Source organism: Collimonas sp. OK307 (assembly GCF_900113705.1).
In the GTDB taxonomy this organism is placed as follows: domain Bacteria; phylum Pseudomonadota; class Gammaproteobacteria; order Burkholderiales; family Burkholderiaceae_D; genus Collimonas.
In genome coordinates this window covers 57375-114203 of the sequence record NZ_FOQI01000004.1, presented here as the reverse complement: position 1 = coordinate 114203, position 56829 = coordinate 57375, and the positions used below count along the sequence as shown (strand labels likewise).

Below are 56829 nucleotides of genomic sequence, written 5' to 3'. Positions count from 1 at the left end.
TTGCTGATGGGTTTGCTGCTGGGTTTACTGATATATTACGGGAGATTTCCCGTCGGCAACTAAATTTACAGACTGCCACTTACGTGCAAAAGCAAAAACATGCGCTCTTTATCCTTAATTTGATGCGCGTAACTTTCGAGACAACACTATGAGCAAGACCCTCATCATTGCTGAGAAACCATCTGTCGCGAACGACATCGCGAAGACGCTCGGCGGCTTCACCAAGCACGATGAGTACTTTGAATCCGACGAATACGTCCTGTCATCCGCGGTCGGCCATCTGCTGGAAATCGCCGTTCCTGAAGAATACGACGTCAAGCGCGGCAAATGGACTTTCACCCATCTGCCGATGATTCCGCCGCACTTCGCGCTGAACCCGATTGCCAAGACCGAGTCGCGCCTCAAGGTGCTCAACAAGCTGATCAAGCGCAAGGATGTCACCGCACTGATCAACGCCTGTGACGCCGGGCGTGAAGGCGAGCTGATTTTCCGCCTGATCGCGCAATATACGAAAGCCAAGCAGCCGGTCAAGCGGCTCTGGCTGCAATCGATGACGCCGGGCGCGATACGCGACGGTTTCACTCATCTGCGTGAAGACAAGGACATGTTGCCGCTGGCCGACGCTGCCCGCTGTCGCAGCGAAGCCGACTGGCTGATCGGCATCAACGGTACGCGTGCAATGACTGCCTTCAATTCGAAAGAAGGCGGTTTCTACCTGACCACTGTCGGCCGCGTGCAAACGCCGACCTTGTCGATCGTGGTCGACCGTGAAGAGAAGATCAAGAAATTCGTATCGCGCGATTTCTGGGAAGTGCGCGCAGAGTTCGTCTGCGCCGCCGGTATTTACGAAGGCCGCTGGCTCGACAGTGCGCACAAGAAGGATGAAACCGATCCGGAAAAACGTGCTGAACGGCTGTGGAGCAAAGCCGCCGCCGAATCTATCGTTGCCGCCTGCCGCGGCAAGCTTGGCAACGTGCGCGAAGAGTCGAAACCGACTACCTCGATGGCGCCGGCACTGTTCGATCTGACCAGCCTGCAGCGCGAAGCCAACTCGCGCTTCGGCTTCTCCGCCAAGAACACGCTTGGCCTGGCGCAAGCGCTGTACGAAAAACACAAGGTACTTACCTATCCGCGTACCGACTCGCGTCACCTGCCGGAAGATTACCTGAGCACTGTCAAGCAAACGCTGGAAACGGTGTCGGAGAACAATAACTATCAACAGTTCGCTGCACAGATCCTGAACAAGGGCTGGGTCAAGCCGAACAAGCGGATCTTCGACAACACCAAGATCAGCGATCACTTTGCGATCATCCCGACAACGCAGGCGCCGAAGAATTTGTCGGAACCGGAGCAGAAGCTGTACGACCTGGTTACCCGCCGTTTCATGGCAGTATTTTTCCCGGCCGCCGAATTCCAGGTAACTACCCGCTACACCGAAGTGTCCGGCCATCAGTTCAAGACTGAAGGCAAGGTCATGACGAATCCGGGCTGGCTGGCGATCTACGGCAAGGAAGCCGCGGATGAAAAGGATCCGGAAAACAGCGGCACGCTGGTTGCCGTGGCCAAGGATGAAAAGGTCAAGACCGACAAGATTACCGCCAACGGCCTGGTCACCAAGCCGCCTGCGCGCTACACTGAAGCGACGTTGCTGTCGGCGATGGAAGGCGCGGGGAAATTGCTGGACGATGGCGATCTGCGTGAAGCCATGGCCGGCAAAGGCCTCGGTACGCCAGCCACGCGCGCTGCCATCATCGAAGGTTTGCTGAACGAAAAGTACCTGCTGCGTGAAGGCCGGGAAATGATACCGACCGCCAAGGCATTCCAGTTGATGACCTTGCTGCACGGCCTCGGCGTGGACGAGTTGACCGAGCCAGAGCTGACCGGCGAATGGGAACACAAGCTGTCGCAGATCGAGCGCGGCACCATTAGCCGTGAAGAGTTCATGCGCGAAATCGCGCAGCTGACCCAGATCATCGTCAAGCGCGCCAAGGAATACGATAACGACACGATCCCCGGCGACTATGCGACCTTGCTGGCGCCGTGTCCGAATTGCGGCAGCGTGGTCAAGGAAAACTATCGTCGCTTCGCCTGTACCAAATGCGAATTCTCGATGAGCAAGACGCCGGGTAGCCGTCAGTTTGAAATTCCTGAAGTCGAGGAATTGCTGACCAAGCGCACCATCGGTCCGCTGCAAGGGTTCCGCTCGAAAATGGGCCGGCCGTTTGCCGCTATCCTGAAAATCAGCCGCGACGAAGAGATCAAGAACTTCAAGCTTGAATTCGATTTCGGCCAGAACGACGGCGAAGGCGAAGATGGCGAGGGTGTGGATTTCACCGGCCAGACCGCGCTTGGTCCATGTCCGAAGTGCGCCAGCGGCGTCTACGAAATGGGCTTGGCCTATGTCTGCGAAAAAACCGTGGCCAAACCGAAAGCTTGCGATTTCCGCAGCGGCCGCATCATTCTCCAGCAAGAGATCTTGCCGGAGCAAATGGTCAAGCTGCTCAACGACGGCAAGACCGATTTGCTGCCAGGTTTCATTTCGCAGCGTACGCGGCGTCCGTTCAAAGCCTTCCTGGTCAAGGGCAAGGATGGCAAGGTCAGCTTCGAGTTTGAAGAACGCAAAGCCAAGGCGCCAGCCAAGGGCAAAGCAAAAGCGGCTGCAGTCGAAGGGGAAGATGGCGAGGCGGCGGTGGTAGCGAAAAAGCCGGCAGCCAAGAAGCCCGCAGCCAAGAAACCTGCCGCTAAAAAGGCAGCGCCCAAGAAAGTAGTCGCCAAGCGCAAAGCTGCATAAGCGTTGATTTACTTCAGAAGAAGCCGCTCGTTGAGCGGTTTTTTTATTGCTGCGACGATCACTCGACGACTGGCTTGGTGATTTCGCCGTGCCACGGCTCTGCATGCTTTCGGCTACACTTCCTGACATGCATTGTTGTCGCCAGCCAGCTTTCGCCGGCATTGGTTTTCGCTCAATTACCGCTTACCGGATATTGCCATGCCTTTGGATCATCCTGCCGTTGCCCGCGCCGTGGTGCGCCAACTTGAGGCCTCGCGCATCCGCGAGGTCGCCAATGTCGGCATGGGCCGTGACGACGTATTGCCGTTCTGGTTCGGCGAGCCGGATCAGGTGACCCCGAGCTTCATTCGCGATGCGGCCAAGGCCGGACTCGATGACGGCGACACGTTCTACACCCACAACTATGGCATCCCGCCTTTGCGCGCGGCGATTGCCAGTTATTTATCTGCTCTGCACCAACCGGTAGACGCTAGCCGGATAGCGGTCACTTCCTCCGGCGTATCGGCACTGATGGTGTTGTCGCAGCTGATCATCAACCCCGGCGATCGGGTGGTGGCGGTGACGCCGCTGTGGCCGAACGTTGCCGAAATCCCGAAAATCCTCGGCGCAGAAGTAGTACGCGTGGCCTTGCAGTTCGGCCAGACCTGGGAACTCGACTTGCAGCAATTGCTAGACGCTTTGACGCCGGACACCCGAGCAGTCTTGCTGAATTCGCCGAACAATCCAACCGGCTGGGTCATGCCGCGCGAGCAGCAGGAAATCGTGCTGGCGCACTGTCGCCTGCACGGTATCTGGATTGTCGCCGACGATGTGTATGAGCGGCTGGTGTACACCGAGCAGACTGATGCGCCGCAGTGCGCGCCATCCTTCCTGGATATCGCCGTTGCCGACGACAGGCTGATTTCATCCAACAGTTTTTCCAAGTCCTGGCTGATGACCGGTTGGCGGCTCGGCTGGCTGGTGGCGCCGCCGACGCTGATGACGGATATCGGCAAGCTGATCGAGTACAACACTTCTTGCGCGCCGGGCTTCATACAACGCGCCGGCGTCGTCGCCATCGAGCGCGGCGACGAAATCATCGGCAACACGGTGGCCCGTTATCGTGCAGCGCGCGATTTCCTGTATCAGCGCTTGAATGCCTTGCCGGGGATTACGGCGCCGCGGCCGAAGGGCGCGATGTATCTGTTCTTCCGCGTCGACGGTGTCGACGATAGCCTGGCGTTGTGCAAGCAACTGGTGCGCGATGCCGGGCTGGGCCTGGCGCCGGGTAATGCCTTCGGTCCCGAAGGCGAGGGTTACGTGCGTTGGTGTTTTGCCAGTTCGCTGGAGCGTCTGGAAGATGGCGTGCAGCGCCTGGAGCGCTACCTGTCGGCCTGATCAGGCCCCGACTTAAAGATCAAAATTTCTCCAAAATGGCCTCCCAGGTAAGTTTATTGTTGTTTTGTCAATCAGTGCGACGACCTTGAATTTTCCCCGGATCTGGTGCTATCATCAGAGCGCGCAAACGTTTGCGCGTTACAAATGATGGCATGCCGACCCGAACGGATATGCTGTTCAACGACGCATTTAAAAACAATTTTCAGGAGACTTTTGATGAACACCCGTATCCGCCTCAAGCTGATTGCTGCCACCATTCTCGTATGTGCATTGCCTTCTTTGCCGGCGCTGGCGCAAACCGCCGCCAAACCTAAGGTTGCGCTGGTGATGAAATCGCTGGCCAATGAATTTTTCCTGACCATGGAAAACGGCGCCAAGGAACATCAGAAAGCCCACGCCGCGCAATACGACCTGATTGCCAACGGCATCAAGGATGAACAAGACACCTCGAACCAGATCAAGATCGTCGAACAGATGATCGTTTCCAAGGTCAATGGCCTGGTGATCGCTCCCGCCGATTCGAAAGCGCTGGTGCCTGTCATCAAGAAAGCCATCGACGCCGGCATCATCGTTGTGAATATCGACAACAAGCTGGATGACGCCGCGCTCAAGGAAAAAGGCATCACCGTACCGTTCGTCGGTCCGGATAACCGCAAGGGCGCCAAGCTGGTCGGCGACTACCTGGCCAAGCAAATCAAAAAGGGCGACAAGGTCGGCATCATCGAAGGCGTGTCCACTACCATCAATGCGCAGCAACGCACCCTGGGCTTCCAGGACTCCATGAGCGCAGTTGGCGCGAATGTGGTTGGCGTGCAATCCGGCCAATGGGAAATGGCGCCGGGCAACCAGATTGCCGCCGCCATGCTGAATGCGCATCCGGACATCAAGGCATTGCTGGCTGGTAACGACAACATGGCCCTGGGCGCGGTCGCTGCCGTCAAGGCTGCCGGCAAGACCGGCAAAGTGCTGGTGGTCGGCTACGACAACATCAACGCCATCAAGCCGATGCTGAAGGATGGCCGCGTACTGGCGACAGCCGATCAGTTTGCTTCGCAACAAGCGGTGTTCGGTATCGAAACGGTATTGAAGGCGATTACCGACAAGAAAGCTCAGAACACACTCGGCGGCACTGTTGAAACCAAGGTCGCGCTGGTGACCAAAGACAGCAAGTAATTAACGGTAACTGCGCAACGTAATTGCGGGACAGGGTTGAGGAGCCGCCAAGCCAGGCGTGTGGTGGATTACCCTGTCCCCAATCAGCTTAAGTAAAGCTGTCATGGTGGAGGACAGAATGTCCAACGAATTCATTGCGGCGCACCAGTCTGAGGTGCGTGCCGCTGCATCCGCAGTTCCTTTATTAAGCTTGACCGGAATTGGCAAGACCTATGTCGAACCGGTATTGAGCGACGTCTCAATCAGCATCAGTCCCGGCCAGATACTGGCCCTGACCGGTGAAAACGGCGCCGGCAAAAGCACACTGTCGAAAATCGTCTGCGGCCTGGTAGATGCAACCACGGGCAGCATGCTGCTCGACGGTCACAGTTATCAGCCGGGTTCGCGCAAGGAAGCTGAGCATCTCGGTATCCGCATGGTGATGCAGGAATTGAACCTGATCCCGACCCTGAGCATTGCCGAAAACCTGTACTTCAACCAGCTGCCGCACCGCTTCGGCTGGATCGACAAGGCCGCGCTGGCACAGGCTACGCGAGTGCAGATGGCGGCAGTAGGCATGGCCGATATCGATCCCTGGACGCCTGTCGGCGAACTGGGCGTGGGCCATCAGCAAATGGTGGAAATTGCGCGCAACCTGATCGGCAGCTGCCGCTTGCTGGTGCTGGACGAACCTACCGCCATGCTGACCAACCGCGAGGTTGAACTACTGTTCACGCAGATTGCGCGACTGCAGTCGGAAGGCGTCGCCATCATCTATATCTCGCATCGGCTGGAAGAATTGAAGCGGGTAGCCGACCGTATCGCCGTATTGCGCGATGGCCAGCTGGTATGCGATGACGCTATCGGCGGCTACAGCACAGACGCGCTGGTGCAGCTGATGGTCGGTCGCGCCGCAGAAGCCGAGCTTGACCTTGGCCATCGCACCATCGGCGCACCTTTGTTGCGCGTGCGCGATATTGGCCGCGGCGCAGTGGTTGCGCCAACCTCGTTCGATTTACGTGCCGGTGAAATTCTAGGCGTCGCCGGCTTGATCGGCTCTGGCCGTACCGAATTGCTGCGCCTGATTTTCGGCGCGGATCGTGCCGACCAGGGCGAAGTATTCATCGGCGATCAAACGCAAGCGGCGAAAATTTCATCGCCAAAAGAAGCCATCGCAGCCGGCATCGCCATGATCACCGAAGACCGCAAGAGCCAGGGATTGCTGCTGTCGCAATCGATCGGACTCAATACCACGCTGGCCAAGCTGTCCTCGGTCAGCAAGCTCGGGGTGCTGGATCCGCAGGCCGAAGCCGAGGTCGCTGACGATTACATCAAGCGCTTGCGGATCCGCTCGCGCAACGGCCTGCAGGCAGCGGGAGAACTTTCCGGCGGCAACCAGCAGAAGGTGGTGATCGCGCGCTGGTTATATCGCGATTGCCCGATCATGCTGTTCGACGAGCCGACCCGTGGCATCGATATCGGCGCCAAGTTCGATATCTACAAATTGCTGGCTGAACTGTCGCGGCAAGGCAAGGGCTTGTTGATCGTTTCCAGCGACTTGCGCGAACTGATGCTGATTTGCGACCGCATCGCAGTGATGAGCGCCGGCAAACTGGTCGACACCTTCGAGCGCGGCGAATGGAGCCAGGAGAAGATCCTGGCGGCAGCGTTCAGCGGTTACGTGAATGGCAATGGCAGCGGCAGCACCTCTGCAGATTCAACAAACGCACAAGCCGCCTAAAGTGCACCTGAAGCGCTCCGCAATAGCGCCGCAATCAACATAATCGAAAATCATGACAACTCTATCCTTTACCCGAAGCATCTCCGGCCTGAAGAATTACCTGGGCCTGATCGGCGCGCTGCTTGCCATGTGCGTGCTGTTCTCTTTCTTAAGCGAAAATTTCCTGACCGCAGCCACTTTTACAACTTTGTCCAACGACATTCCAACGTTGGTGGTGATGGCAGTCGGCATGACCTTTGTGTTGATCATCGGCGGTATCGATCTCTCGGTCGGTTCGGTGATGGCGCTCGCGGCTTCGGTGCTGTCGATGGCGATGGTGCGCTGGGGCTGGCCCTTGTTTGCGGCGGCCGTGCTGGGCGTGTTCGTGGCCAGCCTGTGCGGCATGGTGACCGGTTTGATTTCGGTCGGCTGGCGGATTCCTTCGTTCATCGTCTCGCTGGGCGTGCTGGAAATGGCGCGCGGCCTGGCTTATCAGGTGACCAATTCACGCACAGAATATATCGGTAGCGCAGTGGATGGCATCAGTTCGCCGATCTTGTTCGGCATGTCGCCGGCCTTCCTGTCCGCTATCGTGATCGTCATTGTCGGCCATCTGGTATTGACCAAGACCGTGCTGGGACGCCACTGGATCGGCATCGGCACCAATGAAGAAGCGGTGCGCCTGTCCGGTATCAATCCACGGCCCAGCAAGGTACTGGTGTTTGCGCTGATGGGTTTGCTGGCCGGTGTTGGCGCGCTGTTCCAGGTATCGCGCCTGGAAGCGGCCGATCCGAACGGCGGCGTCGGCATGGAGCTGCAAGTGATTGCGGCGGTGGTGATCGGCGGCACCAGCCTGATGGGCGGGCGTGGCTCGGTGATCAGCACTTTCATCGGCGTCTTGATTATCTCGGTGTTGGAAGCCGGCCTGGCGCAAGTCGGCGTCAGCGAGCCGATGAAACGCATCATCACCGGGCTGGTGATTGTTGCGGCGGTGGTACTGGATACTTATCGCCGCCGCGGTGAGCGTTCAGCCCATTGATTTATACATTAAGCTACGGCTCCGCAATCAGGCATTGAGTAAATAATATGGCAACCATCAAGGATGTGGCGCGCACGGCCGGAGTCTCATACACCACGGTTTCGCACGTCCTGAACCAGACCCGCCCGGTCAGCGCCGATGCCCGGGCACGGGTATTGGCGGCGGTGGAATCGCTGGCTTACGTGCCGAGTGCGCTGGCGCGGTCGCTGAAAAGCAAGGCTACCGGCAGTATCGGCCTGATTATCCCGAACAACACCAATCCGTATTTTTCAGAAGTGGCGCGCGGTATTGAAGACAGTTGTTATGCTGCCGGCTACAGCGTCATCTTGTGCAACTCGGATGACGACCCGGCCAAGCAACGCGATTATCTGAACGTGCTGCTGACCAAGCGTTGCGATGGCCTGATCGTGGCTACGCTGGCGCAAACCGATGGCGAACTGCTGCACAAGATGAAGGTGCCGACCGTACTGTTGGATCGTGCGCCGAAAGACATGGCGATCGATCTGGTGGCGGTTGACAATGCCGCCGGCGGTGCGCTGGCGGCGGCGCATCTGCTGAGCCTGGGGCGGCGTCGCATTGCTTGCATCGGCGGCCCGCAAGACATCGCCATTTCGCGTGAGCGGATTGGCGGCTTGCGCCAGACTTTGCTGGCCGCAGGTGCCGAATTGCCTGAAACCTTGCTGGCCTACGCCGATTTCACCAGCGCCGGCGGTTATCTGGCGGCGCGCAATCTGCTGGCTTTGTCGGAAGCGCCAGATGCGATTTTCTGCTGCAACGATCTGATGGCGATCGGTGCTCTGCGCGCTGCGGCAGAGCGCGGCATCGCGGTGCCTGAGGCGCTGGCGGTGGTGGGTTTCGATGATATCGACCTGGCGCAGTTTGTCCATCCGACTTTGACCAGTGTGGCGCAGAATACCCGTAGGCTCGGACAACTTACCGCCGAATGCCTGTTGCAGCGGATTGCGACACCAGACCGTCCCTTGCAGCGGATTTCGATTGCGCCCGAATTGCACATCCGCGACTCGACTGTAAAGCCGTGACGGCTTGAACTTTAGTAACCTTATTTGAGTAACCCTTACTTTTAAGAACACACATGATCGTCATCATCGGCAGTATCAACATGGACCTGGTGCTACGCGTGCCGCGTATGCCGCATCCCGGTGAAACCTTGTCCGGCGGCCGCTTCCAGACCATCTCGGGCGGCAAAGGCGCGAATCAGGCAGTCGCTTGCGCGCGCCTCAGCGCCGATAGCGTGAAGGTGGCGATGATCGCCTGTCTCGGCGACGATGCCTTTGGCGCAGAACTGCGCGCCGCATTGCGCAACGACGGCATCGACGATAGCCATGTCAGCACAATTGAAGGCGAAGCTTCAGGCGTAGCCTCGATTCTGGTCGATGCCGGCGGCCAGAACAGTATCGTACTGGCCGCCGGCGCCAACGATGCGCTGAGCCCGGCCCATATCGATGCTGCACGCAGCTTGATCGAGCAGGCGCGCATCGTCGTGCTGCAGTTGGAAACGCCGTTGGCCACGGTGCGCCATGCGATCAAGCTGGCGCATGGACTTGGCAAGATCGTGGTGTTGAATCCGGCGCCGGCGCAAGCTTTACCTGCCGATTTGCTGGCGCAGGTGGAATATCTGATTCCGAATGAAATCGAGGCCGCCATGCTGGCTGGCTTGAGCGCTGCAAGTCTGGATAATGATGCTGCAATCGAAGCAGCTGTCGCCAAATTGCGCGCCGCAGGCAGCGCCAATGTGCTGGTCACGCTGGGTGAGAAGGGCGTCTATGCCGCGCTATCGTCGGGCTCTATCCATTTTGCCGCGCAGCCGACCAGGGCGGTCGATACCACCGCCGCCGGCGATACCTTCATCGGCGGTTTTGTCGCCGCGCTGGCCGAAGGCCGCAGCGAAGCCGATGCCATTGCCTTCGGTCAACGCGCGGCAGCCTTGAGCGTGGCGCGCATCGGTGCGCAAACCTCGATTCCTTATCGTCACGAACTGGAAGCTTGAGATGAAGAAAAGTCCGTTATTGAATATCGCGCTGTCGCAACTGATCGCATCGCTGGGCCACGGCGAAAGTATCGTGATCGGCGATGCCGGCTTGCCGGTGCCGTCCGGCGTGCCGCTGATCGATCTGGCGCTGACGCGTGGCGTACCCGGCTTCATGGTGACCTTGCAAACGGTATTGACTGAAATGCAGATCGAACATCATGTGCTGGCCGATGAGTTGCCGCTGCACAGTCCGCAACTGGCGTTACAGATCGAGGCGCTTGGCCTGGCTGATAAGCGAACCTTGTCGCATGCCGATTTCAAGCGTATGACGCAGAGCGCCAAAGCCGTTATCCGCACCGGCGAGTTCACGCCTTATGCAAACATCATCCTGGTCGCTGGCGTAGTATTTTGATAACAATTTGCTCAAATACCTGACAAGAACCTCCCGGCAGGTACAATAAAGCCATGAATATCTCAATGCCCGAACTGGAACAAGCCATTAATTACTGGCGCCTGCAACGGCCTGCGGTAGGGGAAGAGTGCGCATTGTCACCCGAGGTCAATGCGCTCGCCGACGTGTATGCCTTGATGATCATCAATCACAGCAGCAGCGTCGCGCTGGCCTCCATGGGCAGCGTTGCGCAGCAATTGATCGGCGCATGGCGTCAAACCATGCTGGATGTCAGCACCAGCAACCAATCAATGGGCTAGATGCCGTGCCTGGCGCTTCGGTGCAACCAGGCCCTCAGGTTTGACAGCGAGTTGCGGCAAATCCGTTTGTTTGGCCGCTTTGCCCGCGTAGTCCGTACTGAGCACAGCGTTGACCGCACTCTCGCTCATTCCCTGCAAGCGTAACCACTGGCCGACCAGGCCCGCCAGCCGATCCAGCGCGATCCTGTGGGTGGCGTCGGTCTTGCCGTATAGCCAGTCGGAAAACGCCATGAAATTATCGAACGGTGTCTCGCCCAGCAAGATCGGCAGCGTATGGGCGAAGCGGCCTGAATTGGCGACCAGATCCCAGTAACGTGAGAAACGTTGCAGGCGTTGCATGGTCGGGAAGTCGATCTTGTTGGTCGCCAGGATGGTATAGGGCGGATGCGGATCGAAGATCAGGCCGTAGGGTTCGGTATGGCGAATAATGGGAGTACCGCGCAAGCGCTTGAGGATCCCGAACTGGATTTCATGCGGCTGCAGCTCTACCAGGCGATCGAAGCCACGGGCGAAGCTGGCGACATCTTCACCCGGCAGGCCGGCGATCAGGTCGACATGCAGATGCGCCTGCGATTGCTGTATCAGCCAGCGAATGTTCTCTGCAGCTTTTTCATTGTTTTGCTTGCGGCTGACCAGCGCCTGCACTTCCGGATTGAAACTCTGGATACCGATTTCGAATTGCAGTGCGCCGGGTGGGAATTGCGCGATCGACTCTTTCAATGCATCCGGCAGATGATCCGGCACCAGCTCGAAGTGGGCAAACACCGGATCGTCCGGATTGGCCGCTAATTTGTCGAGAAAGAATTGCAGGATCTTGAGGCTGGTCTTGACGTTCAGGTTAAACGTGCGGTCGACGAATTTGAACAATCGCGCACCGCGCGCATACAGCGATTCCATCTCAGCCAGGAAATTGTCGAGCGCAAAAGGCCATGCAGTCTTGTCCAGCGCCGACAAACAAAATTCGCACTTGAACGGACAGCCGCGCGAGGCTTCCACATACAAGGTGCGATGAGCGATGTCGTGGTCGCTGTACAAGCTATACGGCAAGACGATATCGGCCATCGGCGGCTGTACGCCGACGTGGACTTTCATCAGAGGTTTCGGGCCATGCAGGATCTGCCGGCATAGCTGCGGCAAGGTAACGTCACCCCAGCCGGTCACCAGATAATCGGCGAGCTGGACGATCTGTTGTTCTGCAGATTCGTAGGACACTTCCGGTCCGCCCAGGACGATCACCATGTCCGGCGCCACCCGTTTCAGCATCGCCACCACCTTGGTGGTTTCCTCGATATTCCAGATATACACGCCGAAGCCGACGATGGTCGTGCTGGTATCAGCCTTGTGCGCAAGCAGTTTCTCGACGATATCGGTGGTTTTGGCGCCGATGACAAATTCATGCAGCTGCGTGGCGTCACGCAGATCGCCCATGTTCGCTTGCAAATAGCGCAGCCCGAGAGAAGCGTGGGAGTAACGCGCGTTAAGCGTGGACAGCAAGATTGTCATAATTGGCTAGCGGAAAGATTGGCGGCAGAAACTGCAGAATGCGCCATTTTACGCCCCAATCTTCGCCGACCGCCCAATCAGCAATTTCGCATTCCTGCGAAATTGGAAATCTGATTGGATTGGCCAGCCGATAATTTAGCCGATGAGTCAAGCGATAAGGAAATCAGAAACGGGCGCGCAGCTCCAGGAACAGATCGCGCTGGCTCAATTTGCCATTCAGTTGTTCATCGCGGGCGGATGCAACATTCGCGAAGTCGTTGAGGCCGGTCTTGATCTTGCCCATGTCGGTATAGCGATAACCGACGCCGAGGGTGACCTTCTTGCTTACATGATAATCAGCACCGACACCAAGGCCGTAGGCAAAATTGGTTTGTGATTTCTGGTCGAACGGGCGTCCCGGATTACCTTGGAAACCGTCGGCCTTGATCATTGCCAGACCAGCGCCAACCGTGCCGTACAAGGACACTTGGTTATTCAGCGGTAAATCCTTGTAGCCGTTGACCATCAAACGTTGCGACTTGGTTTCCATGTGCTGGACGTTGGCGCTGAAGGGCGACCAGAAGCTGTTGAATTGCGATTTTTGCGGTGCTGTATATTCCGCTTCGACACGCCAGTCGGCTGGCAACGCGTAACCCAGTGCGATAGAGGCGCCACCGCTGCGAGCGGTGCCTGGGCCGGAGAGCATTTGCTGTGCGCGGACGCTGTACGGTTGCATGTCCGTAAGAGACTGCTGCGCACTGAGAGCCTTGACGGATACGTAGACGTTGTCGAGATTGTTCGCGTGGGCGGTAGAGGCGAGGAGACCTGTTACGGTCAAGGCAAGTAGGATTCGGCGATGCATTATTTTCCTTAAAGACGTAATTGATAAAAAGACAATATTAAGTTTTAAATAATACATCGCTTATGATCTTTTTGACAAATATGAGGAATTCCGTAGACGTTTTTGAGACGTTTCCTATGCGCGCCTGGTTAATGCTTTAGTAACCAACAACACGGGGATCAACCCCACCGCGACAATGGTCAGCGCCGGCAGTGCAGCCTCGCCAAGTCGCTCGTCGCGCGCCAGGTTGTGGGCGATCACCGCCAGGGTATCGGTGTTGAACGGCCGCAGTAGCAGGGTGGCAGGCAATTCTTTGACGACATCTACGAACACCATCAGGAACGCGGTCGCCATCGAACGCCACAACAGCGGTGCGTGCAAGATGCGGGCGATACGCCAGCCGCTGCTGCCGAGGGTGCGCGCTGCTTCGTCCAGGGTGGCCGGGATGCGGGCGTAGCCAGCTTCGATCGACTGCACTGCGACTGCGCTAAAACGCACCAGATAGGCGTACAAGATACCGAGCGAGGTGGCCGTCACCAGGATCCCGACCTGGTTTTGCGGCGCAACCGCTTGCAGCCATGCCAACGGCAGCAGGATGCCCACCGCGATGACGGAACCGGGCACCGCATAGCCCATCGCCGCCATCCGCGTCACCAGGCGCAGTAGCCAAAGTTTGAACGGCGGTAAATTGCGCGTCCGTTGCACATAGCTGAGCGCCAGCGCCACCGCTACTGCCAGTATTGCGGCGATGGCGCCGAAGCGGAAGCTGTTCCAGGCCCAGTCCGCATAGCGCAGCAGATCGACGCCTTGGTTCAGGTACGGATCGTCGCTCTGATGCAGGAATTCGTTCCACATCAGACGCAGCAGGATCAGTACCGGCAAGATGAAGCCGAGTATGATCGGCAAGCCGCAGATCAGCCATGCCAGCAGGCGCTGGCCGTCGCGCAGGGGTGTGAGCCGGGTTTCCTGCGCATCGCTGCGTTGTCCGCGCACGCTGGAAAAGCGCAGACGCTGCTGGCCCTTGCGTTCGACCCACAGCAACAATGCGACGATTGCCAGCAATACCGATGCCAGTTGTGCTGCCGCCATGTGACTGTCCATGACTAGCCAGGCCTTATAGATGCCGGTGGTGAAAGTACTCAGGCCGAAGTAAGCGCCAACGCCGTAATCGGCCAGCGTTTCCATCAACGCCAGTGCTGCACCGGCCATCAGCGCCGGCCGCGCCAGCGGTAACGCCACACGGCGGATGCGCGCAGCTAAAGGCGTGCCCAGCAAGCGTGCGGCTTCCATCAGATGCACGCCGCGTTCGTTCAAGGCATTGCGCGCCAGCAGGTAGGTGTACGGATAAAGCGTAAAAATAAACAGGAAGATGGCGCCGGGCAGGCTGCGTATTTCCGGCAGGCGCAAGCCTGGGATGAGTTCGCGCAAACTGCTTTGCAGCAAGCCGCTGTATTGCAGGAAATCGGTATAGGCATAGGCCGACACGTAGGCCGGCATCGCCATGGGCAGCAACAGCGCCCACTGGAAAAAGCGGCGGCCGCGGAATTCGAACAGGCTGACCGTAACTGCCGTAGCGGCGCCGACAATCACGACGCCGGTGGTCACCGCCAGCGCCAGCCAGGCGGACGTGCCCAGGTAAGCCGGCAACACCGTCCGCATCTGTTGCGATAGCAGATCAAGCGCCGCGGCATCCAGCTGTAGCCAGGCGGCGACGATGCCGAGAATGGGGAGAGCGATCAACAGTGCGATTATGGCGATCAGTGGCATGTGTACGAAAGAAGGGAAATGCTGGATTTGAATGAGAGTGCTGTAAACTACGACACTGCGTACGAAAACTCGTAGAGAACTTCGACTTGAACGGCAGGCAAGCGTTCATCCCGAACCAGCCGAATTGTAACCAGCTTCATGTACTCTTTCCCCATGTTCCTCACTCTCGATCAAATCAGCGTCAGTTATCCAGGTGCACCGGCGCCGGCGGTGGAGGCCGTGTCGCTGCAGCTTGCGGCGGGCCAGCTTGGCGTGCTGATCGGCCCCTCGGGCAGCGGCAAGACCACTTTGCTGCGTTCGATTGCGGGCCTGGAGCAGCCGCAGAGCGGCAAGATCGCCCTGGATCAGGTCGTGCTGGACGGCCCGCAAACCAGGATCGACGCCGAACAGCGCCGCATCGGCATGGTGTTCCAGGATTTCGCCTTGTTCCCGCATCTGAATATTGCTGCCAACGTCGGCTTCGGTTTGCACACGATGTCGCGTTCGCAACGCGTGCGGCGGGTCGAAGAAATGCTGGCCCTGGTCGGGCTGGAAGGTGCGCAGGAAAAATATCCGCATCAATTGTCGGGCGGTCAGCAACAACGGGTGGCCTTGGCGCGGGCCTTGGCGCCGGAGCCGCGTTTGCTGCTGCTGGATGAGCCTTTTTCCAGCCTGGACGTCGAGTTGCGCGAGCGTCTGGCGCAAGACGTGCGGCAGATTCTGAAGCACGCCGGCATTACGGCGCTGATGGTGACCCACGATCAACTGGAAGCCTTCGCCATCGGCGATGTGGTTGGCGTGATGCAGCACGGTCATCTGCAGCAATGGGCGACGCCTTACGATTTGTATCACCGTCCGGCGACACGTTTTGTCGCCGATTTCATCGGCCTCGGAGTGTTGGTGCCGGGCCGTCTGATCGACAGCGGCGGCCGGCTCGCGGTATCGACAGTATTGGGCGATCTGCAGGATATCAGCGCAACGGTGTTGCAGGCGCTCCAGGTTCACGGACGCGATCCGTTTGACGTATTGCTGCGCGCCGATGATATCGTGCATGACGATGCTTCCCCGTTCAAGGCGCGGATCAAGCGCAAGTCTTTCCGCGGCGCGGAATTCTTATACACGCTGCAACTGGCGAGCGGCCAGGAGTTTCTGGCATTAGTGCCATCCCATCACGATCATGCGATCGACGAGTGGATCGGCATCAAACTGGATGTGAGTCACGTGGTGACCTTTCCTTTATCAATTGCATGACTTTTTTGAATAAATAATCATCATGACGCAATATATTGTGGTTGGCCTGGAGTTTTGCGTGGTACTGATGGTGGCGCTCGCCATCTATATGATCAAGAAAAAATAGACTACTCGCAGATGTTAAAAAGGCTGGCGCATCGTGCTCCAGCCCTTTTTACCGCATCGAATTTCTGTCAGCCGAGAACCACTATTTGTAACCGGCGCGATCTAGCAATTGCTGCACTTTCTGCTGGTTGCGGCCAACCGCAGAAACATCGATCACTTCGGCTTTATAAGGGCCGAGCGCATCCAGTGCCGGGTTGCCGCTCTTGACGCTTTTGACTGCAGGCGATTCATTGTTGCCTTCGGCGAAATAACGCTGGGCATCGTCACTCGACAGATATTCAAGGAACTTGACTGCCGCCTCACGATGCGGCGCATGCTTGGCGACACCGGCGCCGGCGATATTGACATGGGTGCCGGTGGTCTTCTGGTTAGGCCAGATCACGCCGACTTTTTTCATCACTTCGATATCTTCCGGCTTGCTCGACTTCATCAGCCGCGCAACGTAGTAGGAGTTAGAAATCGCCACGCCGCATTCGCCCGAGGCGACCGCCTTGATCTGATCGGTATCGCCACCGACCGGCGAACGCGCCTGGTTGGCAACGTAACCTTTCAACAGCGCTTCGGTCTTGGCTTCACCGTGATGCTCCAGCAAGGAACCGAACAGCGACACATTGTAAGGATGCGAACCGGAACGGGTGCACAGCTTGCCCTTGTTCTTCGGATCGGCCAGTGCTTCGTAGGTTTCAACGTCTTGCGGCTTGATATTTTGCTTGTTGTAGACGATCACGCGGGCGCGGGTCGAAAAGCCAAACCATTGCGAGCCCTTGCCGTCATCCTTGCCGCGCAGGTTGACCGGGATGCGTTCATCGAGGATGGCCGATTTCACCGGCTGGAACAAGCCGTCCTGTTCTGCCCGCCACAGACGCGCCGCGTCCACCAGCAAAATCACATCCGCCGGGCTGGCAGCGCCTTCGCTTTTCAGGCGCGCGATGGTGCCGGCGTCGTCACCGTCGACGCGATTGATCTTGATGCCGGTGGTTTTGGTGAAGTTGCCATACAGCGCTTCGTCGGTTTGATAGTGGCGTGCGGAATACAGGTTCAGCACTTGTTCCTGCGCGACGGCAGTGGCTGAACTGGCGGCCAGAATGGCGCTGGCGATGATAGAGCGCAAAAGCATGGAAACTCCTCTTTTGATGATGGAAATGGTGGTTTGTTGCCGGTAACAAATTGTTACATTTAAGACGAGGATTACTATAACACAAATGAGAATCGTTATTGTTTATGATGATTTGATGACGGCTTGATGACATATGCGCAGCCGTCGTTGTCTGTTGGCGCGATCGGTTAATATGGTTGCTCCTCCCAACACAAGATGGGTATCAAATGAGCAATAAAACCACTTCCAAGGCAAACATCCGCACTAAAACCAAAGCCGAATCCGTCACTCCGCGGGTGGCGTTGGTGCTGCAGGGCGGTGGCGCGCTGGGGGCGTATCAAGCCGGGGTTTATCATGCGATGCATGAGAACGGCCTGACGCCGGACTGGGTGGTGGGAACCTCGATCGGCGCCATCAACGCCGCCATCATCGCCGGTAACGAACGCGATCTGCGCTTATCGCGGCTCAAGGAGTTCTGGGAGCTGGTTGGCCATGGCGACCTGATGGATATGAGCAAGGTCAGCGACAGCGTGCGTCATTTCAATACCTGGTGGACCACGAATGACGTCACCGCCCGCGGCGTGCCGGGGTTTTTCGCGCCGCGCTCGCCGAATCCATTTGTACTGGGCATGCCGGTCGCACCCGAGCAAGCCAGTTTTTACGATACTACCCCGCTGGCTGAAACGCTGGCTCGCCTGGTCGATTTCAAGCATCTGAACTCTCCCGGCGCCATGCGCCTGACAGTGAGTGCGATGAAAGTGGCGTGCGGCAGCCTGGTCAATTTCGATTCCCGGGATCAGCAGATCGGGGTTGAGCACATCATGGCCAGCGGCGCCTTGCCGCCGGGTTTTGCTCCGGTACGGGTAGACGGTGAACTGTACTGGGATGGCGGCCTGTATTCGAATACCCCGCTGGAGGTGGTGCTGGACGACGAATCCAAGACCGATGTCGATGGCAATACGCTATGTGTCATGGTGGATTTGTGGAGCGCCAACGGCCCCGAGCCGGCGACGCTGGACCAGATCACCAATCGTCAAAAAGACGTGACCTTTGCTTCACGTTCAGAGCGCCACATCGAAAATTATTTGCGCATGTATCAGCTGCGGCGCGCCGCGAAAGCGTTGTATGACAAACTGCCGCCAGCGTTGCGCAGCAAGTCAGACCTCAAGGAGTTCGCGGGCTTGAACGATAACAGCACGATTCACATCGTGCGCCTGCGTTACGGCGGCCATGACTGGAACATGCCATCCAAGGATATCAATTTTTCGCGCGGCTCGATCGAATGGCGTTGGGAACAAGGCTACGAAGACGCCATGCAGGCTCGCCAGCGGATTCTGGCCAACGGCGAGACATTTGGCAATTCCGACGCCGGCCTGGTAGTGCATGAACTGGTCATGCCGCCGGTGAGCTGATGGCACTACCTGTCTCCGCATTGCGTCTGCTTTTATCGCTACTGATGCTGGCTGGCCTCGTGTCGCATGCGAATGCACAATCCGGCACTTCCGGGCTAGATGCCGAACAATGCGCAATCCTTAAGCGGCACGTGCTGCAGCCGGGCGCGCCGGTCGATTGTCCGCAGCTGCAAATAGTGCGTTTCTCGTATGTCGACTTTGACCAGGTACGTCATGACAATGGCGAGATCATGGTGATGGCGGCAGTTGCGCCGCAGGTCAAAGCGTTGTTCGACGAACTTCTCAAGCGTCGTTTCCCGCTTGCGCAGGCCCGCCTGATGGAGCATTATCAAGGCAACGACGACGCATCGATGGCGGAAAATAATACCTCGGCCTTTAACGACCGGCCGATTACCGGTGGCACCTCAGTGTCACTGCATGCCTACGGTTTGGCGATCGATATTAATCCTTTGCAAAATCCGTTTGTGCTGCGCGATGCCCGGGGCCGGCTGATTTACAGTCCGCCGGCAGGCCAGGCATATGGCAAACGGGTCGCAAGCCGGCCTGGCAGCGGTGAACAAATTGTGGAACTATTGGCGCAGCATGGCTTTCTGATTTGGGGTGGCGATTGGAAAAAACCAATCGATTACCAGCACTTCCAGGTCAGCCGCAAGCTGGCTGAGCGGATGGCGAAACTGCCGGTGCCGCAGGCGCGCCAGTTGTTTGAAAGTACGATTGTCGCCTACCGCGCTTGCCGCAGCGGTCATGGCTACAAGCCGAAAGAGCGGAAGATTTGCGCCGTAGCAGATAGTTAGCGCATTGTAGGATTTGGCGGAGGCAACTGTACATTTTTGTTTGTATAATGTGCAACATTGCCATGTTGATAGCAAGAGATGATTTGTTCACACAGGAGAAGGCCATGTTTTCGTTTCATGAAAAGTTTGCCGAAGCAACCAAAGCACATTTCGAAGCCCAGTTGGCATTGCTCAATACCCTGACCGCAAAAACCTTCGAGGGCGTTGAAAAAGTCATCGAATTGAATCTCAATGCAGCCAAGGCTTCAATGGGAGAATCAGGCGAGGCTACCAAGCAACTGCTGAGCGCAAAAGATCCGCAGGAATTCCTTAACATCTCAGCCGCGCAAGCCAAGCCACAGGCCGAAAAGGCCGCAGCCTACGGCCGTCACCTGGCCGGTATCGCTTCCGGCGCCCAGGCGGAATACACCCGTGCGGCAGAAGCACAAGTTGCGGAAACCAGCCGCCGCATCAATGCCTTGATAGAAGAGGTCAGCAAGACCGCGCCAGCCGGTTCGGAAAATGCGATCTCGATCTTGAAATCGGTGATCAGCAACGCCAATGCAGGTTATGAACAGCTGACCAAGAACGCCAAGCAGGCTGTTGCGACTTTGGAAGCCAACCTGAACAACGCCAGCGAGCAAGTGGCCAAGGCTACCTCGCCCAAGAGTAAAAAGTAAGGCAAACGCCGATTCTTGATCCAAGCTAAAGGCCGCAAATGCGGCCTTTTTTTCATATCGGCAAAGCGTGGTCCCAGGCCGGGACTTCGCCGAACTGCTGCGCCAGGAAATCGACAAAGGTGCGCACCTTGGCCGACAAATGCTGACGGCTCGGATACACAGCGTGAATCGCCAGCGCATCGCCATGATAGTCGGTCAGGATTGGCACCAGGCGGCCATCGCGGATCGCATCGCCGATGATGAAGGTCGGCTCCCGTATCACACCCATGCCGCCAACCGCCGCCGCCAGCAGCAGATCGCCGTTATTGCAATGCAAGCCGCCGCTGACGCGTACCGTGTGAGTCTTGCCGTCGCGTTGCAGGCGCCATTCATTGTCCCGTAGCGTATACGCGTAGGTCAGGCAAGTATGCCGGGCCAGGTCGTCGGGATGCTGTGGCGTGCCGTGCTGCGCAAGATAGGCTGGGGCGGCACAGGTCAACATGTGTGCGGGGGCCAGTTTGCGCATCACCAGGCTGGAATTTTGCAATCTGCCAATGCGTATCGCCAGATCGAAGCCTTCCTCGACCAGATCGACAATCCGGTCCGATAAAGTCACATCCAGTTCGACATTGGGGTAGCGTTGCGCATATAGCGGTAACAACCCGCCCAGGTGATTGACGGAAAAGGACACCGGCGCGTTGATGCGCAACACGCCGCTCGGATTGGCGGCGTGCATGCCGGCCGCCAGCGTCGCTTGTTCGAGATCGGCCAGCACTTGCTTGCAGCGCTCCAGATAAGCGCTACCGGTATCGGTCAGGCTGAGGCGGCGCGTGCTGCGGTTCAACAGGCGTGCACCAAGATATTCCTCAAGGTCGGCGATATGCCGCGTCACCGACGGGTTCGACAAGTTCAGGATGCGTGCCGCGCCCGACAGGCTGCCGGTTTCAGTCACTTTGACAAACACCTTCATGGCTTCGAACAGATTCATCGCAACGCCTTATTATTTTGGATTTCGGAAATGGTATTTCAATAAAACCCCATTTTTCTTTCCGTTGCAAGAATATATAGTCAAACAGGATCTACAAATTCTCCTGGCTTTTAACTATTTATTGCGAAAGTACTATCATGAACACCAATAATCCAGGCAGCTACGCTGCCACTTTGCTTAGACTCACTTTAGGCATCGCGCTGTTGGCGCATGCATACCTCAAGGTTTTCGTTTTCACTTTGCCGGGTGCTGCCGGTTTCTTTGCCAGCCAGGGGTTTCCGGCCTGGTCGGTTTACCCTGTGGTGGCGATTGAAGTGCTGACCGGGATTGCCATGGTACTTGGCCTGCAGGCGCGGATTGCCGCTGTGATTTCGTTGCCGGTACTTTTAGGCGCATTATCGGTACATGCCGGCAACGGCTGGGTTTTCACGAGCCCTAACGGCGGTTGGGAATACCCTGCATTCATGGTGGTCACCGCCATTTCAGTTGCCTTGCTGGGCAACGGCGCGTTTGCGCTGGGCTCGGCCAAGGTCGAGAAGTGATCTGACAGCAACCTGACAAACAAGCTGATTGAAAGAGATCAAGATGAGCACTAATGCCACCCGCATGCCGGCGATTTTTTTTGGCCACGGCAGCCCGATGAATGCACTTGAAGATAATCGCTACACCGACGCATGGGCTCAACTGGGCGCCAGCGTGGCGAAGCTGCAGCCGAAGGCGATCCTGTCGGTGTCCGCGCATTGGTACACGCGCGGCACTGGCGTCACCGCGATGGCGCAGCCGAAGACCATCCACGATTTTGGCGGCTTTCCGCAAGCGTTGTTCGATGTTCGTTATCCGGCGCCAGGCGATCCGCAACTGGCGGCGCAAGTGCGCGATCTGCTGGCGCCGGTAGCGGTCGCCATGGATCAATCCTGGGGGCTCGATCACGGCACCTGGTCGGTGCTGGTCAAAGCCTTTCCCAAGGCCGATGTCCCGGTGATACAACTAAGCATCGATGCGACCCAGCCGGCGCAGTTCCACTTTGACCTGGGGCGCAAACTTGCGGTATTGCGCGAACAGGGTGTGCTCATCATCGGTAGTGGCGATGTGGTGCATAACCTGCGTTTGATGAGCCGCGGCCATGATGCGCCGGTGCATGGCTGGGCGCAACGCTTCAACGATCATATCCGCGAGAGCCTGGTGAGCGGCGATATGCAATCGGTCATCGACTATGCCGACCAGGGGCAGGATGCACAATTGTCTGTGCCGACGCCAGAGCATTATCTGCCTTTGCTGTACGTCGCCGGCGCCAAACAGGATGACGAAACGATTTCGATTGCAGTGGACGGCATCGATATCGGCTCTATCAGTATGCTGACCGCCGTGGTCGGGGCTGTCTGAGGCTAACTTAGTTCAGCTGCAAGCAGGACTATTCCTTGCCCTTCACCGGCTTGGGGTAATCCTTCATCACGTCGATCGGTTGCGCATATGCCGAGTCCCAGGTTTGCTGATGCAACTCGGCGATCCGTTGCGCCATCCTCTCGTTGCGCAGCACGATTTCCAGGTTGCGCGAATTATCCAGATAGCCGCCGCTCCAGTTGCTGGTGCCGATCCATGCCAGCTGACCGTCGATCGCCATGGTCTTGCTGTGGATCACGCGGGCAAAAGGAATGAAGCCGGCGCTGGCCTGCGGCAGCGTGACGATTCTGATTTCCATGCCGGGCAGCAGCGCCAGGCTTTTCAAATAAGCAATCGCCGGTTTTTCGGTATTCCAGTTCGACACCATCAGCTTGATCTTGACGCCGCGTGCCAGTGCCGCGCGGATTGCATTGTCAATCACCGCGTAATAAGGACGTGTGCGATTCGGACCGTAGCTCAATGGCGCATAGTCGAGCAGCTGGATCCGGACTTCGGATTTGGCGGCCGCCAGCAGTTTCGGTAATTCCGTTTCCGAGTCACCGACGCCGGGCGGGTTAAATGCGTTCGGGCTAGCTACCAGGAATATCGCTTGCCGGTCGTCGGCAGCAACCACGTTCTGATTGAGTTTCGGCACTTCCTTGCCCCGCGCAATCAGCTCCTGCGCATGCCAGTCGTGTTCGAAAATATTCTGCAGCTGGCTGACAACCACGGCGTCAGTGATGCGCAGGCCAGTCTCATGGATATGGGCAAACGAGCGCCAGTCGAAATTCTGGCTGCCGACGTAGGCGGTGCTGCCATCGACCACCATATATTTCGCGTGGATGATACCGTTGCCCGTCAACCTGGAATAATCGAGATAGCGGAATTCCAGGTTGGGAATCTGCCTGAGCCGTTCGATGGTTGGCATGTCGGAGGCGAATTTTCCTTTTTCCTCCATCAGAAAACGGATCTTGACGCCGCGTGCGCCGGCTGCGGCGAGTCGTGCTATCACCTGCTCGAATGCGGCGCCAGGCTGGCTCGCCACATAAAACTGGCCCAGCACGATCTGCTGTTTGGCGGCGTCGAACATCTCGCTCCAGACTTGCAGCGGCTCACGCAAATCTGGCGTTGCCAATGTGGTTTCGACCGGGGCAGTGTGCACCAGTTCATAACCGGGGATACTGAATTCGGCATGAACGCTGCCGCTCCAGCCGAGCAGCATTGCTATCAAAGCGATCAATTTGCGCATGGGTTTTCCCAGAGATGTTGCACGTATATGTTTCAAGCCGTCTTCGAATCCACCCCGATCAGGCGAGATGCAATTTTCCGGATTCCATCGGTGTCGACGCCTTCATGTCGTTGCCGGCAAGCCGGCCGACGCAGGCGCGCAACATCAATACTTTCAAATGATCGTTGATGCGCTCGATCCGCTCCTGGAACATATTAAAGAAAAACATGCCGACCACCGCGATGCCGATGCCCAGTGCTGTCGCATACAAAGCGGTGCCGATACCTTGCGATACCTGGCCCGGATCCGACACGCCGGAAACCGCCAGTGCTTTGAAAGTATCGATGATACCCAGGATCGTGCCGAGCAGGCCGAGCAGGGGAGCGGCTGTGACGATGGTGTCGAGAATCCACAGCCGGTGCTGCACTTCGCCGCGGTTGGCGATGTAGACCGACTCGCTGAAATCTTCCAGGTCCTTGTCACTGGTCAGCTGATGTTTTTCAGCCAGGATGTCGGACACCAGCGTCAGCGGCAAGCTGGCACGGGATGTCAGTGCGGCAGGTAGTTCTTGCACGTGCTGCACGGCGTGCGTCATGGCTCTTTCCAGGCCGATTGCCTGGCGTAGCGTGTAGTTGAAAAACAGTCCGCGCTCGACAATCACGAATATCGCCAGGGCGGCACAGGCGTACATCAGATAGAAAGCGAGCTCGTGGAATAATTGCATGTTCATGGTGACCTCTCTGCGCACGAATGCACGTTTGTTGCAGCGGCGAACCCAACTGAGGATCCGCCGCCATGGATTACAGCCCAATAATTACTATTACCACTCGATTAAAAATCCGCAACCAGCGTCACGCTGAAGCTGCGTGGTGCGCTGACATAGAAAGTCGGCGGAACTGCCGGCGCGCTGCTGTTGATCGCGACTGCATTGCTGGTGAACTGGCTGCCGCTGCCGGAATTCAAGTTCAGGTATTGCTTGTTAAAGATATTGTTGAGGTTGAAGCGCACCGTTGGTTTCTTCAGCCAGGTGGTAGACGGGAAGGTATAACCCGCGCCGGCATTGAACACCGTATAACCACCCAGGCTGTCGTCGTTGACCAAAGTGGTGTAACGCTTGCCGGTGTATTTACCTTGGCCGAATACATACCAGCTATCTTGTGCGTACTGCAGGCTCAAGCCACTCAACCAGTTCGGTGTATCCGGAAATTCCTTGCCGCCGGTTGGCAGGTTGAAGTTGGCAGCCCAAGGCATGTCCTTGTCCATCTTGCTCTTTATATAGGACAGCGAGCCGTACAAGCTCAGGTTCTTGGTGAGCGAGTAGCCGGATTCAAGTTCCAGGCCTTTGGAGGTCGAGTCGCCTACGTTGTAGTCGGTGCGGTTGCCGGTATCAGGGTTGAACGAAGAGGCAATGCGGTTTTTATAATCGACATAAAATACCGACCCTGAAAACGTCCATTTGTCAGCCGCGTAACGGTAGCCTAGATCGTAGTTCCAAGAGGTTTCTTTGTCCACCGGCACATTGCGCACGGTGCCTCCGGTATATACGCCGTTGACAAAATTGCCGCCTGAGATCAGGTTGAAGAAGGAAAAATTACCTGGCGCCTTGAAGTTCTTCGCAGCATTGAAGAATACCGATTGCGCCTGATCGAGCTGATAACGGATACCGAGGCTCGGCAACAGGTCGGAATACGATTTCTGCACAGTATAAAAGCCGGGCGAACTCTGACTTGGATTGTTGGTGACGTTACGGTCTATGCTCGAATAACGTGCGCCGAGTTGCAGGTTCAGCTTGTCTTGCATCAGGCTGATGTTGTCTTGCACGAAAGCCGATTTGCCGGTGCTGATGGTGAGCGTATCGCGGTATTGAACGAAAGAGCCGTCTTGGTTTTTGAGCCAGGCGTCGGGATTGTTCAGCCAGACATCGGCGGCATTGCCGTTATTGTCGATTGGTGAATAAGGACCGGTTTGCTGATGACGTGCGCGTTCGTACCAATAGCCGACCATCAGTTTGTGGTTGTCGATCTGCTGGTTGTACTTGAGCGTGACGCCGGGACGATAAGTGCGGGTACGGCTGCCTTCATAGGCAAACACGGTATCCTTGGTGTCGCCGTCGTGATTGACGTCGCGAACGCCGCCGCCGAGCAGCGTGCCGGAGTTACCTTCGCTGACAGTCTGCAACTGATTGCCGCCAGTGCCGAAGCCGTACCACATGTATGGATTGACATCCACGCTGGATTGCGGCGTCAGCTGAAAGTGTGCGTTCATGGTGGCAAGCCAGTTCTTGAACGGATTCAGGTTGTAGCCGTAGTACAGGTCTTTGTTGCCGGTATTGATGCCGGCGTTGGGGCTGTAGGTCGAGTCGTTTTGTGCGCCAGGGCCGCCCGGTTGATGTACCGGCGCCACGCTGCCGAAATCCAGGTTGGGTCCGTATTGGGCGATCTGGGCTTTGGTCAGCGAACGATAATTATTATTCAGCGTCGAGTTGTACATGAAGCCGGTATCGACAAAACTGCCGCTGCCCAGATCCAGTTTGCTGTTGAAGTCGACGTGTTCCTTGTCGGCGCGGCCGGTGCCCTTGAATTTGTCCGCCTGAGCCTTGGAATAAGAGATGAAGAACTTGAAGCGATCGTTGAACAGCTTGCCCGAATCGAGACGCACGTAACTTTTCCACAGGTCGTTCGAACCGAAAGTATATTGCGTACGGAAACGGCGCTGGTCTTCGGGCGTACACATGGTCATGCCGATGTTGCCGCCGGTGGCGCCAACGTGCGGTGCGTCGGTATCGGTGGAACCCTGTGTGACGAAGATGTCGCACAGGTTTTCCGCATCGGTGTATTCCTGCGGGTAGACGGCGAAGCTGCCGGAATCGTTGACTGGCGCGCCATTGACAGTGAAACCGAGCTGGTCGCTGTTAAAGCCGCGCACCCGGACGTTGCCGCCGAACAGACCGGTGCCGTCGTTATCGTAGCTGTTCACGCCCGGCAGCAGGTTGATCATCTGGAATGGATTGCTGGTGGTGCTTTGCTTGTCCATATAATCGCGATTGACCGAACTGCGCGCTTTCGCCGATTCTTCCTGCTGGATCAGGCCGGTGTTCTGGCCGCCGTTGGCATCGCCTTGCACGGTGACCTTGCCGACTTCAGATGTATCGGCAGCGTGGACCAGCGGACTGGCGGCGATGAATAACCCGGAAATCAGCAGTGACAGCCGGGTGACTTTGAATTGCATGGCATTACTCCCTGTACGTTTTTTATGAAATGTAAAACTAAGTATTCAAGCTGCTAAGTATTCAAACCGCCGCTAGCTGTTGCTTTACCCCGCTGCGGGGATGAATTCCAGCTCGGCGCTGAATCGATGTGTCGCTTCCCCAGCCCAGCTGGATTCGGGAAAGGCGGAAAAAGTGGCGCGGTTGATGGTCTTGCGGGCGGCTTCGTCGAGCAGCATCGAGTTTGATGATTCCTCGATCCCTTGCTCCACCAAGGTGCCGTCGCGATTCAGCACGAACCAGACCTTGACCTTGCCTTGCGGCCGTTGCTGGCTGGCCTCGCGGCCAGTCGGATAGCGTTTGATGCTGTTCAGATGCGCCCGCACCTTGGAGACATAGCCGGCTTCGACACTGGCGCTGCTCGGTTTGGCAATGGCCGGCGCAGGTTCTGGCGCGGGTGGCGCAACCGGCGCAGGCGCTGCGACGGCTTTGGGCGGTGCGGGCGGTGCCGCCACTTCCGCACTTGGGCTGTTGGTGGTCGGTGTAGCGCTAACTGTCTGCGGCTGTGGCTGCCGGGGCGGCTGCATCAATGGCACCGGCTGCGGCTTCACCACTTGCGGCGGCGTCGGAGTTGGCTGCGGCGGTGTGGGTATGGTGACGGGCGGCGCTGGAGGTTCCGGTTCCGTCAACGCGATCTGCACCAGCGAATCGTCGCTGTGCCCCTCGATCTTTGCCGCTTTCTGGATGCCTGCAAAGATCAGGATGGCGAGTATGAGTATCGACGGCAACGTTGCCAGCGCATCGCGAAAGCGGTAGAAGAACGGCATGGTAGTCATCGCTTGCATCACGGCTTGCGAGTGGCAATGGAAATCGATTCGAAACCGTTCTGCTTCAGCGTGTCCATTACTTCCACCAGCCGTTGCACCTCGACGCCGCGATCGCTGTTGACGATGACGTTGAGTTTTTCACCGTTCTTCTTGGCCTGGTTCAAGCGCGCAGGCAGCTCGGCGATTTTGGTGTCGATGCCGTCAACTTGCAATGCGTCATTCAGGCCGAGCGTGACGACCGCCTTGTTTTGCGGTTTCAGATCCTGTGAACTGCTGGCTGTCGGCAAATGCGTTTTCATGCCGAGCGCAGGAATTACATTAAGGCTGATCAGCACAAAAAACACCAGTAGAAACATCATCACGTCGATCATGGGAATGATTTCGACGCGGGCTTTCCGCTTTTTTGGTTCGTCCCAACTACGCATTGCACTACCCCGATGAAAGATGCGCGGTGATAGCGTGAATTCGCTAACCGCTATAATTTCTATAACCGTCGGCAGAATAGCGAGGAATTATTTCGGCAGTATTACAATCGGAAACAATGTGGTGGTGGTGCCACGCAAAGTCAGGCAGGCGATCGGCAAGATCTTTGGAGATGGGGCGCTGTGTGTGCTGTGCTTACTTGCTTGCTCAATGGCGCGGCAACGGAACGAAAGACAGCAGGATTTTGATCGCATAGACCACGATCAGAGAGCCGGTCAGGTCGCCGATAGACATCACGATCAGGCCCGACCAGAAATGATAGGAGATACCGCGCAATACAAACCACACCAATTGCAGCAGCGGATTGGCGAGGCCGTACAACAGGATGCAGGCCAGCAGGCGAGTCGTGGTCAGGTTGCTCAGCGATCGCTGCAGACGCATCTCCTGCAATGTGAATCTATAGGCAAGATAAGGCGCCAGCGCCGAGATGATGCTGTAACCGATGGTGGAGACCGGATCGCCGGGAAAGAGGTTGTAGAGACTGGACGTCAGTACTGAGCCGATCAGGATGCCGAGCACGCCTGCCTCGGCAAATAGTAAAGTACAGATTAGCCGTATCCCCGCCGGCAGATAGATCCAGGCAATTCCTTGGGTAAACTCGATGTGCTTGAATAGCCAGTCGTTGGCCATGTACACCAGCATGTAGACGATCGCCGTGGCGCTGATTGTCAGCAGGTTTAGGCGTAATTTCTCGACAGGGGACGGAGTAGTGGTCATGACGCGCGTATATTACCGAAGTATTTGCGCGGGTGCTGGAAGATACTTGCGATTGCGGTGAAATGACGAGTATTATCGATATAAAAATAACAGCGATTTAACAACGTTAACAGAACGTCTCTGATATTTCTGGCAACAGCTTACAATAGTGCTATGGAAAAAAATAATCGACCTGCAGATATCTATGTGCGTTTTTTGCAACTGGCGAATGCGCTGCGCGGCTTGCCGTCGCTGCCATCGCTAGATCCATTGGAGGATCGCATTTTGGCTTTTGTTGCGCGCGCAGGACAAGCCAAGGAGCGCTTGTCGGTACGCGACATGATGGCGCAGAGCGAACTCGGTTCGCCGGCCATGCTGCATGCACGCCTGAAGTCGATGCGGGAAAAGGGCTGGATCGTATTGACGGATACCGACGATACGCGCCGCAAGCAGGTGGAGTTGAGCCAGGCGGCGTGGCTGCATTTCGATAAATTGTCGAAGTGCCTGCTGCAGGCAACGCGGGATGCCAGCAAATAGTCATTCTGCCTGCAGGCCGAAGCTCAGAGCCGTGTCAAAAAAAAGCGCGTTCCCGCGTTTTTTTTTATCCATTCGATGTAACGACCAAGTCATATTTTCTTCTTATAATTTGGGGTTGTTCGACATGATGACCTTTGACCTCGGTGAGCTATATGGACGCGACAAACCAACTGCGGGACGCGACAAACCAACTGCAGCGCGGCGCATTTTCATTGGCCGCAACAATGAGCATCGGGTTGGCAGTTGCTGGCTGCGGCGGTATCGACAGCAACAGCGTTGACGCTGGCGTAAAGGCGGCCTGGATCACTGTCGGCAGTAACAGCCAGGCTATCGTGAGGGTCATCACGACCGACGCCAGTTGTCCCGAAATCCGTGACGGCACCGACTATGTTGCGATGACTTTACGCGCCGCGCCGGGCACGGCAGCTCTGCGCCCAACCGCCAGCGCGGTTGCTGACTCCAAGCCTTCAGCTTTCCCCGTCACCTCTTGTGAATACAGTGTACCCGCCGACAGCAGCGGCATCACAGTGGGTTCTCGTTCTTTGCCGTTACCCAAGAAGGAGCCGCAGCGCGTGGTGGTGCTGGCCGATACCGGTTGCCGCATGAAAAAAGCAGATAACGCCTGGCAAGCCTGCGCCGATGGCGATGCCTGGCCATTCCCCGAGATCGCCAGCGCTGCTGCCGCGATGCAACCGGATTTGGTACTGCACATAGGTGATTATCACTATCGCGAAAACGCCTGTCCCGCCGATATCGCCGGCTGCAAAGACAGCCCGTGGGGTTATGGCTGGGATGCGTGGCAAGCCGATTTGTTCAAGCCCGCAGCGCCGCTGATGGCTGTCGCGCCGTGGATTATGGTGCGCGGCAATCACGAGGAATGCGCCCGCGCCGGCCAGGGCTGGTTCCGATTCCTGGATACGCAACCGTTCGAAGCCAAGCGATCTTGCGACGATCCGGTCAATGACGGCTTGGGAAATTTTTCCGATCCGTACGCGGTGGCGCTCGGTCGCGATACCCAAGTGATTGTGTTCGATTCGTCGAAAGCGGGCCGGGCAGCGTTGCCGACCAACGATCCGCAATTCATTAAATATCAAGCGCAGTTCCAGGCAGTCAACCAGCTGGCGGCGAAGGCCGGCGTGAATAGCATCTTCACCAACCACCATCCGATTCTGGGTTTCGCGCCATTGGCCGGTGCTGCGCCGGCGCCTGGTAACGCTGCTCTGCTATCGGTGATGCAAAGCGTTAATCCGACCGCCTACTATCCAGCCGGGGTGAAGACCGCGATTCATGGCCACGTCCATGATTTCCAGGCCATCAATTTTTCATCCAACCATCCCGCAACTTTCGTGTCCGGCAACGGAGGCGATAATCTGGACGTGAATTTTGCCGATCCGTTTCCCGCCAACATCAGTCCCGCTCCTGGCGCGATTGTCGACAAGATTGCACATACGAGCAGCTTCGGTTTCATGGTGATGGATCGACAGAGCAATGGCACGTGGGCATACAAAGCCTATACGCGTAAGGGATTGTTGTTAACCACCTGCCTGCAAAATGGCAACAACATCAGTTGCGACAAGACCGGCTATCTGGCGCCAAACTGATGCGTAGTCTTTGGCCTGGCCTGCTGTTGGCCAGCGTGCTGCTAGCCAGCCTGGTGCCGTTCAAGCTGAACGCCGCGCCGGTGAACACGCCGCTCTATCCGGAAATGCCGGCGCCGGCAGCGGCGCCCGTCGATCCTCCAGGACTGGTGGCGCTCGGCCGGCAATTGTTCTTCGATACCCGGCTGTCGGAGCCGCGTGGCACCAGTTGCGCCAGTTGCCACGCTCCGGCACAGGCTTTTTCCGGCAATCACGGATCACGGATCGGTGTGGCGCTCGGCAGTCGCCCGGCCAGCCTGGGTACGCGCAACACGCCCTCGGTTTTGTATCTGCGCTATACGCCGCCGCGTTTTTTCTATCAGGATGACGATGCACTGGCGCCGATTCCATTTGGCGGCTTCTTTTGGGATGGCCGCGCCAATACCTTGGTGGAGCAGGTGCAAGGTCCTTTGTTCAATCCTCTGGAAATGAATAACCGCGACGCCAGCCAGTTGGCGCGCAAGCTGCAGCAAGCGTATGCACTCGATATGCGTGCGCAGTTCGGCGCGGCCATATTTCAACGGCCGGCACAAACGACCGAGGCCGCCGGCCGTGCGCTGGAAGCCTTTTTACGCAGCGATGAAATGACCCCGTTCAGCTCCAGGTACGATGACTATATCCGCGGGCGGGTTAAATTGACTACGGCAGAAATGCGCGGCCTGCGCTTGTTTAAAGATCCGGATAAAGGCAATTGCGCATCCTGTCATAAATTCAACGACAGTTCCAGCAATCCGGCCCGTTCGTTGTTCACCGATTTTGGCTACGATGCGGTAGCGGTGCCGCGTAACCGCAGGATTGCGGAAAATCGCAATCCGAAATTCTATGACGTCGGCTTGTGCAAAACCGCAGCCCAATTGCAATGGCATGACAGCAGCCAATGGTGCGGCTATTTCAAAACCCCCAGCTTGCGCAACGTCGCCGTACGCGAAAATTACATGCATAACGGCGTATTTTCCGAGCTGCGTGACGCCGTCGCGTTTTACGCAACACGCGCGACCAAACCGGGTGACTGGTATAAAAGCGGCGTTAAATTCGATGACGTGCCGCCTGCTTATCGGGAAAACGTCAACATCAATTCGGTACCCTATAACCGGCGTGAAGGCAGCAAGCCTGCACTAAGCGACAGCGATGTGGATGACCTGGTGACTTTTCTGAAAACGCTGACGGACGCCGCGTATGTCAGGCAACAGGCTGGATCCGTAGACAAATAAAGACTCTTGCGCCGAAATCGGCTAAACCATTCACGTCGCGAACACGAGACAGATATTCAGCCATGACTTACGGCATGCGTGCAAATTGTCCCCAGGAGTTAGGCCATACTAGGTTTTTTACCGGGAGGACGATATGCATGGGGGTACTATGGAAGATGCTATTATTGGTGCTGTTAATAATGCTTTTAAAAGTATTTCTATGGCACACATGATTCTTGCCGAAACGACAGCGAGCGTTTCTGAATTAAAAAAAGACCCTATGGGAACCGTTTCTGCCGGCGAAGGATTTCCTGTGGCGATCTTAAACCGGAACCAACCGGTTTTTTATTGTGTTCCAGCAAAAGCCTATGAAGTGCTGATGAACAAGCTGGAAGACATGGAGTTGAATGCAGTTGCAGACGCCCGGAAAGGTCAAGCTGTGATCAAGGTCAGGCTGGATGAGCTTTGAACTAGCTTTCCTTGAGGAAGCCTTGAAGGAATGGCGCAAGCTGGATCAGGACATGCGGGAACAGTTCAAAAAGAAGCTGGCAGAACGGTTGCTGAGTCCCCACGTGCCTTCAGCGCAACTGTCCGGCTCCGGAAATCGATATAAAATCAAATTGCGCCAGGCGGGCTACCGGCTAGTCTACGAAGTGCGCGACCAAGAATTGATCGTGCTGGTTGTGGCTGTGGGTAAACGCGAGCGGAACGCCGTGTACAAAACAGCAGAAAAACGTTAAGCCCGCAGTCCCCCACTGAGCAGGTTTACTGTTTGTTCAGCATGCTCAACGCCACCGCTTCCGCCACCCGGATCCCGTCAATCGCTGCCGACATGATGCCGCCGGCATATCCTGCGCCTTCACCCGCCGGAAACAAACCAGTCGTGTTCAAGCTTTGCAGGTTGTCATCGTGGCGTTTGATGCGCACCGGCGATGAAGTGCGGGTTTCGACGCCGGTCAGCACCGCGTCGTTCATGGCGAAGCCACGAATCTGCTTGTCGAACACCGGCAACGCTTCACGGATAGCGGCAATTGCGTAATCAGGCAGGGCGGTGCTCAGATCACCCAGATGGACACCGGGTTTGTAGGAAGGAATCACAGAACCGAGCGTGGTCGATGGGCGGCCGGCGATAAAGTCGCCTACCAGTTGGCCGGGGGCATCGTAGGTGCCGCCGCCAAGTTCGAATGCGCGCGATTCCCACTGACGCTGAAAAGCGATCCCGGCCAGCGGGTGGCCCGGATAATCGTCCGGCGTGATGCCGACCACGATGCCGCTGTTGGCATTGCGTTCATTGCGTGAATATTGGCTCATGCCGTTGGTTACCACGCGCCCCGGCTCCGAGGTGGCGGCCACCACGGTACCGCCCGGGCACATGCAGAAGCTGTAGACCGCACGGCCATTTGTACTGTGATGGACCAGCTTGTAATCGGCGGCGCCCAGTATCGGATTACCGGCGCTGGGGCCGAAGCGGCAGCGGTCGATCAAGGATTGCGGATGTTCAATGCGGAAGCCGAGGGAGAACGGTTTGGCTTCGATATATACGCCACGGTCGTAAAGCATCTGGAAGGTATCGCGGGCGCTGTGGCCGATCGCCAACACGACATGGTCGGTAACGATCGTTTCTCCACTGGCGAGTACGATCGCACGCACCTGGCCCTGGTCGTTTTCCCATTTGATGTCGATGTCCTCGACTTTTTGCTGAAAGCGGAACTCGCCGCCCAGCGCTTCGATGCTGGCGCGCATTTGCTCCACCATCTTGACCAGCCGGAACGTGCCGATATGCGGCTTGCTGACGTACATGATTTCGTCCGGCGCATCGGCCTTGACGAATTCGGTCAGTACCTTGCGGCCGTAGTGCTTCGGGTCTTTGATCTGGGTCCAAAGCTTGCCATCGGAAAACGTCCCTGCGCCGCCTTCACCGAACTGGACGTTGGACTCCGGCTGCAGCTCGCGTTTGCGCCACAGTCCCCAGGTATCCTTGGTGCGTTCACGCACCGCCTTGCCGCGTTCCAGGATGATCGGATTGAATCCCATCTGCGCCAGGATCAAGCCGGCAAACAGGCCGCATGGCCCGGTGCCGATGACCACCGGCCGTGATTTCAGCTGGCCGGGCGCCTGCGCTACAAAATGGTAGTTGGTGTCAGGTGTCGGCATCACGCTGCGATCACCCTTCATCCGCTTGAGAATGGCGCTCTCGTCCTTGAGATCGACATCCACGCTGTAAGTCAGGATCACCGCGGTTTTTTTGCGGGCGTCGTAACTGCGGCGGAAAATTGTGTAACCAAGCATTTCTTCAGCGGAGATTCCCAGCCGCGCCAGAATCGCTGCCTGCAGCGCATCTTCAGGATGGTCGAGGGGAAGTTGTATTTCATTCAATCGCAACATGGGTATTCCGGGAAATCAGGTGGGGACAGTGTGTGGTCGCATTGCGGTTGCACTACCCCGCAATTATTTTTATAAAACGACAATGCCGTGTGGCAGGCCGCCATTTTACCTTAGCGGGAGCGTAATGGCAGTCCGGGCAGCCCGGCCAGCCAGCCAAGCCCTGACCTGCGCTGTATCTTTTGGAAACACAAAATTACAAGTATCGGCAGATTTGTCGCCTATATTTTAATCGTCGCCAGATGTTTCTAAATGACTGAAGGAGGTAGCTAATGAAGATCAAATCGATTTTATGCATCAGTTTGCTGACGCTGGGCGCCGGCTTGATGACGCCGCTGACTCAGGTCCAGGCGGCAACTTACATCGGAGTCCAGATCGGGCAGCCGCCACCGCCACGTTATGAAGTGGTGCCGCGTCCGCGTTACGGCTATGTCTGGGCGCCGGGATACTGGCGCTGGAACGGCCATCGCCACGTCTGGGTAGGCGGCGCATGGATGCGGGCGCGGCCGGGTTATCACTACGTGCCGCCACGCTGGGAAAGAGGCCCGCGCGGCGATTGGCAAATGCGACCATATCGCTGGGATCGTTAAGTAGTATCGTTAAGTAGTTACAGGGCGCCTCGGGGCGCCCTTTTTATTGATGCGGGGGTGTGTTGCGGCGTTGTTTTTTTAATAAAAATCGCGCTGGATCGATTGCTGCCGCCAGATCGGCTTCAATCGGCGACGGTTCCCCATTAAGTTGCGACACCAGCAATTCAGCCGCCAGCGGTGCCCATATCAGGCCGCGCGAGGCGTAGCCAAGCAGGCTATATAAGCCTGGAAAGCGGGGCAGGTCTTTCAATTTCGCTTCGCGCACGGCACATGCACCGGTTTTATCCGGCAAGGCGCCAACCAATGGCAGGCGATCGCTAGCGACACAGCGAAAGCCGACACGTCCGGCCAGCGGCAATGCGCCGGCCTGCCAGCCCGGCAGGATGTTGGCCAGGCGCGCCAGATTGTCGTCCTGGCTGTCCTGGCGCAGTGTCTGCTGCTGATCCTCGTCATACGATGCGCCGACGCTGCACAATCCTTCGGAAGCCGGTGTCAGGTAGGCTTCGCCGCATAGTACCGGTGCGATGGCTGGCACTTGTCCGACTTCGATGGTGGTGATCTGGCCGCGAATGGCGTCCAAGGGCAGATCTTCAGCCTGGGGGAAATGCAGGGCGTCGCACGCATTTGCCAGGATCACCACCGGTGCGTTGGCTATCTCCACGCCGTGCCGGTCGCGCACGGTCCAGCTATCCTGCCCGCGGTCGAGTAGAGCCGCGTGCTTTCCAAAATGGGTTTGTAGACGATTGCTGCAGTCATCTAGCATCGCCTGGCACAGACTGCGCGGCTGCACCCAGCCGGCGGCGGGGAAGTACCAGCCGCCGTCGCTGACCGGGTGGCTGGCGAGGCGGCTCGCAGCAGCCTGATTCAGCCATTGCGCGTAGTCGGCCGGATAGCGCCAAAAATCCGCCAGTTGCTGCTGGCCTTCAGCGTGTTCGGTATCGCGGGCGATCTGCAGGACACCACAGGAGGCGCCGGTAAAGGCTGTGCCTATGCCGCCCAGCCGGCGCCAGGCCTGTAGGGCAAACAGATAGGCGCTGCGGCTGAGGCGCGAACCGGGGTTGTCGTCGCGTGACAGCACAGGCATGAAAATGCCAGCGCTATTGCCGGAGGCTTGCTGCGCCGGCGCTGCATGGCTTTCGATCAGGTCGACACTCCAGCCGCGTTGCACCAGGCGTTGGCAAGCGGCGCTACCGGCCAGGCCGGCGCCGATGACGATCGCGCGGCGGTCGTCATGGATAATTGCAGCTACCGACCGCGCGGTAAAACGTGGCGCAAAACGGGCGCATGAAATGGTTAAATCGGTGTCTGATTCAAGCCTGTTATCGACATCATTTTCAAACACGAATCCGGCTTGTTGCAATTGCTTGCGCGCCGCGGCTTCCAATCCGCAGATATCCAAGGTGGCATGCTGAGCAGCTAATTTTCCAAGGGTGCCTAGCGCAGCGACAGGCCATGTTTGCCAGCTAGGCCCGAGCATTCGGAAGACATCCACTTTGGCGACAATCTGACGCAAACACGCGGCGCCATCGCCGATCATCAGCGTCAGGACCAGTTGCTCATGTTGCAGGAAAATCCGATGAAACCCCGGCACCGCGGGTGGCCAAGCGCTGCACAGTTCGGCGTACATGGCCTGCCATTCCGGAAATCTTGCCGCGGCTTGCTGCAGATTGTGGAGCGTAGCAAGTTGCGGCAGCAGCGCAAGATAATGCAATTGCAGCGGACGTTGCGGATCGTCGCGCCATGCTTGCCAGGCGGCGAAAAAATGTTCGCCGCTGCCGAATTCGCTATCGAGCAGCACGAAGCTGTCCCGCTCACGCCAATGGAATGCGCGACCGGTCGACGAGGTAGCTGGATTCGGAGTCAAGATAGCGGTTAATAAATGCGGGTTACCGTATAGCCGCGCTGTTGCAATATCGCCAGCACGCTGCTTTTACCCACCAGGTGCAGCATACCGATGCCGACGAAAGCATGTGGCGTCGTGCTCGCCAGTTTCTCGATGCCATTGGCCAGGCCTGGATTACGCTCATCGAGCAAGGCGCGCTGCACGAATTTGCCGGTGAAAGTATCGTCGCTGGTCATTTCCGCCAGCATGGCGGTCAAGCCCTCGACATCGCCATTGCGCCATAGCGTGATCAATTGCAGTGAACGTCGCGCTTTTTCCGGATCCCGTATTTCATCGATGCTGTCTTGCAGGAACTGGATCTGTTCAGTTGACGTCAGCTTGCCCAGCAAGGCCAATTGCTGTTCGGCTGTTTCCAGTTCGACCAGTGGTTTGTCGTGGCTTTTCGCAAAAGCCGCCAATGTGCCGTCGACGCCATATTGCGGCAGGTAGCCTTGATAGGTGTATTCACTGATGCCCAGCACAGTCGCCAGCAGCCACGGTTTCATGTTTGCCACAGCGGCTGGGGTCAGGCCATATTTTTCCAGCAGCGGATTGAGCTGATTTTGCAAAGGCTGCGGCAATTCCTGGGCCAGTGATTTGCCATCGGTATAGATTCCGTATTTAGTCATCAGGGAGGCCAATCCCTGCGTATTGCCGGGATCGATTTCCAATGCTACGGAGGTAGATTGTTGTAGCGCTTGCAAGACTTTGCCATCGAACGGGTAAAAGTCGGCGCGGCCGACATGAATGGTGCCGAATACGTAGGCACTTTGACCGGCGCGCTGTATCTTGAACAAGGCGCCACCCTGGCGCGCGGGTACAGCCCCGGTTTGCGCTGCAGCAGGCTCGACAGAGTCGGCCTGGCAAGTCAGGGCAAGCAGGCTCAGCGGCAACCAGCACAATGTCACTATAATCTGACGAAGCACACTTTCTCCTTGGTAAAACAAATGCAATTCCCAGCACAATGGTAACGAATACTACAGCGCTCTGGCTGTTCGATCTGGACAATACCCTGCACAACGCGTCGCATGCAATTTTTCCGGCGATTCACGACAACATGAACGCCTTCATGGCGCGCACCCTGGGCAGCGACGGCGTCGATGCCGATGCCGCCACAGTCAATGCTGCCCGCGAGTTCTATTGGCGGCGCTACGGCGCGACCTTGCTGGGCCTGGTCAAGCATCATCAGGTGCGGCCCGAGGATTTCTTGCGCGAAGCGCACCGGTTTGACGATCTGCAGAGCATGATCCGGGCCGAGCGCGGCCTGATCAATCTGCTCAAGCGCCTGCCGGGGCGCAAGATCCTGCTGACCAATGCCCCGCTGCGTTACTCGGGCGACGTCATGCGCCACCTGCGCTTGCAGCGCCATTTCGGCAAACATATCTCAATCGAATCCATGCATGTCCACCGGCAGCTGCGGCCGAAACCGTCGCGCCACATGCTGCGCCAGCTGCTGGCAAGGGAAAAAATCCCGGCGCGACGCTGCATTTTGGTGGAGGACACGATTGCTACGCTCAAGGCGGCCAAATGGGTCGGAATGCGTACAGCCTGGGTCACGCAATACCTGGCCGACCAGTCAAATGTGATAAAGCGCCCCAAATACGTCGATGTCAAAGTAAAATCGGTGCGACAGCTAACCCGGAATCTGCACCGCTTGCGTTGAGGCGATTTGTTTACGTAAGGCGGAGCGGAGTAGAGCGGGAAGCGGCAGGGAAGCCGCGCTGTATTTACGGAATGACGCAACTGAAGCCGCTTGAGCAGGGAGCAAGCGCAGTTTTTTTCCATCATTACTAAAATAAAAATCATGGCAACTACCAAACCCGGCGAGCGCAAACTCCAGATTCTGCAGACCTTGGCCACCATGCTGGAACAGCCTAAGGGCGAAAAAATTACCACAGCCGCGCTGGCGGCCAGGATCGAGGTATCGGAGGCGGCGCTGTATCGGCACTTCGCCAGCAAGGCGCAGATGTTCGAAGGCTTGATCGATTTTATCGAGAGCAGCGTCTTCGGCCTGGTCAACCAGATTACCGAACAACAGGAAAAAGGTTTGCATCAGGCGCAGGCGATTGCGCTGATGCTGCTCAATTTTGCCGAACGCAATCCGGGTATGACCCGAGTCATGATCGGCGATGCGCTGATCAATGAAGATGAGCGTTTGCAATTGCGCATGAACCAATTCGTCGACCGCATCGAGCTGGCGCTGAAGCAGGCGCTGCGGATCGCGGCGTCGCAAGGGGACGCGAATGAAGCGGAAGCGGCATTGCGCGCCAATATACTGACCAGCTTCGTGCTGGGACGGTGGCAGCGCTTTGCCAAAAGCCGTTTCCAGCACAAGCCGGGCGACGACGCTGCGCAGCAGATTGCGTTGATGCTGGTCTGATGAACCAATTAAGTAACTAACACTGGCTTAACCGACACCGAATCGATATTGATCGATGTCTTTACAAATAATGGAGCAGATTCAATGAAAAAAGCATGGTTGGGGACCACCCTTTCTGCAGTAATGACAGTAGCGCTGGCGACCGCCTACAGCGGCGCCAGCGCCCAGATCAAGGTCGGCGTGAGTGTCTCCGCCACCGGGCCTGCAGCCTCGCTGGGCATCCCGGAAAAGAATACCTTTGCTCTGTTACCTAAAGAAATCGCTGGCCAGAAAGTACAATACATCGTGCTCGACGATGCTACCGACAGCACCACCGCCGTCAAGAATGCACGCAAGTTGATCAGCGAAGAAAAGGTCGACTTGTTGATCGGTTCGACCGCGGTTCCAGGTTCGCTGGCGATGAGCGATGTCGCCGCAGAGTCAGGCACGCCGATGATTTCGATGGCGGCGTCGGCTTCGCTGATCGAGCCGGTAGACGCCAAGCGCCGCTGGATTTTCAAGACGCCGCAAAACGATTCGCATATGGCGACCGCTATCATCGCCCACATGGCTGATGCCGGTATCAAGAGCGTGGCCTTTATCGGCTTCTCGGACGCTTATGGCGAAGGCTGGTATCGTGAATTTTCGAAGTTGGCCGAGCTGCGCAAGATCAAAATTGTCGCCAACGAGCGCTTCGCCCGTAACGACACTTCGGTCACCGGACAAGTGCTGAAGATGGTCAGCGCAAATCCTGACGCGGTCCTGATCGCAGGCGCCGGCACCCCGGCAGCGCTGCCGCAAAAGACATTGAAAGAGCGCGGTTACAAAGGCAAGATTTATCAGACCCATGGTGTCGCCAATAACGACTTCCTGCGTGTCTGCGGCAAGGATTGCGAAGGCACCTTCCTGCCGGCCGGACCGTTGCTGGTTGCTGAACAACTGCCGGACAGTAATCCGGTCAAGAAATCCGCCATGGCATATCGTAGCGCCTACGAAAAGGCTTACGGTGTCGGTAGTATTTCGACCTTCGGCGGACACGCCTGGGATGCGGGCATGTTGCTCGGTGCCGCCGCACCGTCAGCGCTGAAGAAGGGACATCCGGGAACCCCGGAATTCCGCGCCGCGCTGCGTGACGCTATCGAAGCCATCAAGAACCTCCCGGTATCGCAAGGCATCGTCAACATGAGCCCGACCGATCACGTCGGTTTCGATCAACGTTCGCGTGTAATGGTGGAGATCGTTAACGGCAAGTGGAAACTGATAGGCGCTGCGCAGTAAAATAACGCAGCTAAGTAAATCTATGGATCTTTCAATTGCCGCCATCCTGGCTCAGGATGGCATCACCAGCGGTGCGGTATATGCACTGCTGGCTTTGGCGCTGGTGCTGGTGTTTTCGGTAACCCGCGTCATCTTTATCCCACAGGGTGAATTCGTTGCCTTCGGCGCCTTGACGCTGGCGGCGATCCAGGCCGATAAATTCCCCTTGTCGGCGACATTGCTGGTAGTGCTTGGCATACTCAGCTTTATCCAGGAAGCCGTGACTGTGGCGTTCGGCCGTAATGGCGAACGCGGAAAAATCCGGCAGATCGGCGTGGCTATGCTGAAGTTCGTGCTGTTGCCTGTGGCGATCTATGCAGTGACTCGCTGGTACGGCCATGCAGCCCTGGCGATGCCATTGCAAGTCCTGCTGACCCTGTTGATCGTAGTGCCGATGGGGCCGATGATCTACCGGCTGGCATTCCAGCCGCTGGCGGAGGCAAGCACACTGGTCTTGCTGATTGTATCGGTGGCGGTGCATTACGCTTTGATCGGCATCGGCCTGCTGATGTTCGGCGCCGAAGGTTCGCGCACTACGCCGTTTTCCGATGCCCGTTTCGAGATCGGCGGCTTGATCATTTCCGGCCAGAGCTGCGTGATCATTGTCGTCTCGCTGTTATTGATTATTGCGCTCTACCTCTATTTTGAACGCACCTTGTCCGGCAAGGCGCTGCGCGCCACGGCCGTCAACCGGCTCGGTGCGCGCCTGGTCGGCATCGGTACTACGCAGGCAGGGCGCCTGGCATTCACGTTGGCTGCCGCGTTAGGAGCATTGTGCGGCATCCTGATCGCGCCGTTGACCACCGTCTATTACGACAGCGGTTTCCTGATTGGCCTGAAAGGGTTTGTCGGCGCCATCATCGGCGGCCTGGGCAGCTATCCGATTGCCGCTGCCGGTGCGTTGCTGGTGGGTTTGTTGGAATCGTATTCCTCGTTCTGGGCCAGCGCCTTCAAGGAAGTTATCGTGTTTACGCTGATCATCCCGGTCCTGCTATGGCGTTCGCTGACCAGCAAGCACGTGGATGAGGAGGATCAGTGATGCCAAAATTCTCCCTTAATAATTTTGCGTTGATTGGTTTCGTGGCGATTCTGGCCTTGCTGCCAATCTTGCCGACGCCGGAATTCTGGATCACCCTGGCCAACTACATCGGGCTGTACGCGATTGTGGCGCTGGGCCTGGTACTGCTGACCGGAGTAGGCGGGCTGACTTCTTTCGGTCAGGCGGCTTTTGTCGGCCTGGGCGCTTATTCCACGGCTTATCTGAGCACTCAGTTCGGACTGTCGCCATGGCTCGGCTTGCTGGCCGGCTTGTGCGTGACGACCCTGGCGGCGCTGGCGATCGGTGCGATTACGATGCGCTTGTCAGGCCACTATCTGCCGCTCGGCACGATCGCCTGGGCGCTGTCGCTGTATTTCTTGTTCGGCAACCTGGAGTTCCTCGGCAAATACGATGGCTTGAACGGCATCCCCGCGCTAAACCTGTTTGGCATCGATCTCGATACCGGGCGCAAGATGTTTTACCTTATCTGGGCGATCTTGCTGGTGGCGCTGATCGGTTTGCAGAACTTGTTGAATTCGCGCTCGGGCCGCGCTATCCGCGCGCTTAACGGCGGTGCTGTAATGGCTGAAGCAATGGGCGTCAACACGACCTGGATAAAGGTATTGATCTTTGTGCTGGCGGCACTGCTGGCTAGCGTCTCGGGCTGGTTGTATGCGCATCTGCAACGCTCGGTAAGTCCGACGCCGTTCGGCCTCAACGCTGGTATCGAATACCTGTTCATGGCGGTGGTGGGCGGCGCCGGTTACGTGTGGGGCGCGATTCTCGGATCGGCACTCCTGACCTTGCTGAAAGATCAGCTGCAATCGCTGCTGCCGAAACTGTTGGGCGCGAACGGCAATTTCGAAACCATTGTGTTCGGTATCCTGATGCTGCTGTTGCTGCAGCGCGCACGCGACGGCTTATGGCCATATCTGCGCAGATGGATGCCGAACAAACCGACAGCGCTGGCGCCGCAAACGGCTGCCGCATTACCTGTCCGGGCCAGGTATGCGGATGCTGACGTAGTTTTGGAAATTGAGAGGGCGCGAAAGGAATTCGGTGGTCTGGTGGCGGTCAACGACATGAGTTTCAGTGTCAAAGCGGGAGAAATCGTCGGCTTGATCGGTCCCAACGGCGCCGGTAAATCGACCATGTTCAACCTGGTGACGGGGGTCCTGCCTTTGACCAGCGGTTCGATCAAGTTTCGCGCCCGGAACGAATTGCAGCGCATCTCCGGATTGCCATCACGCCAGATCGTCGCGCGCGGCATTGCCCGCACCTTCCAGCACGTACGGTTAATGAGTAGCATGACGGTGCTTGAAAACGTCGCCATCGGCGCGCACCTGCGGGATCATAGAAACGATGTGATCGGCATTGCGCGCAGCCTGTTGCGGCTCAATCGCAGCGAAGAACAGACCTTGCTGTTTGAAGCGAAAAAACAACTGGAGCGCGTCGGACTCGGGCATTTGCTGTATGAAGAAGCCGGCAGCCTGGCACTCGGCCAGCAGCGGATTCTCGAAATCGCCCGCGCACTATGCTGCGACCCGACCCTGTTGTTGCTAGATGAACCGGCGGCCGGTTTGCGTTATCAAGAGAAGCTGGCGCTGGCAGATTTGTTGCGCAGGCTGAAGGCGGAAGGGATGAGCATTTTGCTGGTAGAGCACGATATGGATTTTGTCATGAACCTGACAGACCATCTGGTAGTGATGGAATTCGGCAGCAAGATCGCGCAAGGCTTGCCGGCTGAGATTCAACAGGACCCGGCTGTGCTGGAAGCCTATCTGGGAGGCATCGATGAATAATTCTGCTGCCGATCCAACACCAGTGCTCGATGTAGTTGATCTGCATGTAGCTTACGGCAAGGTCGAGGCGTTGCATGGCGCTAGCTTACAGGTTGGCGCCGGCCAGATCGTGACAGTGATCGGCCCCAACGGCGCCGGCAAATCGACCATGCTGAACGCGATCGCCGGCGCCATGCCTAACAACGGCAGTATGCGTGGCAAGGTTAGCTTGCTGGGCCAGGATCTCGATGGCGTAGCGATCGAAACACGGGTCGCGCGCGGCATGTGCCTGGTGCCGGAAACGCGCGAACTGTTTGCCAGCATGACGGTGCAGGATAATCTGCTGCTGGGCAGCTACCGCCGCTACAAGGTAGGCGACCGTGCTTATGCCGACCAGATGACGGTGGTCTACGACTTGTTCCCGCGCTTGCAGGAGCGGCGCAAGCAGCAGGCCGGCAGCCTGTCCGGCGGCGAACGGCAAATGCTGGCGCTTGGACGGGCGCTGATGGCGAAGCCGCAATTGCTGATGCTGGACGAACCTAGCCTCGGCCTGGCGCCGCTGATCGTGAAAGAGATATTCCACATCATCGTGCGCTTGAAACAGACCGGGGTAGCCATTTTGCTGGTCGAACAAAACGCGCGTGCTGCCTTGCAGGCTGCCGACTATGCCTATGTGCTGGAAACTGGCGATATGGTGTTGCAGGGGCCGGCAGCAGAGTTGGCGCACGATCCGAAAGTGATCGATACCTATCTCGGACTGGCGAAGAAAGCCGGCTGAGCCTGCACTGCCGGGGTTTGAGCGACTTCTGCAAGGCTGTCACTTCTGTGATAAATTCTCTTTTCGCTCGGTAAATCGAGCGAAACGTTCTCAGGGCGGGGTGTGATTCCCCACCGGCGGTAATTGCGTGCAATGCGCATAGCCCGCGAGCGCTTGTTGCGGTATCCGCGGCAAGGTCAGCAGACCCGGTGCGATCCCGGGGCCGACGGTATAGTCCGGATAAAGAGAGAACAGGTTGCGCAGTAGTTGTCAGGAATTTATCAGAATCTTCTGCTGAGGCAGCGGCAGCGCCGTTGTGGCCGGCCGGCGATGGTGATGGATTCCGTATAAGTTCTCGCTTCCTTTCGATCCAACACGCCCTGTTTTATTTTTTAAACAGGAGTCTTCAAATGCAACAGCAACACAATCAAGCAGTCGATATCAAATCAAAAACGCCTGGCGCCTCAGCAGGCGAGCGCATCGCTTTCATCCAGGCCGGCTGGCACCGTGACATCGTGGATCAATGCCGGATCGGCTTCATTGCCGAAATCGCCAAAACCGGCTATGCCGAGCACGACATCGATTTCTTCGAAGTCGCCGGCGCTTTCGAAATTCCCCTGCATGCCAAGTTGCTCGCCAACAGCGGCCGATACGCTGCTGTAGTAGCCACCGGACTGGTGGTGGACGGTGGCATCTATCGTCATGAATTCGTGGCGCAGGCAGTCATCAACGCTTTGATGCAAGTACAACTGGAAACCTCGGTGCCGGTATTGTCGGCAGTATTGACGCCGCATCATTTCCACGCCGGTGAAGAACACCACAAATACTTCTTCGAACATTTCCTGGTAAAGGGAGCGGAAGCTGCCCGCGCTTGTGCCGACGTCATCCAGAAGTTGCGCGTCCTGAAAGCTGTGCAGCCTGCCGTCCGTGCTTTGCATAGCGCTTGATGCAGTAACTTGCTATCGCCCGCAGCAAACCATGGCGGGCGATAGCGAAGGAAACCTGATCAGACGTTATCTTCAATCTGCGGCGTAGTCGATCCCTTGGCCAGCGTGATGCGGGTCCGCTTCAACAGAGCCTGCGACGGTGCGCTGCCATCCGCAGCGAGCGGTTTCACTTTATTGAACACCACCACAATGCTGTCGTTGGTTACGGTGGCTGACGCGTAGCCTTGGGCGTCGTGGTCGACGTAGGCGAAGTCCGGATTGAAACCCTTCAGCAGACTGTCGAAAATCTGCGGCGTCTGCACCAGGGCGCCGAGCAGGGGATTGACTACCGCGGCGCCCGATTTGATGTAGTTATAGAACGACTGGCTGCTGATGCCTGCCGTCAAAAAATCCACCAGCACCGGAGTGCTGCTCAGATCGGCTGGATTGGTGCGCACTACGCCGCACTGGAAGGCATGCAGATCGCCGGTGATGGCCACCACGTTCTTGATGTTTTGCGTATTCAGATAAGACAGCAGTTCTGCTTTGTGGCTGGGGTAACCGTCCCATGAATCGCAATTGATTACATACAACTGGTTGTAGGGTGGCGGAATGCCCAAGGCCGGTGGGGTCAGGTCGGCCCACATGCGGCTCAGCATGATTTCGTTGCCCCACACTTTCCAGGTAGCATCCGAATTTTTCAACGTGTCTTTCCACCATTGCGTTTGCGTAGTGCCGAGTATCGATGGCGACCGTCCCAGCCTGGCGGTTTCCTGGGCTTCCATTTGCAGCAGGACCGGTTGCGGCACGAAGTAACGCGAACCTATCGAATCGTCGCCGTTGACCGGATCGTGCCCCGCCTGTAGTGCCACAGATTGCTCGCTGACGATATGGTCGTCGCGGTACAGGCGTTCGTCGGTCATCACCAGATGCATCAGCTGGCCGAAACGGAAATCGCGATAGATGCGGATGTTCTGGTAACTGGTGTTGTTCAGATCGAACGACAGATCGCCGAAATCGATAGGTGTGTACTCGGCCCAAGCCTGGGTGGCGCTGCGCCGGCGTGCCGTTTCCTGTTTGTTTTGGTTGGTGTAGACCTGATGATCCTGCCAGCAGTCGTCGGAAAATTCATGATCGTCCCAGATCGCAATCACCGGGAATTTATGATGGATGCTTTGCAGGCGGGCATCGGTCTTGTAAGTGCGATACAGCGTGCGATAGTCGTTGACTGTATTGGCATACACGCCGCCGCCGGGGTGCGCCAGGCCATCCGGTATGGTGATCGGCTTATGTGCCGGTTCCACGCCGCCGGCCTGGAACGAGGCGCCCACGGTTTCATAGATGTAGTCGCCGACATGCACCACGAAATCCAGGTTTTCCTGCGCCAGCAACGACATGGCTTGCCAGTGGTTGACTGACCAGTCCTGGCAAGTGAACCAGGCGAAGCGCACCTGGCTGTTGCTGGCTGTCGCGAGCGGCGCAGTTTTGGTCTGGGCGATTAAGCTGACGTCGCTGCCGGCGGTAAAGCGGTAGTAATAGACGGTGTCGGGCTTGAGTTGCGTTACTTTGGCGCGCACTGTGAAATCGTAGTCGGCGACGGCGTTCAGGTTGACCTGTGCAGCCAGAGAGGAAAAGTCTGAGGTGGCCGAGACTTCAAGGCGCACGGCAATCGGGTTGGCAGCGGCGGCGCCGTTGGTCCGCACCACGCGGCCCCAGAACACCACGCTGCTTTCTTTAGGATCGCCGGAGGCAATTCCTTGAGGAAAAGAAAAATCCCCCACGCTGCCATCACTGGTACTGCCACCGCATGCGCTCAATAATCCGGAGGTTGCTGCAACCACCGTAAAAAATGCCGAGCCTTTCAGAAACTGTCTGCGCTTCATCTTCTTGTCCCCGTTTATGGTTATTCGTTGGTTATCGCGACACTTGGCGACGCGATAACAAACCGTAATCTAAGGTACGGGTGGCCATTGGGGAAAGAAAAATCTGTTAATCAGAAGAAATACACTAAAGTGCACGCGCACTATAATTCACCCGTTACGGCATCAACAATGCCGCGTGCCGGAAGTGGATTTTTGATTCAGGGGTGATGGTGTTTGCCGCAAACCAGGCAGCTTGCATCGCGGGCGACACCGATGCGTGTCCACTCCATGCTGCGCGCATCCAGCATCAGCAGGAATCCGGACAATGAAGTGCCGATGCCGGCAATCAGCTTGAGTGCTTCCGCGGCCTGCATGCTGCCAATGATACCCACCAGCGGCGCGAACACGCCCATGGTGGAGCAGGCTATTTCTTCGAACTCCCGGTCTGGCGGGAATAGGCAGGCGTAGCAGGGCGAGCTGGCGTCGCGGGAATCGAATACGCTGATCTGGCCGTCGAACCGGATTGCAGCACCGGAGACCAATGGCACTTGATGAGCTACACAGGCGCGGTTGATTGCCTGCCGCGTTGCGAAGTTGTCGCTACAGTCGATGACTACATCGGCATCACCGATCAACTGAGCAAGACGTGCTTCGTCAGCGCGCTCGGCTAACGCGATGACCTGGATATCAGGATTGATTTGCGTCATGGCGGTCTTGCCGGAACTGACCTTGGCCTGGCCGACGCGCTCGCTGGTATGCAGGATTTGCCGCTGCAGATTGGTGAGGTCGACGCTGTCGTTATCCACCAGCGTGATGTGGCCGACCCCGGCCGAAGCCAGATACATCGCTACCGGCGAGCCAAGGCCGCCGGCGCCGATGATCAGCGCATGCGCCGCCAGAATTTTTTCCTGGCCGTCTATGTCGATCTCATCAAGCAGGATGTGGCGCGAATAGCGGAGTAATTGCTGGTCGTTCATAGGGCGCTGACAAATAGATAAAACTGTTTTCCGAAAACTTCACCGGGAGGTCAAGCAAGCGCTCGGGACCAAAAAAAGGCCGCATCGCTGCGGCCTTAGTGTAGCGTGAAAAACGATTATTTTTTCTCGTTCTTCATCAGGTCCTTCTTGATGACGCCATCCTCGGCTGGCACTGGCTTGTCATCTTTGGTTGCCTTGTCGTCCTTGTCGGTTTCCGAACGGATCTCCGGTTTCACCTTGGACACTTGCACCGGCAGGCCCTTCAACTGGTTCAACGCCTGTGCCAGTTGGAAGTCGTCCTTGCTACCGAATTCCAATGGTTTGCGTTTCTTTTCAGCTGCCGCAATGCGCTGCGCTTCTTCCAGTTCGTCGACCTTAGGCGTAGTAACTTCAGGGCGCTTGTCAGTATCGTTGCTCAGATGCTTGGTGAGATCGGCTTCACGCAGGCGCAGGCCATTCAAGCCGTCACCATCGGCATATTCATCCACCATCACGTCCGGCACGATGCCTCTGGCTTGAATCGAGCGGCCGTTCGGGGTGTAGTAACGGGCGGTGGTCAGCTTGACCGCGGTATTGCGGTCCGGCGGCAACGCGATTACCGATTGTACCGAACCCTTGCCGAAGGTTTGCGTGCCCATGATGGTGGCGCGCTTATAGTCCTGCAGGGCACCGGCCACGATTTCGGATGCCGAGGCGGAACCGGTATTGACCAGTACCACCATCGGTACTTTCTTCAGTGCTTCAGGCAGGCGCGCCAGCGGATCATTACCTGGGTTGGCGTAATACTCGCGCTTGGCGTAGAACGAAGCCTTCGAGCTTGGCAACTGGCCGTTGGTGGTGACCACTACCGAATCCTTGGGCAGGAATGCGGCGGAAACGCCGATCGCGCCCGGCAATACGCCGCCCGGATCGTTACGAAGGTCCAGCACCAGGCCTTTCAGGTTCGGTTCTTGCGCATAGATGGTGGCAATTTTCTTCGCCATGTCGTCGACTGTCGGTTCCTGGAACTGGGTCACGCGCAGCCAGGCATAACCCGGCTCGACTACTTTCGCTTTCACGCTCTGGACGCGGATTTCCTGGCGCGTGATGTTGAAGATCAATGGCTTGTCTTCATCCTTGCGCGAGATGGTCAGGATGATCTTGGTGTTGGGCTCGCCACGCATGCGCTTGACTGCCTGATCCAGCGTCAGGCCCTTGACCGGAGTGGAGTCGAGGCGGGTGATCAGATCGCCCGACTTGATGCCGGCGCGGTAGGCCGGAGAATCCTCGATCGGCGATACCACCTTGATGTAACCGTCTTCCATGCCGACTTCGATGCCGAGGCCGACAAACTTGCCTTGGGTGCTCTCGCGCAACTCTTTATAGGCCTTCTTGTCCAGATAGGCGGAGTGCGGGTCGAGCGAGGCCACCATGCCGGAAATGGCTTCGGTCAGCAGCTTTTTATCGTCGGCCGGTTCGACATAATCGGACTTGATCAGGCCGAAAACGTCGGCCAGTTGCCGTAATTCCTCCAGCGGTAATGGCGCTGCAGCGCTTTTCTGCGCAATCGCATCGAACTGGATGGAGGCGCCTATTCCCGCTATGACGCCTAAGCTGATTAGACCGATATTCTTGAGTTTACTGCCCATGTTTCACCTAGTAGTTACCCATCCGAGTGGGTCAAACGCACGGCCTTGATGCCGAATTTCAAAGTATAAACCTGATTGTTCATTGCCGCCGCTGTTGCCGGCACTGGCAATCACGTCGCCGGTTTTGACCGCATCTCCGGGACGTTTCAATAATGCCTGATTATTACCGTAAATGGTCATGTACTGGTTGCCGTGATCGACAATGATCAGGTTACCGAAGCCGCGCAGCCAGTCGGCGAAGACAACCCGGCCAGCGGCAACTGCCTTCACTTCGCTACCTTCCGGAGTACGGATAAACAAGCCTTTCCAACTCGGGCCGTCGCCGCGTTTGCTGCCAAAGCGTGCCATGACGTCGCCGCGCACCGGCAGCCTGAGCTGGCCGCGCAGGGAATCGAACGGCTTGCCGTAGGCGCTATCGGCTTCCGGGGTCAGCTCGTTACGGGCCAGTGGCGCTGGCGCAGGGGGCGGCGTTGCTGCTACCGGCGGTGGCTGATCGTCGTCGATCGCATCCGGGTTCGGTACCTTCGGTCCCGCCTGGCCAGGCTTGGCCTGGTTATCGGTGGCAGGCGGTTTCCTGGCCTGGTTGGCAAGCTGGCGCTGTTGCTCGAGCTGGCGCTGGCGTTCAAGCGCTGCCTGGGCCTTGGCAGCGGCTTGCGCCAGCTGTTGCTGACGTAGTTTCTCACGGGCCGCCGCCGCTGCAGCATCGGCTTTCTTTTGGTTTTCGATCAGTTGCGCCAGCTTGTCGACCAGACCTGACAAGCGTTGATCGTCGCGTTGGATATTGCCGGCTTCCTTGCGCTGGCTAACCAGTTTGCTGGAAAGCTGGGTCAGCAGGGTAGCGCGCTTGGCCTTTTCTTTTTCCAGCAGATTCTTTTGATCGCGCTGCTCCTGGGCAATTTCGTCCAGGTCATCCTTGGCATCCTGGGCTTCGGTCTGATTTGCTTCCACTGCAGCCAGATTGGCGCGTAGCGCCTCCAGCAGCTTGACTTGCGCCTGCGATACGTAACCCATGTATTGCAGATCGCGATTAATGCGATTCGGGTTATCACCCGACAGTAGCAGCTTGATTCGGTCTTCATTGCCGGCAACATATTGCTGACGCAGCAAGTTGGCTAGCTGTGTTTGCTGCAAAGCCACGGTTTTGCTCAAGTCATCGTGCTGCTTCGCCAGTTTGGCCAGCCTGGCTTCGGTTTGCTGCTGTTCTGCGCCGAGATCACGCAAAGAGCGGGTGGCCTTGGAAACCGCTGCTTCGGAGTCTGCCAGGGCGTCGCTGGCATTGTCTTTCTCGGTTTCCGTCTGGCTGATGTCGCGCTTGAGGTTGTCCAGTTTTTGGCGCAAGTCGGCACGCTGCGCTTCTGCCGCTTGCTTTTGCTTGCTGCGCTCAGTGATTTTGGGGGCTGCATTGGCGCCCGCCGGCAGTGCCGCTGCCAGCAAAAGCGCCAGCGCCAACAGCCACGCTGATGGCGCTTGGCCAATGGCGTGACTGGATTTACTGCAGGTCAGGAGCTTCAGGAGCCTACCCAGCGAGATATTTATTTCGCTTTCCCCTGGCTGGCGACGGCGTTCATTGCCGCTGCAATCGCTGCCTGGTCGCCGAGATAATAGCTCTTGATCGGCTTCAGGTCGGCGTCCAGTTCGTAGACCAGTGGCTGGCCGTTGGGGATGTTGAGACCGACGATATCCTGATCGCTGATGCCGTCCAGCATTTTGATCAGGGCGCGCAAGCTATTGCCGTGGGCCGAGATGATGATGCGCTTGCCGCTACGGATGGCCGGGGCGATTTCATCATTCCAAAATGGCAACACACGCGCTACCGTATCTTTCAGGCATTCGGTCAGCGGGATTTCTTCGCGCTTCAAGCCTGCATAGCGTGGGTCGTTATAGGACGTGCGCGGATCGTCCGCGTCCAGCGGCATCGGCGGTGTGTCGTAGCTGCGGCGCCACACCATGACCTGTTCGTCGCCGTATTTGGCAGCCGTTTCCGCCTTGTTCAAGCCTTGCAGTGCGCCATAGTGACGTTCGTTGAGACGCCAGTGGTGCCGGACCGGCAGCCACATCAGGTCCATTTCGTCGAGCGTGCCCCACAGGGTACGGATGGCGCGCTTCAATACGGAAGTGTAAGCCAGGTCGAAAGTGAAGCCGGCTTGTTGCAGGAGCTGGCCAGCCTGGCGGGCTTCGGCCACGCCTTTTTCGGTCAGGTCGACGTCAACCCAGCCGGTGAAGCGGTTTGCCAGGTTCCAGGTGGATTCGCCGTGGCGCATTAGTACGATTTTGTACATGGTAAATTTGCAATTTGCTAAGAGTGGGAAATCTGTTGCCTGCCATTGGAATTCGGCTGAAGGCTCCCCATTTACGCAACTGTAAAGCAAGTGCGGGGTGCAAAGGTGGTAAAGGTTTTTGCAAGGGACCCGATACGAATTGAATGGCGCGTCAGCTTCTATTTTATAATGGCGGGATTAACTAATACCATTGGATCACTGTGAAATTCTTGATTGATAACATTTTTCTGCTTGCTGTAGCAATTTTGTCGGGTGGCGCGCTGTTGCTGCCTTTGTTGCAAAAACGCGGTAACCGGGTCTCGACCTTGCAGGCTACCCAGCTGATCAACCAGGGTAAAACGCTGGTGCTGGATGTCCGTGACAGCGTTGCTTTTGCCGCAGCTCACCTGATCGATGCCAAAAATATTCCCTTGAAAGACTTGCCGCAGCGCATGGCTGAACTGGACAAGTTTAAAGCAAAGAACGTGTTGGTAGTGTGCCAGACCGGCAATCAGTCGGCCAAAGCCGTTGCGCAACTGGCGCAGGCCGGTTTCACCCAGGCCTATAACCTGGAGGGCGGTATCGCTGCCTGGCAGACCCAGGGTTTGCCTACCGTCAAATAATGCAGCCGGGACCTATCGCAGGATCCGGCCAGCAGAAGGAAAGTACAAGGAACAATCATGACTGCACAAGTAGTAATGTATAGCACCGCAGTGTGCCCGTATTGCATTCGCGCCGAGCAATTGCTGAAGGCAAAAGGCGTGGAAAATATCGAAAAAATCCGGATTGATCTCGATCCGGCGCAGCGCGACACGATGATGCAAAAGACCGGACGCCGTACGGTGCCGCAAATTTATATCGGCGAAACCCATGTCGGCGGCTTTGACGACTTGCATGCGCTCGATCGTGATGGCAAGCTTGAGCCCCTGTTGCAAAGTGCCTGATTTTCGGCCGCCGGATTTCAGCAACTAATTCTCGGCAACGGATTTTCGTCAATTTGCCCGCGATTCAGGTATTGTTGCAGACTGTCCTAGCGACTTTAAGAACCGGCCAGATGGCAGTGTTTGTTATTTGGCTAATTTAAATTAACTGAAAGAGTGTCATGGCTGAAGAGAATCAACAAGTTGAACAACCACAACCGGTGTTCCAGATTCAACGCGTTTACCTGAAAGATTTGTCGCTTGAGCAACCGAATTCGCCGGCCATTTTCCTCGAGCAAGAGGCTCCGCAAATCGAAGTAGCGGTAGATGTCGGCGCTGAAGCGCTGGCCGAAGGCATTTTCGAGTCGACCGTTACGGTTACCGTCACCGCCAAGGTAAAAGACAAGGTCGCGTTCCTGGTTGAAGGCAAGCAAGCCGGTATTTTCGAGTTGCGCAACATCCCGACCGAACAACTGGATCCATTGCTCGGCATCGGCTGCCCGAACATCGTTTATCCGTATCTGCGCGCCAATCTGGCAGATGCTATCACCCGTGCTGGTTTCCCGCCGATTCACCTGGCCGAAATCAACTTCGAAGTGTTCTACCAACAACGTCTGCAAGCACTGGCCGAGCAAGCGCAAAAGGGCAGTGGCGACAGCATCGCGGTTGACGGTACTACAGCGATTAATTAATTTCGCACAGCAAGCAGGGTGGATCGACGGTGTTTTGCCTTGCCTGGCGTCAAATAAATGGCGGCGGGCATGAGCGGCGCTGTCCACCCTGGACGTTTTACCGCAACTGGAGAGCAATAGATGAATTTTGCACGCGTAGCGGGCTCTACCGCTTTGTTGCTGGCAAGCTTGCTCGGTGTCGCCGGTTCTGCCCATGCACTTGACTTCAAGTCGGTCGGTGCGGCGCCGGTGGTGCTATACGATGCGCCATCTGAAAAAGGCCGGCGGGTAGCAGTTGCCCCGCGTGGCATGCCGGTCGAAGTAGTGTTGACTTACGGCGAATGGACCAAGGTGCGTGACGCCAGCGGTGATTTGTCGTGGTTGCAGTCCAAAGGGCTGGTCACCAAGCGTAATCTGCAAGTCAGCGTCGCCAACGCCAAGATCCGGGCCAATCCGGACGATGCAGCAGCCGTCGCATTTACTGCCGACAAGGGTGTGCTGCTGGAATTGGTTGATCCGGTGGCATCCGGCTGGGCCAAGGTACGTCATCGCGATGGCCAGAGTGGCTATGTGAAGGCGACCGAAGTATGGGGCGACTAAGGGGGCGACCAGGTTTTGCGCCTCGCCGATTTTTGTTTTACTCGTTTTCCACACGTTTGATAGCCGCCCGTGCCTCCTGAATCCACCACCCCATCCATGCATTCATCCATGAGCATTACCGTACTCGGCGCCGGCGCCTGGGGTACCGCGCTAGCGATTGCATTGGCCCAGCGCCACAATGTGCTGCTATGGGGACGTAATCCGGACACCATGGCTGCGGCGGCCGCGCAGCGCGAAAATACCGCGTATCTCCCCGGTTTTTCCTTGCCCGACACGCTGACCGTCAGCGCCGATTTTGCGCAGGCAATCGCGCATGTGACTACCGATGCCAAGGCGAGCCAGAGCGAAGCATTGCTGATCGTCGCTTCGTCAGTTGCGGGTTTGCGCGAACTGGCACAACAGCTGCAGGCTTTTCCGATCCCGAATATCGTCTGGCTGTGCAAGGGCTTTGAAGAAAACACCCGTTTGCTGCCGCATCAGATTGTGCGCCAGGTGCTGGGCGATGGGATTCCGGCAGCGGCGCTGTCCGGTCCGTCTTTTGCACAGGAAGTCGCGCGCGGCTTGCCTTGCGCCTTGTCGGTGGCGAGTGTCCATGCGGGATTGTGCGAGCAGGTGGTGGCGGCGGTTCACGGCGGCAATATCAGAGTTTATTCCACTGACGACCTGGTCGGCGTAGAAGTCGGCGGTGCGGTCAAGAATATCCTGGCGATTGCCACCGGCGTCGCCGACGGCCTTGGCCTTGGCTTGAATGCGCGGGCAGCTTTGATTACCCGCGGCCTGGCAGAAATTACACGGCTTGGCGTCGCTCTCGGCGGCCGCAGCGAAACCTTCATGGGTTTATCCGGCGTTGGCGATTTGATCCTGACCTGTACCGGCGATCTGTCGCGCAACCGCAGGGTAGGGCTAGGCCTGGCGCAAGGCAAACCGCTGGCATCCATCGTGACCGAACTTGGCCATGTCGCCGAAGGTGTGCGTTGTGCCGCTGCTGTGCGTGCCTTGGCGCAGGAGTGCGGGGTCGAGATGCCGATCACAAACGCGGTGGCCGGGGTCTTGTTCGATGGCGATTCGTTGCGGACGGTGATGGAACTGCTGTTATCGCGCAATCCGCGTGAAGAAGCGGCCTGAATCATCCGATGGGTCACCGCTGTTTATCTGCTGTTTATCTGTTGTTTACCAACTGTTCTACTAGCTGCTTTACTACCTGCTTTACGAATTAAGCGCGACGATGCAACGTCGTTGCGCGTGTTTGAAGTAGTATCATTTCTTTGTGTCAAACCAGTGACAAAACCTGGATAGATACGCCAAACAAAATTAAGTGTGACTTTGTGTATTTCTCATGCTTGTAAGCAAGGAATGCGGCATATAATCGCCTTTTCCAAACATGTTCATGGTTTTTTTGATAAGGAAAGAAATGCATAGCACTATGTTCCCTGCCGTTCGACGCCGCTCTACGCTTGCCGTGCAACGCGGATTCACGCTGATTGAAATCATGGTGGTGGTGGTGATCATGGGGATTCTGGCCGCTTTGGTAGTGCCCAAGCTGATGGGGCGTACCGACGACGCACGGATTCAAGCCGCACGCCAGGATATCGGCACGTTGATGCAATCGCTCAAGCTCTACAAGCTGGACAACCAGCGTTACCCGACCACCGAACAAGGTCTGCAGGCGCTGGTCACTAAACCAACCAGCGGTCCGGCCGCCAACGGCTGGAAAAGCGGCGGTTATATCGACAAGCTGCCTAAAGATCCTTGGGGCAATCCTTATCAATTCCTGTCGCCTGGCATCAAGGGCGAAGTGGACGTATTCTCGTACGGTGCAGATGGTCAGCCGGGCGGTGAAGGCAACGACGCCGACATCGGCTCGTGGGACCTGTAATGTCTGCAATGGCGCATCGCAATTTGCATTTGCGCCAGTTCACAGCCGCTAACGTTACGCGCAATGGTTTTACCCTGCTGGAGTTGCTGGTAGTGATCGTCATTGCCGGCATCACCCTGGGTGCCGTCTCGCTCAACGCTTTTCATAGTGATCGCCAGGTAATACAGAACGATGCGCAACGGATTGCGTTGCTGCTGCAATTAACGCGTGAGGAAGCCATCTTGCGCAATCGTCCCACTGCTTTCGAGGCCGACGCCAATAGCTACCGTTTCCTGGTGCGTGAAGAAAACGGCTGGCAGCCTTTGGCGCAGGACGCCATGCTGCGGCAACGTGATTTCAACCGGTCGCCAATGCAGCTTTCCATGAATCCGGCACCGACCGAGACTGCAGCACCGAATACGCTGCGCATTACATTTGGGCGCGAGCCGGTCGACAAACCATTTGCGCTTACCTTGGCCAACGGCGACAACAGCGTCGTCATTCGCGCCGACGGCATCGGTCATTTCTCAGTCGAATAAATGCCTATCCTGCGTGTGCTTCCTCGTCGCCATAGTGCAAGTGCAGGTTTCACCTTGCTGGAAGTGCTGGTGGCGCTGGTCATTGTCGGCACTGCGCTGGGCGCCAGCTTGCGGGCGGTCGGCAGCCTGACGCAAAACAGCAGCGGCTTGCGCGCCGCCATGATGGCGAC

General features: G+C 57.3%; 55 protein-coding genes and 1 riboswitch (1 of these 56 cut by a window edge). Of the genes, 36 read left to right on the top strand and 19 right to left on the bottom strand.

The genetic code is table 11. From position 1 onward, the window contains the following. Positions 1-148: 148 nt before the first annotated feature. The 9 genes from BM205_RS07550 (at position 149) to BM205_RS07510 (ending at position 10780) form a co-directional block, all read left to right on the top strand. Positions 149-2791 (top strand): DNA topoisomerase III, encoded by a 2643-nt coding sequence (locus BM205_RS07550; RefSeq protein ID WP_092413910.1) that lies wholly within the window; start codon positions 149-151, stop codon positions 2789-2791. Positions 2792-2989: 198 nt separating this feature from the next. Further along, positions 2990-4168 carry a pyridoxal phosphate-dependent aminotransferase gene (locus tag BM205_RS07545; protein WP_092413909.1) on the top strand — a complete coding sequence of 393 codons (1179 nt, stop codon included), beginning with the start codon at positions 2990-2992 and terminating at the stop codon, positions 4166-4168. A 216-nt stretch (positions 4169-4384) separates the two neighbouring features. After that, a complete protein-coding gene (locus tag BM205_RS07540; protein ID WP_092413908.1) occupies positions 4385-5341 on the top strand; it encodes a sugar ABC transporter substrate-binding protein in 957 nt (318 codons plus the stop codon). Between the two features lie 118 nt (positions 5342-5459). Further along, the gene (locus tag BM205_RS07535) at positions 5460-7061 is read left to right on the top strand and encodes a sugar ABC transporter ATP-binding protein (protein WP_092413907.1); all 1602 of its coding nucleotides are present in this window, start codon (positions 5460-5462) and stop codon (positions 7059-7061) included. A 52-nt stretch (positions 7062-7113) separates the two neighbouring features. Then, the gene (locus BM205_RS07530; RefSeq protein WP_092413906.1) at positions 7114-8079 is read left to right on the top strand and encodes an ABC transporter permease; all 966 of its coding nucleotides are present in this window, start codon (positions 7114-7116) and stop codon (positions 8077-8079) included. Between the two features lie 47 nt (positions 8080-8126). Beyond that, a complete protein-coding gene (locus tag BM205_RS07525; RefSeq protein ID WP_092413905.1) occupies positions 8127-9119 on the top strand; it encodes a LacI family DNA-binding transcriptional regulator in 993 nt (330 codons plus the stop codon). A gap of 53 nt (positions 9120-9172) precedes the next feature. Next, positions 9173-10087 carry a ribokinase gene (gene rbsK / locus BM205_RS07520; RefSeq protein ID WP_092413904.1) on the top strand — a complete coding sequence of 305 codons (915 nt, stop codon included), beginning with the start codon at positions 9173-9175 and terminating at the stop codon, positions 10085-10087. Position 10088: 1 nt separating this feature from the next. Further along, the gene (gene rbsD / locus BM205_RS07515) at positions 10089-10481 is read left to right on the top strand and encodes a D-ribose pyranase (protein ID WP_092413903.1); all 393 of its coding nucleotides are present in this window, start codon (positions 10089-10091) and stop codon (positions 10479-10481) included. A 53-nt stretch (positions 10482-10534) separates the two neighbouring features. After that, positions 10535-10780, top strand: coding sequence for a DUF3717 domain-containing protein (locus BM205_RS07510; RefSeq protein ID WP_092413902.1), 246 nt, complete (start codon positions 10535-10537; stop codon positions 10778-10780). Here the strand turns inward: BM205_RS07510 and BM205_RS07505 are convergent. The 3 genes from BM205_RS07505 to BM205_RS07495 all read right to left on the bottom strand — a co-directional run bounded on the left by BM205_RS07505 (position 10769) and on the right by BM205_RS07495 (position 14870). Continuing rightward, a complete protein-coding gene (locus BM205_RS07505; protein WP_092413901.1) occupies positions 10769-12283 on the bottom strand; it encodes a B12-binding domain-containing radical SAM protein in 1515 nt (504 codons plus the stop codon). The two genes, BM205_RS07510 and BM205_RS07505, sit on opposite strands and share 12 nt — an antisense overlap. Positions 12284-12446: 163 nt before the next feature. Beyond that, on the bottom strand, positions 12447-13124 hold the full coding sequence (locus BM205_RS07500; RefSeq protein WP_175511202.1) for an outer membrane protein: 678 nt from the start codon (positions 13122-13124) through the stop codon (positions 12447-12449). A gap of 114 nt (positions 13125-13238) precedes the next feature. After that, the gene (locus BM205_RS07495) at positions 13239-14870 is read right to left on the bottom strand and encodes an ABC transporter permease (protein ID WP_092413899.1); all 1632 of its coding nucleotides are present in this window, start codon (positions 14868-14870) and stop codon (positions 13239-13241) included. A 153-nt stretch (positions 14871-15023) separates the two neighbouring features. On the opposite strand from BM205_RS07495, the gene BM205_RS07490 reads away from it, so the two are divergent. Continuing rightward, positions 15024-16100 (top strand): ABC transporter ATP-binding protein, encoded by a 1077-nt coding sequence (locus tag BM205_RS07490; RefSeq protein WP_092413898.1) that lies wholly within the window; start codon positions 15024-15026, stop codon positions 16098-16100. A gap of 187 nt (positions 16101-16287) precedes the next feature. Here the strand turns inward: BM205_RS07490 and BM205_RS07485 are convergent, their stop codons facing one another. Continuing rightward, positions 16288-17322, bottom strand: a complete 1035-nt coding sequence (locus BM205_RS07485) for a Fe(3+) ABC transporter substrate-binding protein (protein WP_092413897.1) — start codon at positions 17320-17322, stop codon at positions 16288-16290. Between the two features lie 206 nt (positions 17323-17528). Between BM205_RS07485 and BM205_RS07480 the strand changes: the two genes are divergently transcribed. From BM205_RS07480 to phaP, 3 genes are all read left to right on the top strand, one after another. Then, positions 17529-18713 (top strand): patatin-like phospholipase family protein, encoded by a 1185-nt coding sequence (locus tag BM205_RS07480; protein WP_092413896.1) that lies wholly within the window; start codon positions 17529-17531, stop codon positions 18711-18713. Further along, a complete protein-coding gene (locus BM205_RS07475; RefSeq protein WP_092413895.1) occupies positions 18713-19507 on the top strand; it encodes a M15 family metallopeptidase in 795 nt (264 codons plus the stop codon). The genes BM205_RS07480 and BM205_RS07475 overlap by 1 nt, the downstream gene beginning before the upstream one ends. A gap of 104 nt (positions 19508-19611) precedes the next feature. Beyond that, positions 19612-20166: a TIGR01841 family phasin gene (gene phaP, locus BM205_RS07470; protein WP_092413894.1), complete on the top strand. Its 555-nt coding sequence runs from the start codon at positions 19612-19614 to the stop codon at positions 20164-20166. Positions 20167-20218: 52 nt separating this feature from the next. Here the strand turns inward: phaP and BM205_RS07465 are convergent, their stop codons facing one another. Further along, positions 20219-21133, bottom strand: a complete 915-nt coding sequence (locus BM205_RS07465; RefSeq protein WP_092413893.1) for a LysR family transcriptional regulator — start codon at positions 21131-21133, stop codon at positions 20219-20221. 137 nt (positions 21134-21270) lie between these two features. On the opposite strand from BM205_RS07465, the gene BM205_RS07460 reads away from it, so the two are divergent. Then, positions 21271-21675 (top strand): DoxX family protein, encoded by a 405-nt coding sequence (locus BM205_RS07460; protein ID WP_092413892.1) that lies wholly within the window; start codon positions 21271-21273, stop codon positions 21673-21675. Positions 21676-21718: 43 nt separating this feature from the next. Next, positions 21719-22516 (top strand): 4,5-DOPA-extradiol-dioxygenase, encoded by a 798-nt coding sequence (gene ygiD, locus BM205_RS07455; RefSeq protein ID WP_254783789.1) that lies wholly within the window; start codon positions 21719-21721, stop codon positions 22514-22516. A gap of 28 nt (positions 22517-22544) precedes the next feature. Here ygiD and BM205_RS07450 read toward each other — a convergent pair whose 3' ends face one another. The 6 genes from BM205_RS07450 to BM205_RS07425 form a co-directional block, all read right to left on the bottom strand. Then, on the bottom strand, positions 22545-23762 hold the full coding sequence (locus BM205_RS07450; RefSeq protein ID WP_092413891.1) for a phospholipase D-like domain-containing protein: 1218 nt from the start codon (positions 23760-23762) through the stop codon (positions 22545-22547). A 58-nt stretch (positions 23763-23820) separates the two neighbouring features. Then, positions 23821-24471 carry a MotA/TolQ/ExbB proton channel family protein gene (locus tag BM205_RS07445; RefSeq protein ID WP_092413890.1) on the bottom strand — a complete coding sequence of 217 codons (651 nt, stop codon included), beginning with the start codon at positions 24469-24471 and terminating at the stop codon, positions 23821-23823. A 101-nt stretch (positions 24472-24572) separates the two neighbouring features. After that, positions 24573-26969 carry a TonB-dependent receptor gene (locus BM205_RS07440; RefSeq protein ID WP_092413889.1) on the bottom strand — a complete coding sequence of 799 codons (2397 nt, stop codon included), beginning with the start codon at positions 26967-26969 and terminating at the stop codon, positions 24573-24575. A gap of 84 nt (positions 26970-27053) precedes the next feature. Continuing rightward, a complete protein-coding gene (locus BM205_RS07435) occupies positions 27054-27791 on the bottom strand; it encodes a TonB family protein (protein ID WP_371326466.1) in 738 nt (245 codons plus the stop codon). Next, positions 27791-28198, bottom strand: coding sequence for an ExbD/TolR family protein (locus BM205_RS07430; RefSeq protein ID WP_092413888.1), 408 nt, complete (start codon positions 28196-28198; stop codon positions 27791-27793). Before BM205_RS07430 ends, BM205_RS07435 begins: the two co-directional genes overlap by 1 nt. A 205-nt stretch (positions 28199-28403) precedes the next feature. After that, complete coding sequence (locus BM205_RS07425; RefSeq protein ID WP_092413887.1) at positions 28404-28973, bottom strand: MASE1 domain-containing protein; 570 nt, start codon at positions 28971-28973, stop codon at positions 28404-28406. A gap of 153 nt (positions 28974-29126) precedes the next feature. Here BM205_RS07425 and BM205_RS07420 point away from each other — a divergent pair, with 153 nt between their 5' ends. The 5 genes from BM205_RS07420 (at position 29127) to BM205_RS07400 (ending at position 33056) form a co-directional block, all read left to right on the top strand. Then, on the top strand, positions 29127-29489 hold the full coding sequence (locus tag BM205_RS07420; RefSeq protein ID WP_092413886.1) for a MarR family transcriptional regulator: 363 nt from the start codon (positions 29127-29129) through the stop codon (positions 29487-29489). A 224-nt stretch (positions 29490-29713) separates the two neighbouring features. Beyond that, the gene (locus BM205_RS07415) at positions 29714-31090 is read left to right on the top strand and encodes a metallophosphoesterase family protein (RefSeq protein ID WP_254783799.1); all 1377 of its coding nucleotides are present in this window, start codon (positions 29714-29716) and stop codon (positions 31088-31090) included. Further along, complete coding sequence (locus BM205_RS07410) at positions 31090-32337, top strand: cytochrome-c peroxidase (protein ID WP_092413884.1); 1248 nt, start codon at positions 31090-31092, stop codon at positions 32335-32337. The genes BM205_RS07415 and BM205_RS07410 overlap by 1 nt, the downstream gene beginning before the upstream one ends. 199 nt (positions 32338-32536) lie before the next feature. Further along, positions 32537-32785: a type II toxin-antitoxin system Phd/YefM family antitoxin gene (locus tag BM205_RS07405; protein ID WP_092414051.1), complete on the top strand. Its 249-nt coding sequence runs from the start codon at positions 32537-32539 to the stop codon at positions 32783-32785. Further along, positions 32775-33056 (top strand): type II toxin-antitoxin system RelE family toxin, encoded by a 282-nt coding sequence (locus BM205_RS07400; protein WP_092413883.1) that lies wholly within the window; start codon positions 32775-32777, stop codon positions 33054-33056. Before BM205_RS07405 ends, BM205_RS07400 begins: the two co-directional genes overlap by 11 nt. A gap of 25 nt (positions 33057-33081) precedes the next feature. Here the strand turns inward: BM205_RS07400 and BM205_RS07395 are convergent, their stop codons facing one another. Further along, positions 33082-34701: an NAD(P)/FAD-dependent oxidoreductase gene (locus BM205_RS07395; RefSeq protein ID WP_092413882.1), complete on the bottom strand. Its 1620-nt coding sequence runs from the start codon at positions 34699-34701 to the stop codon at positions 33082-33084. Between the two features lie 269 nt (positions 34702-34970). Here BM205_RS07395 and BM205_RS07390 point away from each other — a divergent pair, with 269 nt between their 5' ends. After that, the gene (locus BM205_RS07390; RefSeq protein ID WP_092413881.1) at positions 34971-35288 is read left to right on the top strand and encodes a YXWGXW repeat-containing protein; all 318 of its coding nucleotides are present in this window, start codon (positions 34971-34973) and stop codon (positions 35286-35288) included. A 43-nt stretch (positions 35289-35331) separates the two neighbouring features. Here BM205_RS07390 and mnmC read toward each other — a convergent pair whose 3' ends face one another. Next, positions 35332-37152 (bottom strand): FAD-dependent 5-carboxymethylaminomethyl-2-thiouridine(34) oxidoreductase MnmC1, encoded by a 1821-nt coding sequence (gene mnmC, locus BM205_RS07385; protein ID WP_092413880.1) that lies wholly within the window; start codon positions 37150-37152, stop codon positions 35332-35334. 8 nt (positions 37153-37160) lie between these two features. Continuing rightward, the gene (locus BM205_RS07380; protein ID WP_175511201.1) at positions 37161-38096 is read right to left on the bottom strand and encodes a TraB/GumN family protein; all 936 of its coding nucleotides are present in this window, start codon (positions 38094-38096) and stop codon (positions 37161-37163) included. A 38-nt stretch (positions 38097-38134) separates the two neighbouring features. Here BM205_RS07380 and BM205_RS07375 point away from each other — a divergent pair, with 38 nt between their 5' ends. From BM205_RS07375 to BM205_RS07345, 7 genes are all read left to right on the top strand, one after another. Then, positions 38135-38833, top strand: a complete 699-nt coding sequence (locus tag BM205_RS07375; RefSeq protein ID WP_092413878.1) for an HAD-IA family hydrolase — start codon at positions 38135-38137, stop codon at positions 38831-38833. Between the two features lie 141 nt (positions 38834-38974). Beyond that, positions 38975-39550, top strand: coding sequence for a nucleoid occlusion factor SlmA (gene slmA, locus BM205_RS07370; protein WP_092414050.1), 576 nt, complete (start codon positions 38975-38977; stop codon positions 39548-39550). 123 nt (positions 39551-39673) lie between these two features. Beyond that, on the top strand, positions 39674-40807 hold the full coding sequence (locus BM205_RS07365) for an ABC transporter substrate-binding protein (RefSeq protein WP_371326469.1): 1134 nt from the start codon (positions 39674-39676) through the stop codon (positions 40805-40807). A 22-nt stretch (positions 40808-40829) separates the two neighbouring features. Next, positions 40830-41885, top strand: coding sequence for a branched-chain amino acid ABC transporter permease (locus tag BM205_RS07360; RefSeq protein ID WP_092413876.1), 1056 nt, complete (start codon positions 40830-40832; stop codon positions 41883-41885). Then, a complete protein-coding gene (locus BM205_RS07355) occupies positions 41885-43687 on the top strand; it encodes a branched-chain amino acid ABC transporter ATP-binding protein/permease (protein WP_175511200.1) in 1803 nt (600 codons plus the stop codon). Before BM205_RS07360 ends, BM205_RS07355 begins: the two co-directional genes overlap by 1 nt. Beyond that, on the top strand, positions 43680-44444 hold the full coding sequence (locus tag BM205_RS07350; protein WP_092413874.1) for an ABC transporter ATP-binding protein: 765 nt from the start codon (positions 43680-43682) through the stop codon (positions 44442-44444). Before BM205_RS07355 ends, BM205_RS07350 begins: the two co-directional genes overlap by 8 nt. An 82-nt stretch (positions 44445-44526) precedes the next feature. Then, positions 44527-44680, top strand: a riboswitch (FMN riboswitch). 153 nt (positions 44681-44833) lie between these two features. Further along, positions 44834-45370 carry a 6,7-dimethyl-8-ribityllumazine synthase gene (locus BM205_RS07345; protein WP_092413873.1) on the top strand — a complete coding sequence of 179 codons (537 nt, stop codon included), beginning with the start codon at positions 44834-44836 and terminating at the stop codon, positions 45368-45370. A 59-nt stretch (positions 45371-45429) separates the two neighbouring features. Here the strand turns inward: BM205_RS07345 and BM205_RS07340 are convergent, their stop codons facing one another. The 5 genes from BM205_RS07340 to gpmA all read right to left on the bottom strand — a co-directional run bounded on the left by BM205_RS07340 (position 45430) and on the right by gpmA (position 52095). Further along, positions 45430-47232: an alkaline phosphatase D family protein gene (locus BM205_RS07340; protein WP_092413872.1), complete on the bottom strand. Its 1803-nt coding sequence runs from the start codon at positions 47230-47232 to the stop codon at positions 45430-45432. A 197-nt stretch (positions 47233-47429) separates the two neighbouring features. Then, positions 47430-48188 (bottom strand): HesA/MoeB/ThiF family protein, encoded by a 759-nt coding sequence (locus BM205_RS07335; RefSeq protein ID WP_092413871.1) that lies wholly within the window; start codon positions 48186-48188, stop codon positions 47430-47432. 116 nt (positions 48189-48304) lie between these two features. After that, on the bottom strand, positions 48305-49816 hold the full coding sequence (locus tag BM205_RS07330; protein WP_092413870.1) for a S41 family peptidase: 1512 nt from the start codon (positions 49814-49816) through the stop codon (positions 48305-48307). A 3-nt stretch (positions 49817-49819) separates the two neighbouring features. Continuing rightward, positions 49820-51268 (bottom strand): murein hydrolase activator EnvC family protein, encoded by a 1449-nt coding sequence (locus BM205_RS07325; protein WP_092413869.1) that lies wholly within the window; start codon positions 51266-51268, stop codon positions 49820-49822. An 80-nt stretch (positions 51269-51348) separates the two neighbouring features. Continuing rightward, positions 51349-52095 (bottom strand): 2,3-diphosphoglycerate-dependent phosphoglycerate mutase, encoded by a 747-nt coding sequence (gpmA, locus tag BM205_RS07320; RefSeq protein ID WP_092413868.1) that lies wholly within the window; start codon positions 52093-52095, stop codon positions 51349-51351. Positions 52096-52295: 200 nt separating this feature from the next. Between gpmA and BM205_RS07315 the strand changes: the two genes are divergently transcribed. The 8 genes from BM205_RS07315 to gspI all read left to right on the top strand — a co-directional run. Then, positions 52296-52697, top strand: a complete 402-nt coding sequence (locus BM205_RS07315) for a rhodanese-like domain-containing protein (protein ID WP_092413867.1) — start codon at positions 52296-52298, stop codon at positions 52695-52697. 57 nt (positions 52698-52754) lie between these two features. After that, on the top strand, positions 52755-53018 hold the full coding sequence (grxC, locus tag BM205_RS07310; RefSeq protein WP_092413866.1) for a glutaredoxin 3: 264 nt from the start codon (positions 52755-52757) through the stop codon (positions 53016-53018). Between the two features lie 158 nt (positions 53019-53176). Beyond that, complete coding sequence (secB, locus tag BM205_RS07305; protein ID WP_092413865.1) at positions 53177-53686, top strand: protein-export chaperone SecB; 510 nt, start codon at positions 53177-53179, stop codon at positions 53684-53686. A 120-nt stretch (positions 53687-53806) separates the two neighbouring features. After that, complete coding sequence (locus tag BM205_RS07300) at positions 53807-54265, top strand: SH3 domain-containing protein (protein WP_092413864.1); 459 nt, start codon at positions 53807-53809, stop codon at positions 54263-54265. Positions 54266-54373: 108 nt separating this feature from the next. Then, positions 54374-55390: an NAD(P)H-dependent glycerol-3-phosphate dehydrogenase gene (locus BM205_RS07295; protein ID WP_092413863.1), complete on the top strand. Its 1017-nt coding sequence runs from the start codon at positions 54374-54376 to the stop codon at positions 55388-55390. A gap of 286 nt (positions 55391-55676) precedes the next feature. Then, a complete protein-coding gene (gene gspG, locus BM205_RS07290) occupies positions 55677-56141 on the top strand; it encodes a type II secretion system major pseudopilin GspG (protein ID WP_175511199.1) in 465 nt (154 codons plus the stop codon). 8 nt (positions 56142-56149) lie between these two features. Beyond that, a complete protein-coding gene (locus BM205_RS07285; RefSeq protein WP_092414049.1) occupies positions 56150-56659 on the top strand; it encodes a GspH/FimT family pseudopilin in 510 nt (169 codons plus the stop codon). Next, a protein-coding gene (gspI, locus tag BM205_RS07280) for a type II secretion system minor pseudopilin GspI (RefSeq protein ID WP_092413861.1) crosses the window boundary here: on the top strand, positions 56660-56829 show its beginning. 229 nt of this gene lie beyond the right edge of the window; the window shows 170 of its 399 coding nt (coding positions 1-170); the start codon lies at positions 56660-56662; its stop codon lies beyond the right edge, outside the window.

Excerpts from the sequence above, each read along its gene's own strand:
- BM205_RS07550 (WP_092413910.1), top strand. The coding sequence starts at position 149 with ATGAGCAAGACCCTCATCATTGCTGAGAAACCATCTGTCGCGAACGAC.
- BM205_RS07545 (WP_092413909.1), top strand. The coding sequence starts at position 2,990 with ATGCCTTTGGATCATCCTGCCGTTGCCCGCGCCGTGGTGCGCCAACTT.
- BM205_RS07540 (WP_092413908.1), top strand. The coding sequence starts at position 4,385 with ATGAACACCCGTATCCGCCTCAAGCTGATTGCTGCCACCATTCTCGTA.
- BM205_RS07535 (WP_092413907.1), top strand. The coding sequence starts at position 5,460 with ATGTCCAACGAATTCATTGCGGCGCACCAGTCTGAGGTGCGTGCCGCT.
- BM205_RS07530 (WP_092413906.1), top strand. The coding sequence starts at position 7,114 with ATGACAACTCTATCCTTTACCCGAAGCATCTCCGGCCTGAAGAATTAC.
- BM205_RS07525 (WP_092413905.1), top strand. The coding sequence starts at position 8,127 with ATGGCAACCATCAAGGATGTGGCGCGCACGGCCGGAGTCTCATACACC.
- rbsK (WP_092413904.1), top strand. The coding sequence starts at position 9,173 with ATGATCGTCATCATCGGCAGTATCAACATGGACCTGGTGCTACGCGTG.
- rbsD (WP_092413903.1), top strand. The coding sequence starts at position 10,089 with ATGAAGAAAAGTCCGTTATTGAATATCGCGCTGTCGCAACTGATCGCA.
- BM205_RS07510 (WP_092413902.1), top strand. The coding sequence starts at position 10,535 with ATGAATATCTCAATGCCCGAACTGGAACAAGCCATTAATTACTGGCGC.
- BM205_RS07505 (WP_092413901.1), bottom strand. The coding sequence starts at position 12,283 with ATGACAATCTTGCTGTCCACGCTTAACGCGCGTTACTCCCACGCTTCT.
- BM205_RS07500 (WP_175511202.1), bottom strand. The coding sequence starts at position 13,124 with ATGCATCGCCGAATCCTACTTGCCTTGACCGTAACAGGTCTCCTCGCC.
- BM205_RS07495 (WP_092413899.1), bottom strand. The coding sequence starts at position 14,870 with ATGCCACTGATCGCCATAATCGCACTGTTGATCGCTCTCCCCATTCTC.
- BM205_RS07490 (WP_092413898.1), top strand. The coding sequence starts at position 15,024 with ATGTTCCTCACTCTCGATCAAATCAGCGTCAGTTATCCAGGTGCACCG.
- BM205_RS07485 (WP_092413897.1), bottom strand. The coding sequence starts at position 17,322 with ATGCTTTTGCGCTCTATCATCGCCAGCGCCATTCTGGCCGCCAGTTCA.
- BM205_RS07480 (WP_092413896.1), top strand. The coding sequence starts at position 17,529 with ATGAGCAATAAAACCACTTCCAAGGCAAACATCCGCACTAAAACCAAA.
- BM205_RS07475 (WP_092413895.1), top strand. The coding sequence starts at position 18,713 with ATGGCACTACCTGTCTCCGCATTGCGTCTGCTTTTATCGCTACTGATG.
- phaP (WP_092413894.1), top strand. The coding sequence starts at position 19,612 with ATGTTTTCGTTTCATGAAAAGTTTGCCGAAGCAACCAAAGCACATTTC.
- BM205_RS07465 (WP_092413893.1), bottom strand. The coding sequence starts at position 21,133 with ATGAATCTGTTCGAAGCCATGAAGGTGTTTGTCAAAGTGACTGAAACC.
- BM205_RS07460 (WP_092413892.1), top strand. The coding sequence starts at position 21,271 with ATGAACACCAATAATCCAGGCAGCTACGCTGCCACTTTGCTTAGACTC.
- ygiD (WP_254783789.1), top strand. The coding sequence starts at position 21,719 with ATGAGCACTAATGCCACCCGCATGCCGGCGATTTTTTTTGGCCACGGC.
- BM205_RS07450 (WP_092413891.1), bottom strand. The coding sequence starts at position 23,762 with ATGCGCAAATTGATCGCTTTGATAGCAATGCTGCTCGGCTGGAGCGGC.
- BM205_RS07445 (WP_092413890.1), bottom strand. The coding sequence starts at position 24,471 with ATGAACATGCAATTATTCCACGAGCTCGCTTTCTATCTGATGTACGCC.
- BM205_RS07440 (WP_092413889.1), bottom strand. The coding sequence starts at position 26,969 with ATGCAATTCAAAGTCACCCGGCTGTCACTGCTGATTTCCGGGTTATTC.
- BM205_RS07435 (WP_371326466.1), bottom strand. The coding sequence starts at position 27,791 with ATGCAAGCGATGACTACCATGCCGTTCTTCTACCGCTTTCGCGATGCG.
- BM205_RS07430 (WP_092413888.1), bottom strand. The coding sequence starts at position 28,198 with ATGCGTAGTTGGGACGAACCAAAAAAGCGGAAAGCCCGCGTCGAAATC.
- BM205_RS07425 (WP_092413887.1), bottom strand. The coding sequence starts at position 28,973 with ATGACCACTACTCCGTCCCCTGTCGAGAAATTACGCCTAAACCTGCTG.
- BM205_RS07420 (WP_092413886.1), top strand. The coding sequence starts at position 29,127 with ATGGAAAAAAATAATCGACCTGCAGATATCTATGTGCGTTTTTTGCAA.
- BM205_RS07415 (WP_254783799.1), top strand. The coding sequence starts at position 29,714 with ATGAGCATCGGGTTGGCAGTTGCTGGCTGCGGCGGTATCGACAGCAAC.
- BM205_RS07410 (WP_092413884.1), top strand. The coding sequence starts at position 31,090 with ATGCGTAGTCTTTGGCCTGGCCTGCTGTTGGCCAGCGTGCTGCTAGCC.
- BM205_RS07405 (WP_092414051.1), top strand. The coding sequence starts at position 32,537 with ATGGCACACATGATTCTTGCCGAAACGACAGCGAGCGTTTCTGAATTA.
- BM205_RS07400 (WP_092413883.1), top strand. The coding sequence starts at position 32,775 with ATGAGCTTTGAACTAGCTTTCCTTGAGGAAGCCTTGAAGGAATGGCGC.
- BM205_RS07395 (WP_092413882.1), bottom strand. The coding sequence starts at position 34,701 with ATGTTGCGATTGAATGAAATACAACTTCCCCTCGACCATCCTGAAGAT.
- BM205_RS07390 (WP_092413881.1), top strand. The coding sequence starts at position 34,971 with ATGAAGATCAAATCGATTTTATGCATCAGTTTGCTGACGCTGGGCGCC.
- BM205_RS07375 (WP_092413878.1), top strand. The coding sequence starts at position 38,135 with ATGGTAACGAATACTACAGCGCTCTGGCTGTTCGATCTGGACAATACC.
- slmA (WP_092414050.1), top strand. The coding sequence starts at position 38,975 with ATGGCAACTACCAAACCCGGCGAGCGCAAACTCCAGATTCTGCAGACC.
- BM205_RS07365 (WP_371326469.1), top strand. The coding sequence starts at position 39,674 with ATGACAGTAGCGCTGGCGACCGCCTACAGCGGCGCCAGCGCCCAGATC.
- BM205_RS07360 (WP_092413876.1), top strand. The coding sequence starts at position 40,830 with ATGGATCTTTCAATTGCCGCCATCCTGGCTCAGGATGGCATCACCAGC.
- BM205_RS07355 (WP_175511200.1), top strand. The coding sequence starts at position 41,885 with ATGCCAAAATTCTCCCTTAATAATTTTGCGTTGATTGGTTTCGTGGCG.
- BM205_RS07350 (WP_092413874.1), top strand. The coding sequence starts at position 43,680 with ATGAATAATTCTGCTGCCGATCCAACACCAGTGCTCGATGTAGTTGAT.
- BM205_RS07345 (WP_092413873.1), top strand. The coding sequence starts at position 44,834 with ATGCAACAGCAACACAATCAAGCAGTCGATATCAAATCAAAAACGCCT.
- BM205_RS07340 (WP_092413872.1), bottom strand. The coding sequence starts at position 47,232 with ATGAAGCGCAGACAGTTTCTGAAAGGCTCGGCATTTTTTACGGTGGTT.
- BM205_RS07335 (WP_092413871.1), bottom strand. The coding sequence starts at position 48,188 with ATGAACGACCAGCAATTACTCCGCTATTCGCGCCACATCCTGCTTGAT.
- BM205_RS07330 (WP_092413870.1), bottom strand. The coding sequence starts at position 49,816 with ATGGGCAGTAAACTCAAGAATATCGGTCTAATCAGCTTAGGCGTCATA.
- gpmA (WP_092413868.1), bottom strand. The coding sequence starts at position 52,095 with ATGTACAAAATCGTACTAATGCGCCACGGCGAATCCACCTGGAACCTG.
- grxC (WP_092413866.1), top strand. The coding sequence starts at position 52,755 with ATGACTGCACAAGTAGTAATGTATAGCACCGCAGTGTGCCCGTATTGC.
- secB (WP_092413865.1), top strand. The coding sequence starts at position 53,177 with ATGGCTGAAGAGAATCAACAAGTTGAACAACCACAACCGGTGTTCCAG.
- BM205_RS07300 (WP_092413864.1), top strand. The coding sequence starts at position 53,807 with ATGAATTTTGCACGCGTAGCGGGCTCTACCGCTTTGTTGCTGGCAAGC.
- BM205_RS07295 (WP_092413863.1), top strand. The coding sequence starts at position 54,374 with ATGAGCATTACCGTACTCGGCGCCGGCGCCTGGGGTACCGCGCTAGCG.
- gspG (WP_175511199.1), top strand. The coding sequence starts at position 55,677 with ATGCATAGCACTATGTTCCCTGCCGTTCGACGCCGCTCTACGCTTGCC.
- BM205_RS07285 (WP_092414049.1), top strand. The coding sequence starts at position 56,150 with ATGGCGCATCGCAATTTGCATTTGCGCCAGTTCACAGCCGCTAACGTT.